The following is a 56,608-nucleotide window of genomic DNA, read 5'->3' on the forward strand; positions in this document are numbered from 1 at the left end:
AATCGTTTTTCTCCTCGTCCTGCCCACAGCAGTCCTGCTGCAAGGCTGCGGCAGCCCTGTTTCGACGACCGGGCCGTCCGACTGCCGAGGTCTTAGTGGGGGTCGTCTCAGAAAACGGAAAAAATCGTACGCTAAGGCTAGGCCAGCGGTCGTAGTGGCCTGAACTTCCCCGCACCGACTTTGGCGCTGCTGCGCCAGAGGTAATCGCCGGTCAGGTTGATGTGCTCCCAGCCCAGCGGCGACAGGTACTGCAACAGCGCGTCATCGACACCCTGGCCGTGATGACGCAATGCGTTCGCGGCCCTTTCCAGATAGACGGTGTTCCACAGCACGATGGCTGCCGTCACAAGGTTGAGGCCACTGGCCCGATAGCGTTGCTGTTCAAAGCTGCGGTCGCGGATTTCGCCCAGTCGGTTGAAGAACACAGCCCTGGCCAGCGCGTTGCGTGCCTCCCCCTTGTTGAGTCCGGCCTGAACGCGGCGGCGCAACTCCACACTTTGCAGCCAGTCCAGGATGAATAGTGTGCGCTCGATGCGCCCCAGCTCGCGCAGGGCGACGGCCAAGCCGTTTTGGCGCGGATAGCTGCCGAGCTTGCGCAACATCAGCGAGGCCGTCACCGTGCCCTGCTTGATCGAAGTGGCCAGTCGTAGGATTTCATCCCAATGGGCGCGAATAGCCTTGATGTTCAGCCTGTCGCTGCTAATCATCGGCTTGAGCGCATCGTAGGCAGTATCGCCCTTGGGAATGAACAGCTTCGTGTCGCCCAAGTCACGAATGCGCGGCGCAAACCGGAACCCCAGCAAGTGCATAAGGCCAAACACATGATCGGTGAAGCCTGCCGTATCGGTGTAGTGTTCCTCGATACGCAAGTCAGACTCGTGGTACAGCAGGCCGTCGAGCACATAGGTCGAGTCACGCAAGCCAACGTTGACCACCTTGGCGCTGAAAGGAGCGTATTGGTCGGAGATATGGGTATAAAACGTCCGCCCAGGGCTGCTTCCATATTTCGGGTTGATATGCCCGGTGCTCTCTGCCTTGCTGCCGGTTCTGAAGTTCTGCCCGTCCGACGATGATGTGGTGCCGTCGCCCCAGTTTCCGGCGAAGGGTTGCCGGAACTGTGCGTTGACCAGTTCGGCCAACGCCGTTGAATAGGTTTCGTCGCGGACGTGCCAGGCTTGCAGCCAGGACAGTTTGGCGTAGGTCGTGCCGGGGCAGGACTCGGCCATTTTGGTCAAGCCCAGATTGATCGCATCGGCCAGAATCGTTGTCATCAGCAAGGTTTTGTCCTTGGCGGTGTCGCCGGTCTTCAGGTGCGTGAAGTGCCGCGTGAAGCCCGTCCATTCATCGACCTCCATCAGCAACTCGGTAATTTTGAGGTGTGGCAGGATCATGGCCGTCTGATCGATCAGGGCCTGCGCAGCATCGGGCACCGCCGCGTCCAACGGCGTAATCTTCAGGCCCGACGCGGTGGTGATGATGGCGTCCGGCAGGTCATTGGCGGCCGCCATGCGATTGACGGTGGCAAGCTGTTCCTCCAACAATTCCAGCCTTTCACGCAGGTATTGATCGCAGTCGGTGGCCACGGCCAGCGGCAATTCGCTGGCCAGCTTCAGAGTGACGAACTTCTCGACCGGCACCAAGTATTCGTCGAAGTCTTTGAACTGGCGCGAGCCTTGCACCCACACGTCGCCCGAGCGCAGCGCGTTCTTCAGCTCCGACAGGGCGCAAAGCTCGTAGTAACGCCGGTCGATGCCCTCGTCGGTCAGAACCAGTTTGGCCCAGCGTGGCTTGATGAATGCGGTTGGCGCGTCGGCTGGCACCTTGCGGGCACTATCGCTGTTCATGCCGCGCAGAACGTTGATGGCATCGAGCACCCCCTTGGCGGCGGGCGCAGCTCGCAGCTTGAGTACGTCGAGGAACTGCGGCGCGTAGCGGCGCAAGGTGGCGTAGCTTTCTCCAATGTGATGCAAGAAATCAAAGTCAGCAGGCCGCGCCAGAGTTTGCGCCTCGGTGACACTGGCGGCGAAGGTGTCCCACGGCATGACTGCCTCGATGGCGGCAAACGGATCGCCGCCTTTTTGCTTGGCATCGATCAAGGCTTGTCCGATGCACCCATACAGCCGCACCTTGTCATTGATCGCCTTGCCGCTGGCCTGAAACTGCTGCTGATGCTTGTTCTTGGCCGCGTTGAACAGCTTGCCGATGATGCGGTCGTGCAGGTCGATAATTTCATCGGTGACGGTGGCCATGCCTTCGATGGCCAGCGCGACCAAAGTGGCGTAGCGCCGCTGCGGCTCGAACTTGGCCAGGTCGGCGGGCGTCATCTGACCACCCTCGCGGGCGATCTTGAGCAAGCGATTTTGATGAACCTTCCGCTCGATGCCAGCGGGTAGGTCAAGCGCCTGCCAGGATTTTAGACGCTCAATGTGTTCGAGCATGTGGCGCGAGTTCGGTTTGGCAGGCGACTGGCGTAGCCAAGCCAGCCACGTCATTTTGCTGCCTTCCTTGCGCTTGAGTAGTTCATCCAGGCGCGGACGGTGGAGGGTTTCGAGGGAGTCGGTCAGCACAGCGTGAATGCGCCGGTTGGCGCGGGTTATCGCCTCGGCACAGACTCGTTCGATAACATCGAGCGCCGGAATAATGATGTGCCGGTGACGCAGTGTATCGAGTACGCTGCCAGCCAACACGATGCCCTTGTCTGTCTGCAAAGCCAGTTCGGTCGCGGCATGCACCGCTTGGCGGTAGTGCGCCAGAACGAAAGGTTCCATGCCCAGATAAGTGCGCAACTCCAGCAAATGCTCGCGGCGCGTGGTTTCCCGCTCGGCATACTGCGGCCAGCAGGCCGGATCGATGCGCAGTTGCCGCCCGATCCATCCCAGCAGCGATGCCGAGACGATGGTATCTGTCAGCAAGCCTTGACCCGGAAAACGCAACAAGCACAACTGCACAGCCACCCCCAAGCGGTTGGCATCGCCGCGCCGTTGCCGAATTAATGACAGATCGGTTTCGTTGAAGGTATAGTGACGGATCAGCTCATCTTTGTCGTCAGGCAGAACCAGCAGGCTGTCGCGTTCAGTGACGGAGAGGACCGACCGACGTGGCATTTAGCGTCACCTCAATCCCGTTACACGCTCAGCCTTTGAGCCAAGAGGCGTCGCTGCCACGGACGCAGGTAAGCGCGCCACCCGTCTACGCCCAAGCCAAATGTGTGCTGGGATAGCCAAACAGGCGACGGTGCCGACACCTATATGCCCCCATCGCACCCAATCGCGCCATTCCTCGCCACCGTAATAGAGCAGCATGCCTGTTGCACCGAGCAGGGCCATCAATGACAGCGCGACGAGGCCGGATGCCAAATTACGTTTGACACGCCACGCAAGCCGGATGTGCAACGGCAGTAAACCACCGACGATCACAAGTGCGATGGCAGCGGCCACACCATGAACTGTGAGTAGGCGGCGCTCAGCGAGCATCCAACCCCATTGCAGAACATCGTGGAGCAGGCTCCATATAAGCCCGCTGGCGGCGACTACGATCAGTGCCAGGTAAGTCGCCCAGCGTTGTGCCTTGGGCAAGCGGATGCTAAACATATGGTGCGTCGTCATAGTGTCACGACCCTGGCTTGTGCATATCTGGCGAGGCGCATAGGCAGTCGCCCGTGAAGAATGGCGATCTTGGTCAAGCCATCGGCCAACAGGCAGTTGCGAGCGATCACCGATACACTATTGGTTATCGTGACGATTCGTTCTCGCCTAGCGTTCACAATCGCACTTGACGCAGCGCCACCTGGACGGTTTGTGTCGGTAAAGTACGATGCAGAGGTCGCTATCGCGCCATTGGTCAGCGTCCCGATTAGTTGAGCCTGATAAGGATCGTCTGGACAGCGTAGCCACACGGGCTGCGAGGCGGCACCAAAAGTGCGCAAATCACCACCAGCATTGACCAAGCCGCTTTTCATGCCATGCGCTTGCAGAACCTCGACCGCTTGATCGACAGCAAAACCCTTGGCAATTCCACCAAGGTCAAGTGCTACGCGAGCATTCAGTTTGACCGAACGGTCGTTTCTCAAGCAAATGGCTTCCCCATAGGGAAAGCGGCGGACTGATTTGCCAGGAGTATTCTTGGGTAGTTGGCCAAAGCGCATCAGAGATGCGCCGACATTGCAATCGAACACGCCACCGCTCCACTGCCAAAGCCGCAGCGCCTCACGCAACACCTGGTAAGTCCAGCCATGTACACGCAGGATCGATCCAGGCCGCGCACAATTCAAACGTCCAATATCGCTACTGCGCCGATGAAAACTCATCAAGCCATCGACACGAGCAATGGCGCGAAAAGCAGATTCGACTGCCGACTCCACCTGGGCACTAGCCGCAGCACCTTCTGCCCGGATCGTCACGAATGTGCCCAGCAAAGGGCGCATGCGCTCAACGACCGACACCTGGCAACCCTTTCAACATCGTATCGTATACCGCCAACACGCGGCGTACGCCATCGGTGAGATGCTTGGAAGATAGCGTAGCGCCGGTGATATTAGTGATGTCTTTGTTCAGTTTGACAGGCGATGCGGCGGTCTTGCCGACAAACTGCTTACGCCAAGCCGGATCACGAATCTCATAGCCGTAGGTTTCCCGGTATTCGAGAATTTCAACTTGCTTCACGCTTCCATCGGCATTAAGACCCACCGCGTAGGTAATCATTTCATGCTTACCCACAACTTGGTCGATGACGAAAAATCCTCGCCCCTCCACGGCCCATACGCGATTTTCCTGAAATGGCTCATAAACACCGGAACGGGCACGCAACGCGTCGCGCTGATCCTGGGTTAGCGCCAAATTCATCTGAGTGAACTTAGCTCCTGGAAACATGGCCTGTTGAGCCTGCTCTGTTGAAAAATAGACATTGCCCCAACTGGCTGTTGAAATTACAACAAGCGGGACAGCAAAGAAAGGTTCCCAGCGCATGATTAGAACGGCACTCCGACTTTGAGCATGAACTGGTTACGCGTATGCTCGTCGCCATAAATACGACTATTGCTGATGACCGCTTTTTGATCATCTTGAAAACCACTGGCTAGGGGTAGTTGCTGACGCCAAGCTACGGTCACCCACCAGTTCTTGGTCGCGTAATGCAAATTCGGCCCTAAGAACCATGCCGAGTGATTGGCAACGCCATAACCATAACCTGTGAACTCGCGGTGGTTGCGCGCCTCAAAGCCAGCGGACCAGTTATTGGTAAAGCGGTAGGACAACCCAGTCAGAAAATCGACTTCAGTAGCTTTTTCCACACGGCTCCCTCGTTTGTTGTTTTCAAGAGCTGTAACTAGATTTGTTGCCCAGATCAAACGGTCGTCGAAGAAATTCTTTTGCAAGATGAGTTTGAACTCCAACTCCTTGTTTCGTGGCCCCCAAGTCGGTTCGACATAAAGCGCCAGACCAATCGGATCGACGAGAGGGTTCGATATCTGATAGACGTTCTCCCAGGACACGGACTCGAATCGGCTCAACTTGTAGCGAGAGGTTGGATCAAAATTGTCTGGGATGTCAGTGTTTGGGCCAGCAGTTGTGCCATCCATTTGATTTTGGTATGCGTTGATGTACCGCGAATTTAAGTAAATTCCGGTTTGGTACTTTGATGTGATGCCGAATTCCATTTCCGAACGTAGTCTTACGTTCGTGTAATCGCCCAGGGTCTGTTTCGTCTGCACATCAACCCATTGCTGGAATTGGCGGGTCCCGGGTGGCTGAACATCAGCCGTGTAGATCCATCCAAAGGGCGACTCCCCGGCAGCGGCAGGTTGTGAAAATGCGCCTGCCAGTGCGGCGACGGCGACGAGGGACTTGGCAAGCTTCAAGGTGATTCTCCATACAATTGTTAATGCGAATCGTTATTATTCTCGTTTTAATGGCCTGTGTCAAATTCCAGGGTTATTGCGACAAGTAGAGGTCGCCGACTCATTGGCACAAAACAACGCTTGCAAGTGACGCAAAAATCGTCGCATAATCAATGCTTCATAAACCTATGGAATGGATGATTTGAAACATGCGCATCGGCTATGCACGGGTATCAACCGACGACCAGACACTCGACTTGCAGCGCGATGCGTTGAAGCTGATGAATTGCACCGAGATCTACGAGGAATACGCCAGCGGTCGAAGCGCGGCTCGCCCCCAACTAGAGGTGTGCTTGAGAGCGCTGCGTGCTGGCGATACGCTGGTGGTCTGGCGACTCGACCGCCTAGGACGCAGCTTGAAGGATTTGATCGAACTCACCGCCGCGCTACGGACGCGTCAAATCGAGTTCGAGTCGCTGACAGAACACATTGACACGAACTCACCTACCGGCAGACTGGTTTTTCATCTATTCGGTGCCCTGGCCGAGTTCGAGCGCAATCTGATTCGTGAACGGACAATGGCCGGACTGAAGGCTGCGCGGGCGCGAGGGCGCAGCGGTGGGCGTCCGAAGAAGCTGTCGGTGAAAGACTTGAGAACAATCCAGGCACTGCTGAAATCCGGCGACGTACCCATCGTGACCATTGCTGAGCAGTTCGGCATTTCACGCTCGACGATCTACCGCAACGCGGGTAAGCCGTCCTGAGCGCTTGCAGTCGGCCTTAGCGTACGATTTTTTCCGTTTTCTGAGACGACCCCAAGAAATCAAGGCGCTCCGCGAGAAGCACGGCAAGGTGGCGATGGTAGGAGATGGCGTCAATGATGCCCCTGCCATGGCCAACGCTACCGTCGGCATTGCAATGGGTGCTGCAGGGTCCGATGTTGCGCTTGAAACCGCCGATGTGGCCCTCATGGCTGACGACCTGGCTCAACTTCCGTTTGCGGTTGGATTGTCCCGCAGCACGAGTCGCATCATTCGCCAGAACCTGTTTGTCAGCTTGGGCGTGGTTGCGGTGTTGATTCCGGCCACGATATTTGGTCTCAACATTGGAACTGCTGTGCTTTTCCATGAAGGATCCACTGTGATGGTTGTCGCGAATGCATTGCGTTTGCTTGCCTACAACTTCACGTCAAGCGCCAACAAAGAAGCATGAATGTCGGTCGAGTTCAAGGGCCGAAAGGCGACTGCGGTACCTCTCAGGGGCAAGAGATCATCATCTTGTACCTGTGCAAGATGCATACACATCTAGTTGAGGCTGGTAGACAACGGTCTTAATACTGAGCAGCCCTAGTACCGAGTGAAAGTAATTGTCGTGCGTAATCTTCTCCTCTTGTTTCTTGTGCAAACACTCAGGAGTGAGAGTTTTCTGGCTTGCAAAGCGGGGGGATAGCCAGGTAAACCAAGGCACCCTCGTCTGCACATCAGGCGCGATAGCATACGGCAGGCCGTGGAGGTAAAGATTGTTCTCGCCGAGGGACTCTCCATGATCACCGACATACACCATGGCGGGAGCATAGGTGGCTTGCTGCGTTCTGAGCCAATGAATAGTTGAGTCGAGGAAATGGTCGGTGTAGATGATCGAGTTGTCGTACGCATTTAGCAGTTCAGCTTGGCTGCAGTTTTGCAAATCGTTGCTCGAACATTCAGGCCCAAATTGTTTAAACGCTTGGGGAGAGCGAAGGTAGTAGGCCGGGCCATGGCTACCCATCGCGTGCAGTACCAAAACCACCCCGCGCGCACGCGCCTTTGCAGGCAGCGCTGCAATCCGTGCATCCAAATCCTCAAGCATGATGGCGTCGTAACACGCACCCTCCGGACACAATTGAGGGTTCCTTAGTTTGGATGTATTGGCATAGCCAACGCGATCACATGCCCCTTTGCAACCTGACTGATTGTCCAACCAAAGCACTGCCATCCCCGCGCGTTGGATCACGTCCAGAAGACCCTCAAAATTCTTGCTTCTCGCGTCGAATTGGGTTCGCCCAAGGTTTGAAAACATGCAGGGCAGGGCCGCCGCCGTACTGGTTCCACATGCTGAGACGTTCCGGAAGCTGGCGACTTCTTCGTGTCCCAGCTTGGGAGTCGTCGGACGAGGATAGCCATTTATGCTGAAATTGCCACTCCGCGCCGTCTCTCCAACCACCAAAATTATCAGCGGCGGAAGATCATTGGAAGCAACCTCAGGGGAGCGCGCATCCAGACCTATGGGCTCCAGGACTGATCGATCACGTTGTAGCGGCCCTGCAGCTAAATAGCCCAAGGCATACATCGAATTCAGCGGGTTCATCAAATACCGCACCTGCTTGTGGTTACGCATCGTGGACGCAAGCGGTTGATAGCTGAGTACAACCGACACTGCAAGCAGGATCACGGCAGCTATCGCCATCAGAAAATTCTGAAGCAGCCGTCGTGACCAAGGGCCGTAGCCAATAGGTAGGCGCCAGATTGCCCAGGATGGCAATACAGCCAATACAAGCACCGTAACGACTAATCGCGGACTGAACAGGTCTGCGGCCTCCCTCACGTCGGTTTGAAGCACATTGATCATCATGGTCGCATCAATCACAACGCGATAACTCCACATGAAGTAGGCCCCAAAAGCCGAGGCGAATAGCATCAGCGTAAGAACGGGTTTCAATGTCCAGCGCCATGCAAACAGGCTGAGCATGGCCATCAGTGTTGCAGCAATGATTAACATCATTGCCAACGAAAAAGCAAGCCCTGCTGGGTCGCTAGTCAACGCAAGATGGGACAATTCGCGCCACAGAGGAAAATTGGCCGCGGTCGCCAGCCAAAGACTGCCGCCGGTTACCAGCCAAATGGGATTGTGATTCCTCGGAGCCTCACCTGCATGGTCGACGGAAGACGGAAACTTGCGTGAAAATGGCGCCGAATCGAGGCGCCAAGCATGGAAAAATTTCATTGCATCGCCTCGATTCGCATTGGGGCATGAAACCGCGTTTTCATCTGGTTTCCCACTAAGCGTCAGTTCCTCTAAATTTTTCCCACAAGCCACCTTCGTCACCTTCTTTTTCTTCTGGTTTTAGAAGGTAGCTTTTTTCGATATATCTCTGGTATTTTGAGCTTTTTGTCTCTCCACAAAAAGTACAGAATGATCAATAAAAGGACAACCGAAATTCCACCGGCCGAAAGTAGTAGTGCACCGAGTGACTCACGAGATGCATTGACGGGGCTATGAAAGTTTGAGGGCATTTACGACTCCAAAACTCTCTCCGATGTGACCCTGTAACCCTGGTAACGGTGAGGTACAGCCTCTGCAATAAGGAAGGTTGAGTCAGGCCATACGCGTTCCGCAACGTGGTTTTTTAGACCTGCGACTTCCCGCAGTTCGCACAAAACTTCGCACCTGCCACCAATGGGGATTTACAGGCGTCACAGCTTGCCGGTGTCATTGATTTTCCGCACTGGGCGCAAAAGCGTGCGTTCGGCAAATTGGTGGCTGAACAAGCGGGACACGAAATTCCCGTGTTAGCCGGCGGCGTCGGCTGCGCAGGATAACCATAGGGCTCACCCTGGTAGCCATGTTTGTTCCCGCCATGACCGCCACGGTTGCCATGGTGTCCGCCACCCATGCTCGAAAGAAGCTTGTCAAAAAAACTCATGCTTTTCTCCATAAAAGTTAAAAAAGCTCGCCCGAAATCATTGTCGAACTCATCGGCACCAGGCCTATAGGGGAGGCCTCCGCTACAACCTTGCTTCCGCCGAGTTGTTTCCGTCCGTGCGGACAGTGAAGCGAGATCGCCATCAGCAGCAGCGCGCCCGACAGAACTACCGTCAAGAGCATTCCCAAAGCGCTGGCCATAAGGATTGCACCGTTGCCCAAGTGACGCTGCCGCCAGTCGACATCCATACAGGTCCATTTCTATGTTGAACACCGGCTTAACGTAGAGGACGGATTGGTCATCACAGAACAGGGACGGCAGTGACCACATCCATGACATAGACCCAACCCGAGTTGGCTTGCCCCGTGCGTGCTAATGCAACGATGATCTTTACCAGTTCATCGACATGCTCTTCAGAACAATGGAGCTCCAGCTTGTATTCATTGATGACTTCATCGCCAAGCTCGACCGAGAAACGCCGCTCGCTCTCATCCAATGGGACCAGGGAACCCTTGACCATATAGGCCGTCAGATTGTGCTCATTGTTGCCGACTGCCGTCCATGCAGCTGAGCTCTTGAGGGCGCTGATAACTTCCGCAACCCGGTTGCGATGTATGTAAGCCTTAATTTCCTTCATGACGATGCTCCTTCGTTGGTGAGAAGTTTTTGCGCTTTGCGCTCAGCCCGAAGCTCAGACCATTCATAAAACAACGGCAATAACAGCAAGGTCAAGGCGGTTGAAGTGAACAAGCCGCCCACCACCACAGTGGCCAGCGGACGCTGAGTTTCAGCACCAACTCCGGTGGACAAAAGCATGGGGACGAGTCCCAGGATAGCCACGGAAGCGGTCATCAAAACCGGTCTCAAGCGCAGTTCAGCACCCTTGCGCACGGCATCTCGTATCGATAGGCCCTGTCCCCGCTGATCGTTCAGGAATGTGACCATCACAATGCCATTCAGCATGGCGACTCCGAACACAGCAATAAACCCGATGGCCGAGGGCACTGAGAGATATTGACCCGTGATAAACAGACCCACAATCCCGCCAATGATGGCAAACGGCACGTTGGCGATGATGAGGGTCGCGTGGCGTACCGAATTAAATGCCGTGTACAGCAGCATGAAGATCAGGCCAATGGTCAGGGGCACAATCACCGCCAGTCGGGCCATGGCACGCTGCTGGTTCTCAAACGCACCTCCCCACTGGAAGTAGTAGCCCGTCGGCAATTTGACCTGCTCAGCGATCTTGGCACTGGCTTCCTTCACAAAGCTGTCCACGTCACGGCCTTTCACGTCCATCTGCAGCACAGAGTAACGCTGCAAGGCCTCGCGGCGCACAAACGAATAGCCTTCATCCAGCTCAATGGTGGCAACCTGGGAAAACGGCACAAGCGCGCCCTCACCGGTGCGTATGGGAATGGCGCCGATGCTTGCCGGGCTGGCCCTGAAAGCATCAGGCAACCGTACCGTAATGTCGAACCGTTTGGTGCCGTCGATCAAGGTAGAAACAGCTTCCCCACCTATACCTGCCTTGACGACTTCGAGGACATCGTTCACGTTGATGCCGTAACGAGCTGCGGCCTCACGATTGACCTTGATTACCAGTTGCGGCTTGCCCTTGTTCGCCTCGGCAGACAGGTCTGCCACGCCAGGGACTTTGCCCAACACGCCCTGTAGCTCCCCCGTTAACCGGTCAAGAGTACCGAGGTCTTCACCGTAAAGTTTAAGCGCGAGAGTGGCCCGTACACCGGAAATCAACTCTTCCACACGGGACTGAATAGGCTGGCTGGCTCCAATAACAGCAGTGGGAACGACCTTTTCCATGGCCTCCTGCATTTCTGATGCAAGCGCGGGATACGGCACCTTTTCTGGCCAATCCGACTGAGGTTTGGTCGCTATCAGTATTTCCATGTAGTTGACGTCGGTGGTTTCACCACCCTCAGCCCGGCCTATGGTTGCCAGGACAGATTCGACCTGCTTGGGGAATTGCTTCTTGAGCTCTGTACTGATGACGTTGGACACGCGAATGGACTCGTCCAGGGACGTGGAAGGAATACCGGTTACCCGGAACAGTATGGTTCCCTCTTGAAGTTGCGGCATGAACTCCTTCCCAAGGAAAGGAAACAAAGCCAGCGACACTAGAAGCAGCCCTAGCGCCGTACTAACAACCAGCTTTTTGCGCTCCAGCGCCCAATCAAGTAGCGGCAGATAGGCCTGCTTGGCCCAGCGCACGATAAAGGTGTCCTTTTCTTCTTTGGGCTTCAGAATGAGTGCAGCCAATACCGGTACCAGCGTCATAGACAGCAGGAGTGAGCCTGCCATCGCAAACGAAATCGTGAATGCCATTGGCTTGAAAAGCTTGCCTTCCAACCCTGTGAGGGAGAACAGCGGCATGAATACCACGATGATGATCAGGATAGCGAAGGCGATAGGGTTCATCACCTCGCGCGCGGCTTCAAGGATCAGGTGAGTTTTCTTGATCGGTTTACCGGATTCCTTGGCATGAGCTAGCAGCCGGAATGCGTTTTCGACCATCACGATGGCACCGTCCACCATCATTCCCGTCCCAATCGCTAGTCCAGCCAGTGACATCAGGTTGGCCGTTACCCCGAACTGCTGCATGAGGATGAACGCAATCAGCATGGCCATCGGCAACGTCACGATCACGACGATGGCGGAGCGGAAATCCCCCAAGAATAGAAACAGGATGATCGCGACCAGAACCGCGCCCTCTATCAGCGAGTTCTGGGCGGTGCGCAGTGCCTTGTCTACGAGATCAGTACGGTCGTACACTGGGATCAGCGATACGCCCTTTGGAAGGGCTGCCTGCGCGAGCGCCAGCTTGGCCTTCACAGCCTCGACAACATTCTTCGCATTTTCATTCACGCGCGATAGCGCCATTCCAAGAACGGCCTCCTGACCATTCCGCGTGACCGCGCCAAACCTGGGCGCTGCGGCTTCCTTCACGGCCGCGACATCACGGACAAAGATCGGCGCACCATTGCGCTCGGCCACCACAATGCTTGCAATGTCGGTGGTACCTGTCACCAGGCCCAGTCCGCGAACCAGGTATTGCTCGGAGCCGAGATTGATGGATTGCCCGCCCACTTGCTTGTTGTTTGCAGCCAGGCGTTCCATCACTTGCTTAAACGTCAAGCCATACTTGATCAGTTTATTGGGGTCAATCTGTACCTGGTACTGCTTCTGGTCGCCGCCCCATGAAATTACGTCATCCACCCCTGGAGCCGTCCGGAGGATCAGCCGCACGGTCCAGTCATGCAGCGTACGCAGATCCATGGCGCTGAGCTTCTTGTCAGCCGATTCAATGGTGTACCAGAACACCTGACCAAGACCGGAGCTGTTGGGGCCAAGAACAGGTTCACCATACCCCTCTGGCAATCGGCCTTTGACATCCTGCAGCTTTTCACCGACGAGGCGACGCGCGAAGTAAATGTCTACGTTGTCCTTGAAATAGATGCCAACATAGGAAAGGCCAAACAGGGAAACCGAGCGAACTTCTTCCACATTGGGCAGGCCTGCCATCGCACCTTCGATGGGAGTCGTGAGTAGTCTTTCAACGTCCTCGGCGGCCAAACCAGGGGACTCCGTATAAATATTGACCTGGACAGGCGTAACGTCCGGGAAGGCATCCACAGGTACATTGCGATAAGCTTGGACGCCCAGGCCGACCAGAACCGCGAAGGCGACGAGAACAAGTACTTTGTAACGCAGTGAGGCGTCAACGATTGCATTAAGCATGGTGTTCTATCCTTGGCTCAATGGGCATCGCCGATTTGCGACTTCAGCATTCGTGCCTTCAATGCATATGCACCTGCTGCAACGACCTGTTCTTTCGGTTTTAGTCCCGACTTGATGACCGTGCGTCCGGATATTTTTTCACCTGTCTCAATGGCGCGTGGCTGAAAACTACCTCCTTCACTCACAAAAACGGTTGGTTGCCCCTGAAGCAACAAGATTGCGCCGTCTGGCACTGAAATCGCTTCCAGTTGCCCACCAGTTGCAATGTTGGCGGTGGCGAACATCTCCGGTTTGAGACGCCCGTCTTTGTTGGGCACTTCGATACGCGCTGCAATAGTGCGGCTGTCCTTGTCCAGGACATTGGCTATGTATGCCACCCGGCCGCTAAAGCGTTCGCCGGGATAAGCACCTACGGTCACAGTCGCTGCTGCACCGGTTTTCACTTTCGAGAGAAGTTCATCCGTAAGGTTGGCCTCAATCCATACCTTTGACAGGTCCGCAATGGTGAAAACTGCTTCGGCTGGCGAACCCAGCTCACCTATCGTGGCTTTTTTCTGAATAACCGTGCCTGCAAATGGCGCCGTCAGTGCAAACGTGGACTGTGCCCTCCCGCTGGCACTTGCAGAGCCTCCGAGCAGCCGCAAACGGTCACTTGCCGCGCGCGATTCCGCACTGGCGCGCTCAAGCTCGCCGCGCGATCTGAGCAACTCCTTTTGCGGGATAATTTCTTCGGCACTGAGCGACTCTGCACGCTTGAAGTCGGCCTGAGCAACACGCTCCGACGATTGCGCACGCAAAAGAGCAGATTGCGCCTCGCCAATCGCCAGACTGTCCATGATGGCCAATGATTGGCCGGCGCGGACGTTGTCCCCCAGATTTGCCGACACGCTCACAATCCGGCCTTCAACGCGCGGCGCAATTTTGGCAATTCGATCTTGATTGGGTCGAATGGTTGCGGTCACGCTTACGGAGTCCTCGAAAGTGCGAGAGGAGACTTCTTCAAATTTGATCCCTGCGAGAGCCTGTTCTTCTGCGGTGAGCTTCAGGCCTTTTTCTTCCTTGCCGGCTGCCTCCTGTTTAACAGGCTCTTCTCCTTTGGCCACTTTGTCACCACAGCCGCCCAACGCTAGGAATACAGCAAGAACGGAGGAGATGCCGAGGAGACGGCGTGACGCAGAAGTTTTGAATATGGTGGTGTTCATGATGACTCTCATTCTTTGGACCAGCCCGCTTCCAACTCAAGTGTGGCGCGGGTACTGTGGTATTCGGTAAGTGCTTCGATCAGGTCACGGCGAGCATCGAGTGCCTGACGGTTGACCACGATCAGTTCAAGTAAGCCGATCTGCCCCGCTTGGCGAGACTTAACCGAAAGGCTCAGGTTGTCGGTCAGCGCTGGCAAGACGACGTCCTGGAGCCGACGCACGCGCTGCTCCTGGCTTGTCAGCCTTGTCCAAAGCGACAGGACATTGGCTCTGGTGTCGCGCTGCGCGGCCTCCCTGTCAATTTGCGCCTGGGTTGCAGCGGTGGACGCTTGACCAATGCCGGTCGCATTGCGCTTGAAAATGGGGAGTGGAATCGAAACAGAAATGGTGGTGAGCCTTTCTCGCGCAACGCTTGGGCCTTCACGCCCTACATTGAGTCCCACCGTCACGTCTGGACTGACGCTTGCGCGTTCCAGGCGATATCTTGCGTTTGCGCTCTTTTCACGGGCAGAAAGAGCCAGAAGACGCGGCTGAGAATCGAGACTGCCAAGCAGGTCGTTCAAAGCAAACCCCATAGGTGCAGGTGTCAGTTCACCCTGAGCCAGAGGAAGGGCTGGGCCCACAAGCTGCAGGCGCGCCGCCAGATCGTTACGCTCTTCGTTAAGCTGTTCCCGCGCCAGTGCTAGTTGATTCCGTGCGCGCTCGGCCTCCACCAGCGCGACGTTGGCATCAAGCTTCGTATCCTCGCCCGCTACTCGCCGCTTTTGTACGGCTGCAGCAGCATCATCGAACAATTTCAGCGCCTGGCTCTCCAGTTCAACACGTTGCTGCAAAGCCAGCACACGATAAAAGCGCGTGGCTATCTCGCTTCGAATTTGCCGCTGCGCATCAACAATCTCGTAGCGCAATGCCTCCAGGGCAGACGAGGCTGTCTCTCGCCTGTATCCTCCCTGCCCGCCGGTTTCAAAGGTCTGGGAGACTCCCCCAGTCCACTCGTTGCGGCGTTCAGTAGCCATGCCCGTCTGTGGCACGAGCCGCCGCGTCTTGTCAAAAGCCAGTTGGGGGTTGTTGAAAAGCAGCGACCTCGCGTCGCTATTGAACCCTTCTGCTGCGGCGAGCTCCGCCTGTTTGGAGCGCAACGCAGGATTGGCCTGAGCGGCCCGTGCCAGGGCTTCCTGCAGCGTGAGGGGAGCAAGTTCCGGCGTACTGGTTGCTACAGGACTGGTTGACTGCGCAAAGGCAGGTACCGATATAAAAAACAGTGTGCAGGCCAGCGCCAGCGTTTTCGGTCGCATCGAATTCTCCTAGTTGCGAAAAACCAAGGGGGGAGAATCCGGCGGGAAGCCAGCTACCGAAGGGCAGCTAAAAAGAAAAGGAGCGTTCTCGCCGGATTAAGCGGCGAGAGTCCAATTGGGTCGTTCGATCGTGTCCGGAAGCCAATACTGGGTGGGCAAGGGATCCGGTGGTTCGAAAATTGCGGGAAAGACCGCGGAAAAATCCAAGACATTGCTCGGCAGCGGCTGAGCGCAACTTAGGTGGCAATAGTTGCAATCTGGATCATCTGTTCCGCCCAAATCACCGGTCAAAGCACTTTCGGGCACTGAAACCGTATGCACATGTGCGTGGTGCCCAAAATGACTGACCTTGTCCACCTTCTCGTGCACGCAATACCTCGCTGCAGCGCCCCAGGCGAACTGGAGCGGCAGAAATACAATAAAGAAAATGATCAGATAACGGCGCACGGCGAAAGTGTACAACGTATGTGTTTCAGGAGCTCACGGGCGTGGCCGTCACGACATAGTTTTCCGGGAAAAACCGCCGCTCGATCAACTCCAGCAAGATATGAATAACCTTGATATGCAGTTCCTGAACGCGGTCGGCAAAGTCTCCAGCGGGCGTAGCGATGCAAATATCTGCCAGAACGCCCAGTTGAGACATCTCCTGACCGGTCAATGCAATCACGCTCATACCGAGCTCTTTGGCTGCGACGGCAGCATTAACGACGTTGGTACTTTTGCCACTTGTGCTGATGGCCAGCAAACAGTCTCCAGCCCGGCCATGTGCATCCAGGTATCTTGAGAACACCTGTTCATACCCGAAGTCATTGGCGACACAGGTCAAATGACCGACGTCGCTAATGGCCTGGGCTGGCAGTCCTTTACGGTTGTGACGAAAGCGTCCAGTCAGCTCCTCTGCAAAGTGCATGGCATCACTCATGGAACCGCCATTCCCACAAGCATAAACCCTTTCCCCGCCCTCGAATGTCTTCACCAGTAACGCCGCAGCGTTTTCGGTCGAAGCCAGTGCAGATTCGTCGCTGATAAGAGCGGTAAGCGCACTCTGCGCATCCTTGAGGGCGCTCAGAATAGTTTCACGCATGGCTGTAGGGTTGGGTGGTTCATTGGGCAGCTCTAAACTTTGGCGCTGGGAGTGGTGTTTTTCGCTCGGGGAAGCAAGCGAAGGCCATTACCCACAACCAGCAGGCTGGCACCCATATCTGCAAAAACAGCCATCCACATGGTTGCGGTTCCAAACACGGCCAAGACCAGAAAGACAGACTTGATACCCAACGCCAAGGTAATGTTCTGCCAAAGAATCGCATGTGTCCGCTTGGACAACTGCACGGTTTCGGCAACGCGTTCGAGGTTGTCGTTCATGATCACAATATCGGCAGCTTCCATGGCTGTGTCTGTGCCCGCCCCACCCATGGCAAAGCCCACATCTGCTTGAGCCAGCGCCGGCGCGTCATTGATGCCGTCCCCCGTCATGCCTGTCGGGCCATAGCGCTTTTGCATATCCTTGATGGCATCGAGTTTGGCCTCTGGCAACAAGTCTCCGCGTGCGTCGTCAATGCCTGCCTCGCTGGCGATGGCTTTGGCTGTGGCACTGTTATCGCCCGTCAGCATGACGGTCGTGACACCCAAGACCTTCAGATCTGCAATGGCCTTGCGCGATGTTTCCTTGATCGTGTCGGCAACCGCGAACAGTGCAAGAACCACCTTGCTGTTGGCCAGCAAGGTCACGGTTCGGCCCTGATTTTCGTGAATAGCCAGCTCAGCCTTGAGTTCTGGAGATGACAGATTGTATTCTTCCATCAGGCGATGATTGCCCATCAGCAAGCTTTGACCATCCACAACGCCCTGAACGCCGCGGCCTGGAATTGCCTTGAAGTCCTCGACTTCGGCAACTTCCTGCTCCAAGCTGGCCGCGATAGCTTTTGAAACCGGGTGATCCGACCGGACTGCCAGACTGCCAGCGGCACGCTTTGAGGACGCCTCCGCGGCATCGCCCCATACGCGCCAATCCACAAGCTTTGGCTTGCCCTCAGTGATTGTTCCGGTTTTGTCCAGTGCAATAGCCTTCAACAGTCGAGCCTCTTCGAGGTATGTACCGCCCTTGATTAGGATGCCCCTGCGCGCAGCCGCAGATAAACCGCTTACAACAGTCACAGGCGTGGAAATGACCAGCGCGCAGGGGCATGCGATCACCAAGAGAACCAACGCCTTGTACAGTGCTTCCATCCAGGTGAAGCTGGTGAGTACTGGCAGAAAAACTGCCACAGCAATGGCAATGGCGAAGACTGCAGGCGTATAAATGGCTGCAAATCGGTCCACAAATCGCTGGGTAGGAGCGCGAGTTCCCTGGGCTTCTTCGACCGCATGGATGATGCGCGCGAGCGTCGTGTCATTGGCACCTGCGGTGACGCGCATATCCAGTTCACCGGTTTCGTTGATGGTTCCTGCGAACAGCTGGTCTCCGGTGCTTTTGTCGACCGGAATACTTTCGCCCGTGATTGGCGCCTGGTTCACTGCGCTGCTGCCTTTGATCACCACGCCATCAAGAGGGATGCGTTCTCCAGGTTTGATGCGAACAGTGGCCTCCAGCGCGACGGATGCCACCGGCGTCTCCACCCACGACCCGTCGGGTGTGAGCATCAGCGCCTGTGCTGGAGCCATGTCCAGCAAGCCTTTGATGGCATTGCGGGCCCGATCGACGGCTTTCGCTTCAATTAGCTCGGCAATGGCGTAGAGCGCCATCACCATGGCCGCTTCGGGCCACTGTCCGATGAAGAATGCCCCCGTAACGGCGACCGCCATCAAGGCGTTGATGTTCAGCTTGCCGCGCAGCAGCGCTGCCATGCCCTTTTTATAGGTCTCCAGACCGGCAAGACCAATCGCCACGCCCGCCACGGCCATGCCACCTATCTTCCATGCCATCGTGTCAGGCGCGAGATACGAAAGAATCTCTGCACCGATCGCAAAAGCCAGGGCCAGCACCATCCGCCACACGCCCCCCGAAATGCCATGCTCATGGTCGTGCGCCGCTTCAGCGCCTTCCAAAGCTGGCTCAGAGCCAGCCGCTGGCAGCGGCTCGGGGTCGAAACCTGCCTTGCGAATAGCCGCTAGCGCCAGCGGGTACGCCTCCGAAGTCGCATCAATGCGCAAGGTGCGCGCTCCGAGCTGGAATCCCAAGGAGCGTATCCCCGAAATAGGCTCAAGCGCTTGACGAATTTCGGACTCTTCGACGGCGCAGTCCATGGTGGGAATACGAAAGAACTGTCCGGAACCCCTTGCTTTGGGCGCGGGAGCTGTCGAAGCTGGTGTGGAGATTTCTCTTGGAGTACAACAGTCGTCGGACTGAGTCGCTGGTAGCGGTTTCGCCGCGGCGATGGGAGCCGTCTCGGCGGGCGCGCAAGATTGACCCGCATTGCAGCAGGTATCGGATTGGGTGTTTGGCAAGTTTTCTGATTTCATGCCTAATTGGAAACCCTGTAGCGGCCTTAAGGTCAAGTGCTGATAAACCGAACTTTGTCAGCCGTATTGCCTTTGGTTTGAAGGAGGATTTCCCCATGAAGATCGGAGAATTGGCCAAGCTGGCCCAAACACAATCGGAAACCATTCGTTTCTACGAGCGAGAGGGCTTGCTACCTGAGGCCAACAGGAATCAGGCGAACTATCGCGTCTATGACGAGAGTCACATCCAACGGCTTGCCTTTATTCGCCACTGTCGATCTTTGGACATGACTTTGGGTGAGATTCGAACCCTGCTTCATTTCAAGGATGCCCCGGAGGAGAACTGCGACGAGGTCAATGCACTACTTGATGCGCACATTGACCATGTTGCTACACGCATTCGCGAGCTTCGTATTCTTGAGAAAGAGTTGAAGTCGCTGCGCCTGCAATGCCAGGCAGGCAATGCGTCAGCCGATTGCGGCATTCTCTCCGGTCTGGAAAAAGCCTCCCGGAATACAAAGCATCACAACACCCGGAATCTGGGGCATGCAGCGCATATTCAGAGAACCCACCAGCAAATTGCGCCGTCCCCACACAGTAGCGCCCCGAAGCTTCGCAAATAGTCTAAGTGGTCACCCTACGGAGCCGTTGCATGGATTTCCTTGTACGGATCGGCACTGCTTCGGATATTGCTTTTAATTGTTGATGCTTTAGAGATTACTGCATTTAAAGCCTTTTGATTACACGATTTTCGGGTTCGCAAACTAATCTCTGAATGTAGGAGCCAATGTCGGCCCAAACAAATTCACGTTAGGAGTTAGATATGCCACACCAAATTCATGCCGCCTGCATAGAGGCCTGTAACGCTTGCGTCATCGCCTGTAATCACTGCGCCGCTTCATGCCTGCAGGAGCCCGATGTAAAGATGATGATCCGGTGCATTGCGCTGGACATGGATTGCGCTCAGATTTGTGCGGTCGCGGCTGCGGCTATGGCACGAGGCAGCGAAAACGCCAAAGCGATCTGCAAAGCGTGCGCAGACGTCTGCCAAGCCTGCGGTGACGAGTGCGCCAAGCATGACATGGACCATTGCCAAGTCTGCGCCAAGGCCTGCCATGCCTGCGCCCAAGAGTGCCGCAACATGGCGACGATGGCTTAAAACAATTCAATAAAGGAACAATCATGATTTCAAAGTTCACTCTTTTAAACACTTGCCGCCTCGGTGCAATGACCTTGGCAGTATCTTTAGTTTGGCCTGTCGCGCATGCACAATCGTCTGGATCCACTGGCGGCGCCATGCCAGGGATGCCAGCAGCCGCCGCTCAAATGCAAGGCGGCATGGATATGAAGGCAATGATGAAGGACAACAACGACAAGATGGCCGGGATGAATATGACCGGCAATGCCGACGCAGATTTCGCCATGATGATGCGGATGCACCACCAGGGTGCCATCGACATGGCGGAGGCTCAACTGCGCAGCGGCAAAGATCCTGAAATGCTCAAAATGGCCAAAAAAATCATTGCCGACCAGAAAAAAGAAATTGCCCAGTTTGATAAATACCTGGCAAAGCATCCTCACGAAGGCGCCAAAAAGTAAGGTCCTGCCAAATAAACCTGATGGATCAGTCGCTGCGTCGAGCCTTAACGCTGGCCGGCACGTTGTGAACTTGACCCAACTGGTCAAGGATTGGACAGTCAGGCCGGTGATCGCCATGGCAGCAATGAATTAAGGTCTCCAAGGCCCGCTTCATTGCCTCCATCTCTGACATCCTCTCGTTGAGATCAGCCACTTGCTTGAGCGCGATCTTTCGAACATCGCTGCTTGAGCGTCGTTGGTTTTGCCAAAGTTTGAGCAGCTCCGCAATTTCGGCCATGCTGAAGCCCAAGGCCCGGGAACGCTTGATAAAGCGAAGGGTGTGAACCTCTTTATCAGAGTACTGGCGGTACCCTGAGTCAGTTCGATCAACGCTGGGCAGCAGACCCAGCGACTCGTAATGCCGCACCATTTTTGCGGAGACATCGGATTGGCGAGCGGCTTCGCCGATGTTGAATGGCCCCCCCATATTCGATTGGTTCATGTGTTGCTTCCTTTCCAGCGGCGCAGCATCAAGGCATTCGTCACCACGCTGACGCTGCTAAAAGCCATGGCCGCGCCAGCAACCATGGGACTCAGCAGACCGAAGGCTGCCAGCGGCACACCCACCACGTTGTAGATAAATGCCCAAAACAGGTTCTGGCGGATTTTCGCGTAAGTACGGCGCGAGATGTCGATTGCATCAGCTACCAGGGCCGGATTGCCGCGCATGAGCGTCACGCCCGCAGCATGCATCGCGACATCTGTTCCCGTGGACATGGCGATTCCGACGTCCGCAGCTGCCAGCGCCGGCGCGTCGTTGATGCCATCCCCAACCATGGCGACGATGACGCCCCCGGCTTTCAGTTCACCCACGATCCTGGCTTTGTCTTCCGGCAGCACTTCGGCACGGATTTCATCAATGCCGAGTTGCTTGCCCACCGCCTGGGCACTGCCGCGGTTGTCGCCAGTCACCAGTACGGACCTGACACCTTGTTCGTGGAGCTTAGCGATGGCTAGTGCCGCCGTCGGTTTGACAGCATCGCCAAACGCCAGCAAGCCCAAAAGCACCGGTTGGTCTGTGATGTCAGCCACCCACGACACCGTCCGGCCTTGGGCCTGGAGCTCGGCGGCACGTCCCGATAAGGGCCCAAGGCCCACTCCCAGTTCGTCCATGAAACGTGAACTGCCAAGGCGCAGGTCACGCTGCGCCACTACGGCAGCCATGCCGCGGCCGGCAATAGCGCGAACTTTGGACGCCGATGTCAGTTGAGCGCCCTCTTGAACAGCGGCATCCATGACGGCGCGTGCCAGAGGGTGTTCGCTGCCCGCCTGGATAGAGGCACTTGCCGCAAGAAAAGCCAGACGATTGCCATCGACGGCATCGGCTGCTACCAGCTCTGGTTTGCCTTCGGTAAGCGTACCGGTTTTGTCGAACGCAACCACTTTGACGCTATGTGCAATTTCGAGTGCTTCGGCGTCCTTGATCAAGATGCCATGCCGGGCAGCAACCCCGGTACCAGCCATGATCGCTGTGGGAGTGGCCAGGCCCAGAGCACAGGGGCAGGCAATAACCAGCACCGCTACAGCGTTGAGAATGGCGTTTTCCCAATTGCCAGTGGTGAGGCCCCAGCCCAGCAAGGTGACCAGTGCAATCCCAATCACCACCGGTACAAAGACCTCGCTGACCTTGTCGACCAAGCGCTGGATGGGCGCTTTCTTCGCCTGGGCGGACTCGACCAGCCGCACGATGCGCGCCAAGGTCGATTCGGCGCCAATAGCGGTGGTTTTTACCAGCAGCAAGCCCTCCGCATTCACGGAACCTCCGGTGACCTGGTCACCCTCGTGTTTGGCCACTGGCAGGCTTTCGCCAGTGATCAGGGATTCATCGATCTGGCTGGCCCCTTCGACCACCACGCCGTCTACCGGTACACGCTCACCCGGCCGAATGACCACGAGATCTCCCGTAAGCACCTGGCTGATCGGCATTTCCTGATCCTGTCCGTCCCGGCGCACCCGGGCTGTTTCCGGCCGCAACGCATTGAGCGCGCGAATGGCTTCGGTCGTCTGGCGTTTGGCGCGGGTTTCCAGCCATTTGCCGAGCAGCACCAAGGTGATCACTACTGCTGAGGCCTCAAAGTAGAGGTGTGCCATTCCATGGTCACCGTGGACCAGCAATTGGTACACGCTCAGACCGTAACCAGCTGAGGTCCCAAGGGCTACCAGCAGATCCATGTTGCCGGCGCGCGCTTTGAGTGCTTTCCAGCCAGAGCGGTAAAACCGGGCGCCCAGCCAGAACTGCACTGGCGTTGCCAAGGCAAATTGCACCCAGCCAGGAAGCATCCATTCGATGCCGAACAGCATGGCGGCCATGGGGATGACCAGCGGAATCGACAGCACGGCCGCGACAGCCACCGGCCACCATTCGTTGCCACCCTTGACCGCCTCCCCCTGTCTCTTCCCCTCGGCGATCGCGCGCGCGGCATAGCCGGCCTTGGCCACCGCCGCAGTCAGAGCGCTGACGTCCAGATCACGGCTCGCAAGCTTAACCTCGGCGGTTTCGGTGGCCAGGTTGACTTGGGCGGATGTCACGCCGGGCACTTTGAGCAAGGCTTTTTCGACGCGAGCAACGCAGGATGCGCAGGTCATGCCCTCGATACTCAATTGCACCGTTTGTTCGCCCACCGTGTATCCGGCCTTCTCGACGGCTGCGCGCAACGCATTCAGGGCCACGCCCTGATCGGCCCGGACGGTGGCCGCCTCGGTTGCCAGGTTCACGCTCGCCTCGCTGACACCGGGAATAGCCGAAAGGGCCTTCTCGACGCGGCTGACGCAGGACGCGCAAGTCATTCCCTCGACTGGTAAGGTCCAGTCGATTTGGCCTGGCGCGCTGGGTTGGAGTGCTGTTGCTGTGTTCACGGTGTTCCTCATCTGCTTTTAGGCCGGCATGGCGGCGATGAGGGAAATTCTGAACCTTCCCACCATGGAAGGGTCAAGCCGGTAGAAGTTAATTCCCTGCCCTGCATGTGGGTATGTGACGAAACCTTTTGACCTTGCCACGGTGGCAAGGTCTAAATTCAGGCATTCCAATTTTTAGGAGCCTCCCATGCTTGAATTCAACCTGCCAGACATGAGCTGCGGCCATTGCGCCAGTACCGTCGCCAAGACCGCCAAGCTCGTCGATCCCAACTCCAAGGTGGATGTCGACATAAACACCAAAACGGTCAAGATCGAATCGACCGAAGACCGGTCGGATTTCGTCGAGGCATTGACCGAAGCTGGTTACCCGCCGGCACTTTGAGGTCCGGTTGATCGCACACCACCCCGCGTTTGGGAGGCGATATCTCTGGATGACATATCAGCTGTGTCGCTGCCCCGGTGGATGAGCACTACGAAACACAGGCGCCAGAGCTGAAAGCTGTGCCGATGCCACCCGCCACGGTTCCGCTATACACCGGCGCAAAGCCTTCGCCCAAGGTGCGAAAGTTGGTGGTTTGTCCCTGATACAACCTGGTGGCGAACCACATAGCGGAACCTTCGTAGGTATAAGCACGCATATCGAATTTCATGACTGCCCGGGATCACCCTTGCTGACCTTGCGCTCACCTGGAGTTACGAACTCCTGCGCGACATACCCGGACGTGAGCCTCAAACTCCAGATGAACCGGTGGTTTGGATGGGTGGACGAGCTGGAAATGCTTGCCGAAATGCGGCATGCGGCGCCGCAGATCTAGCGACCTCAGGACGGTGCGGTAATCTCTGCGCGATGAGGAACCTGCCCGGCCACGAACCTGCGAATCGCAGCCGCCACGGCAGCGGGTTGGTCTTCCGTCACGAATGGCCCCGAATCCTCGATGATCTCGACTCTGGCATCCGGAAATATCGCCGCCAGCCGATGCGCGTGATCAAGCGGAAAAAAACGTCGCCGCTCCCGAGCCCACACCAGGAGCACAGGCCGGCGGTAGCTCGCCAAGCGCGGTGCCACGTCGATTGTGTAGCGTGGGTGGATCTGCCGGACCAGCGCCGCGAAGTCGCGCCGTGTGCTCGCATAGTCCCGCAGCGGACCTGTGTACGAACGCATGATGGCAGCGGGAATAGGTCGCTCGGTCAGCAGACCAAACGCGATCGGCAGCCGTTGCACAAAGCGCCAGCGCAGTGTCTGGGCCAGTAGCCACAGGCCCCAAGTAGTGCGTCCGAAGAGGCGCAGGTGTCGGATCGGCGGCGGCGGAAAATTGTCGAATGCGTCACAGGGGGTTAGCACGAGCCCGGCGATCCGTTGCGGGTGAGCGGCGGCGACGTATTGGGCCACGGCGCCGCCCGTGTCATTGGCCACCAGAACGACTTGGTCGAGTCCCGCCGCGACAAGGAATCGCTCGACCATGCGTGCGATCCCGGGTAACGAGAAGTCCGTGCCGGGGCGCATCCCGAGCCGGTGCCCACCGAGTGGCCAGTCCGGTGCCACGCAGCGGTGGTCGGATGCGAGATCCGACACGACTCCGCGCCAGACATCTGCGTTGGCGATGATGCCGTGGAGGAAGACCACGGCGGGGCCCGGGCCACCCCCGCGGATGCGGTATTCGATGCAGCCGTCCTCGATCTCGAGGGTGCGCAGGTCGCCGAGCGAATCGGAGATGGCCATGTCGTCTCCTATGGATTTGTCGTTCCGCTGCGGCGTTTCGGCGCCGCACCCGGCCGATCTCGGCGCCAAGCCTGCAGGCCCAACCACGCCAGTTGCAAGCGGCCGCGCACATGATCGGCGAACCACCAGACAAACTGGCGGGTACGTGGCGGGTGTCGCTCGTCGACGACGATCTCCACGCGGTGGTATCCGCCGGCCCCGCCGGGGTATGGCGCAGCGATGGTTTCGCTCTGCACACCATCACGGCCCCAGGCCCGTGCTTCGACGATGTGGCGACCCGAAGTGGCCTGCCAGCGGACGGACCAATGACGCCATGCGCGTGGTCCCAAGGCGTCCGCCAGTGTGCAGACCTGCCAGGCGCCGCCATCAACTCGCAATTCGACCCGCATAACCCCGTGGGGTGGACTCCAGGCCACACCAGCGGCCACCTGCTCACCTGGCAACAGGCTCGCCGAGGTGACTGGTACATCGATTCGGCATTGCGGCCCCATGCGCGACGGCACGCGCGGCCAGCCCTTGCGCTCCGCATAGTCAATAGCGTGCTCGAAACGTGTCACCTCGATCGTTTGCAACCACTTGATGTTGGAGTCGTAGCCGTGAATACCCGGCACCAGCAACCGCAATGGTGCACCGTGCGCTCGCCTCAGAGGCACACCATTCATCGCGTAGGCGAGCAGTGGTTCGTAGCCTTGTTCGATCAGCGCCAGGCTGAAGCCGGCGGTAAAGCCGTCAACCGAATGCAGACGAGTGTGATCGGCGCTCTCTGATACGCCGGCGCTGGCAAGCAGGTCGGTAAGCCGGACGCCCTGCCAGCGGGCGTTGCCGATGAACGGACCGCCCACCGGGTTGTGCACGCACATCAGCACGGCATCGATCTCCACCGAGGGCAAAGCAAGTAACTGGTCGTAAGTCAGCGAAAGAGGACGGTCGACGAGGCCGACGACTGTAAGCGTCCAACGGTGCCGATCAACCATGGGGGTCGGAAACGTCACATCGGTCACATAGAACCGTTCGGGCGCCGTAAACAATGGGGAGATGCCCGGAATGTCCAGCGTGGCGCCAGAAGAGGCGGTCGGCAAAGGCTGCTGCGGCAACGGCAACACCGGCTGATGGCGCTGGGAACGGAATCGCGCCGCGGCGCGCAGCCCGGCCACCCCCAGCGCCAGCGCAAAAGTGATCGCCAAGACCCCCGTGGGCGACAACCACATGCCGCCAACCCCACCGGCAAGCGCTGCGAGGCCGATGCCGCACGCAGCGACACGACTCAGTTCGTCACGCCGCCACAGCGCCGCCAGCCCGATGATCCCGAGTAGCACGAGCGTCACGACGAGCGCCGCTCGGCTGGCGAGCGCGGCCAGCGCCGGCACACTCAATGACAGCAGCAGCAACGTCGCGGCAATGACAGGTTTATCCGCCCGGCGCAACAGCGCCACCCCGAGATCGATGAGCGGTGTCGGAATGACGTCGATCAACCAGCGGCCGGTTGCGCGCAAGGGCGAGGTCTGCGTGCCGTGTACCGCGGCGGCGAACTCGCCTGCCGCTACCTGCACCAGGGCCGCGCCCAATCCTCCGAGCCAGAGTTCCGAATAAATCATAGAGTTTCGCTTCGCGTCAAAGATTTGACCGGTTGGCGGTAGGGGAACCCCACGGCCTCCATATGTCAGCAGTCTCGCCCCCTTGGCCCCGCCGGGCTAGAATAAACTGGCAAACAAGTGACCAACGAACTACCGACGATCCGCCTCTATCTCTGGCCGCACCGCTTGCTCTATCTCGGGCCTGGCATGGACGCGGGCATGCATCATCATCATGCGGCTCAACTTTGCGTGGGGCTCGACGGGCCGCTGCGCTTACGCTCCGGAGAGGATCTGAAGTGGGGTGAGCACCAAGGGTTCTACGTTCCGCCAGACGAACCGCATGAGTTCATCGCCACCGCCACGTCGACAGCCATCGTCTATGTGGAAGCCGAGAGCGCCGAGTTCGCGGCGCTGCAAGCACCATCGCAAGGCGCGGCCGCCCCCCGGTCCTCTACCATCGAGGCGTTGCGGCAGCTCGCTGCCACCGGGGGCTCCGCCGAACAAGCTGATGCAATCTGTCTCGCATGGTTGGGATTGACCGAAGCTGCGCAACAACGCCGCATACTCGACCCGCGCATCGTGGACGGCCTGGCGTTGATCCGCACCCAACTCGATCAACCGTTGCGCCTGTCTTCTCTCGCCGCCGCGCTGAACATGTCGCCGAGTTGGCTGAGCCATCAGTTCACCGAACAGATCGGCATGCCCCTGCGCCGCTATGTGTTGTGGCAGCGGCTGTGGCGGGCGGTGGAGTCGGCGCTGATGGGGAGTACATTGACCGAGGCCGCGCACGCGGCCGGTTTCAGCGATTCGTCCCATCTCTCGCGCACCTTCCGGGGGACCTTCGGTGTTGCCCCGTCCTTCTTGTTCGGACGCCGGGATCAGGTATTCGTCTGCTTCGCGAACGATTGATATGTTTGATGCCTGTCGGCAGCTTATCGACCCTACCGGCGTCTGAACAGTTTTGCATTTCGCAGTAGATCAACACCACGCTTGCCATCGCCGCGCATGCCAGGCACTACCCCGGCGCAAGCGGTGCCGTGCCACGCGGTACACAAAAGCGGCCGCCGTCACCAAACCGACTAGGGTCCACATGTACGGGCTTTGACGATGGGTAGCGACAGCACCAGTTCAACCCAGCTCTGTGTGCTCATTCCAAACCAGCCAAATATGTGCCCGAACATGGCGAGCACTGGGGCTGTTGCCGTTAAAGGCAACGACCACCAGAACCGTCGCTGAAAATCTTTCGCTGCCTTTCTGGGCCTGCAGTGCACAAGCCAATTTAATGCAATCTCGATTTCCTTGACCCTACCTCGGCCTCTTCCTTCGAACCCGGCGCGGGTGCCCGCGCGCTGCCTTTCCTGCCTTGAATTTCTTTCTGTCGCGCCACAGCAGATAGCTTATTAGCGCAAAAATCATCAGCGCCGCCACGGCACTGGCCACCAGTGCGGTGGTCAGTGTTTCGTGCGAAACATTCGGCAAGTTACGAAATTCGTGTGGCATCAGAACATTCCACTGGATCCGCCGGCGCATCAGCCCGGCAGATCGATAGCCACTATTTCGCCGGTTGGATGTCGGTCACGACAATGGCGCCGCCGGCCTTCTCGGCGGTGAAACGCACCTTGTCGCCTGCTTTCACCTTGTCCAGCATGGCTGGATCCTTGACCTGGAACACCATGGTCATACTTGGCATGTCCAGATTTTTGATCTCGCCATGCTTCATGGTGATCTTCTTGGCTTCTTTGTCCACTTTGCGCACTTCACCATCGGCCATGCTGGCCTCGGGTGCAGCGGCCTCTTTCTTTGCTTCACCCATCGGCATAGCACCGCTACCGTGGTTCATGGTCGATTGCGCGTGAGCTGCACCGGCAAACAGGGCACCGAGGATCAGAACGGTTTTAAGGGATTTCATGGTTAACTTCCTTTCAGGAAATAGTGGAAAAAAAGTTTGAAAAGTAGGATTTAAATATGCTGGTGCTGCCATCGGCTTTGACCAGCAGCACGTCGTAAGCGTCTTTGCGCTTTCCATAGATGGGGCCGTCCATGCCCGGGGAGCCCACAGGCATGCCGGGCACGCCCAATCCGATCGCTTTCGGACGTTTCGCCAACAGGCTCTGAATGTCACGCGCCGGTACATGGCCTTCAACGGCATAGCCGCCGACCTCTGCGGTGTGGCATGAGCCCAACTTGGCAGGAATACCGAGCCGGGCCCTTGCCGCCGTGTTGCCGCTGTCGTGGACCCGCACATCAAAGCCGCTGTCCTCCAAGTGTTTCACCCAGTCTTTGCAGCAGCCGCACTCCGGGTCTTTCCAGACGTCGACGAGGGGACGGGCTTTGGCGAACGCGCCGCTACCAAGACTGAGCTGCGCGCCGGCTACAAATACCGGGAGAATTTTGAGGAACGAGCGTTTTTTCATGAGGCCTCCGCAGGGCTCAGGTGATTACTTGGAGGCCATCACAGTGACTTTGCCCACCATCCCGGCCTGATAGTGGCCAGCGATCAGGCAGGCATAGTCAAAAGTGCCTGGCTTGTTAAAGGTCCAGATGATCTCGCCTGTCTTGCCGGGGCCGACATGGGCCATGTAGGGCTCCTCGTGCTCCATGCCGGGAAACTTCATCATCAGTGCAGCATGCTCGTCCAGGTCTGTCTTGGTGCCGATCACCATTTCGTGCATGACTTTCCCGCCGTTTTTTATGATGAATTTGATCGTTTCGCCTTGTTTGACTTCCAGCTTGTCAGGGTTGAAGCGCATGTTATCGGTCATGGTGAAAGTCACCGTGCGGATAACGCTTTTGGCATCGCCCGCGATGCCCCACGCTTTTTGTTCCTTTTTGACGGGACCGGCTTTTTTGACGTGAGTTTCGTCGCCATGCGCCAGCGCCAGAGCGCCTGTGGTGGCAATCAGGGTACCCAAAACAATGGAGGTCAGTTTTTTCATGAAAATTCCTACTAATGGAAGGTTGAGGGAAAGTCGATGGAGGAAAAAAAGGATCAGTGCTTCATGTTGCCCATGGGTTTGCGCACCTGGACTTCAACTTCTTTGGCAGGCATGTTTTGGACCGGCATCGATTTGCCACCTTCTGCGGCGAAGCGCGCAGGGTTGGGCAGTGAGCCCGTCCACTCATAGGCGATCTCGCCGGCGGGATGCTTGTACCAGCCCGGATCTTTGTAATCACCTGCCTTCTGGTCCTTCCGTACCTTCACCATTGAAAACATGCCGCCCATTTCGACCGAGCCGAACGGGCCGGTGCCCGTCATCATGGGCGCGGTGTTGTCCGGCAATGGCATTTCCATCTCGGCCATGTCGGCCATGCCGCGCTCGCCCATCACCATGTAGTCGGGAACCAGGTTGGTGATTTGCTTGGCAATGCCGCGGTGCTCGACGCCGATCATGGTTGGGACGTCATGGCCCATGGCGTTCATGGTGTGGTGGCTTTTATGGCAATGGAACGCCCAGTCGCCCTCTTCGTCGGCCAGGAACTCGATCTGCCGCATCTGGCCTACAGCGACGTCGGTCGTGACCTCGTACCAGCGGGTGGATTTTGGGGTCGGCCCGCCGTCGGTACCAGTCACAAGGAACTCGTGCCCATGCAAGTGCATGGGGTGATTGGTCATCGTCAAATTACCGATGCGGATCCGGACCTTGTCGTTCTTGCGAACCACCAGCGGATCGATGCCAGGGAAGATACGGCTGTTCCAACTCCACAGGTTGAAGTCCAGCATGGTCATGATTTTCGGCGTGTAGGCACCAGGGTCGATATCGTAGGCATTGAGCAAAAATACGAAGTCCCGGTCCACGTCATCAATCAGTGGGTGCTTGGCCTTGGGATGAGTGATCCAGAATCCCATCATTCCCATGGCCATTTGCGTCATCTCGTCGGCATGCGGGTGGTACATGAACGTGCCCGGCCGTCTTGCCACAAACTCGTACACAAACGTCTTGCCCACCGGAATGGCCGGCTGGTTCAATCCGGCAACGCCGTCCATACCGTTTGGAAGGCGTTGACCATGCCAATGGATGCTGGTGTGTTCGGGCAGCTTGTTGGTGACAAAAATGCGGACACGGTCGCCTTCGACCACCTCGATGGTTGGCCCGGGGGACTGGCCGTTGTATCCCCAGAGATGGGCCTTGAAGCCCGGTGCCATTTCACGCACCACAGGTTCGGCCACCAGATGGAACTCCTTGACGCCGGCATTCATACGCCAGGGCAGCGTCCAACCATTCAAGGTCACAACGGGGTTGTACGGGCGGCCAGTGCTGGGCATCAACGGCGCCATGGTGTCGGGCTTGGTTTGCAGGACCGGCTCAGGCAGCGCAGCCATGGCGACCCTGCTGACGGCCGCGGCAGCGACTGCCGTAGTTATTGCCCCAGCGCCTGTCAGAAAATTTCTTCGATTTGTCATGTCAATTCCGTAAATAGTTGATCAGGTCTAGTGGCCGGCATCGGCGCCGCCGCTGGTGGCACCCCCTGCGGCCATGGCCATGGAGGTCGGCTTGCCCGTCATCGACGCGGCAAGCGCGGCATCGGCGAGCCAGAACTGCTGGTAGGCGTTGATCGCCGCAGTCACGCTGGAGATCTGGTCTCGCGTGTCGGCCAGCAATTCGAAGACGCCGATCAGCATGCCGTTGTAGCGAAGGATGTTTTCTTCAGCCATTGTTTTGCGAAGCGGAACGATTTCGTCGCGGTAGTGCTTGGCAACGTCATAAGCAGTCCTGTAGGCGGAGTAGCTTTCGCGAAGCTGTGATGACGCGCCGCGCACCGTGCTTTCGTAGCGGCTGGCGGCGGCCAGGGACTGGGCGTTCATGACACCACGTTGTGCGCTACCCCAGTCAAAGATCGGCAGCCGGATCCCCAGCTCGAACCCCCGCCTGGGCGTGCTGGTGCCGGCCGAATTGTCAAAAACGGTGTCCCTGCGAATGCCCAACTCCACATCCACCAGGCTGTTGAGCAGGTTCAGGCCTTGTGACTTGCCAGCGATATCGAGCTGGCTACGCGCCATCTGCACATCCAGGCGCTGCTGCATGGCATTGGCATTGACCACCTCGGGTTGACGCGGCGCTTTGGGCAGATCGGGCAGGCGCTCGGGGAGCTTCAGCTCTTTGGCCTGGGCGTCAGTCAAACCCAATTGACGGATCAACTCCTCCCGCGCAGCAGTCGCGGCGTGCTGGCTGGATGCCAGCTGCGCCGTGGCATCCGCGTAAAAGGCCTGCTGGCGCGTCCGCTGCAGCTTGGTGAAATTGCCCACCTGCTGCATGCGTTTGGCCAGCTCGGCGCTCGCTTGCGCGGTGCGATTGACCTGTTCAGCGTATTGCAGCGTCTGCTGAGCGGTGACTGCCCTGACCCAGCCCTGACGCACCTGTGTGACCTGCTCGACCACATTGGCACTGAGCTGGACTTTGGCCTGGTCGGTTTGCCCGCGCGCAATGATCCGGCGCTGCGGCAGCGTCAACAGGTCCAGCAAGCCGAACGATAGCAAGCGGCCCAGTTCCAGCTCATCCGCAAAGCGGATCCGTTCAAACGTAAAAACAGGGTTGCTGATCCGCCCTGCCTGGTTGGCCTGAGCCAGTTCGGACCAGCTTTGCGCCAGCAAGGTCTGCACAGCCGGACTGTTCGCCAGCGCCAGCTGGACGGCGTCGTCCATCGACAAAGGTTTGCCCAGCAGCTCGTTGGTCAGCTTGGTCCTGGCTTGCTGCTGTTGTGCGGTACGGCTGAACTCAAGCTTGCCGCCAGTAAATGTGGTAGTCGAGTCGTTGGCGTCCTGAACAGCCTGATCAATGTTGACGGAAGCGCAGCCTGCCAGCACAAGGACGGCGGCGGTCAGTGCGCCCAGTCGAAAAATTCTTTTCATGGGTCGTCCTGTCACTGTTTGGAATGCCCGGCATGCGGGTCGGGTTTAGCTGAGGCGCCTGGGGCCGAGGGCTCTTGTGCTTCTTTGGCGTATACGCGCCATCCGCCGATGCTGCCAACGCGATCATTTGCCTCCTTCCAGGAGAGCGTTTTTTCGTCGGTGTACGGCTGATAGCCTTCGAATGCTGAGCGGTACTCTGGCGGCGTGGGTGATGATGCCGCCGCCGGATTGGCTGGCGCGGCTGATGGAGCACTTGCGGGAGCGGCTTGTGCTAACGCAAGCGCCGGCAAGGCGGATAGCAGGACCAGCGAACTGGTCAACAAAGATTTAAACATGAATTCCTCGCGTTTTCAAAGGGCGGCGAACACGAAGTCATCCCGCAAGGGATTCTTCGAGGGCGAGCAGATGAAAAGTGCCTGCTACTGCGGCGCGAACGGCCGCAGCTCTACAGGCGCGTCAGGCGCGAGGTGGTTTCTCGGGCTGGCGCGAGGGAACGGTATCGATCAGCACGAAAGGCTCGGCCAGATCAGCATGGGGGGAAGGCGAGATTGCGACCGTACGGGGCAAATCAGCGATGGCCACGACGCTGCAGCAAGAAGCGCATACGCCGCACTTGTGAGTGGCGTCCGGTAATTGTGATTGGACGTCGGATGCTTTGTCGACCTGTTGCACCAGCAGTGCAGCCTGTGTGGGCTCATGCTGCAAGACAATGCCATCCGCAAGATGAGGTGCGACGGCGATCATCTGACTTTGCGCGGTCTCGTGGCCTGGACTCGAGCTGCAATAAAGCATGGATGCCGCAGCAAAACCCTGCAGGGGCAAGGCCAGCATCATCAAGCAAAGCAACAAGTGGCGAAAGCGCAACATAGTGGTCGGATTCTACCCGGTGTTTTTAGTCCTGCTGTGTCACAAGGGTAAAGATCAGTTTTGCGCTGACCACTGCCGCCAAGGCTTGGAATTCACGAACCTTCCGGAGTTTGAAAATGTTCTATTGCTCTACGCCAGGCACGGTATCTCCCACCGCCACGGAATAACGATGAACGCAAACCCGGAGGCCCATATGAATGTGAATCGCCTCAACGGCTTAGTCACGCTGCTTCCGGTCAAGCCACCATGTCGAAAACTTGAATATGACGGGTGGCAATACCAGCATTTGCAGCACTGGCGAAAGGCCGACACCCAAGCCTGGTAAGCGTGGCATGCGCGCCGTGTAACTCCAGCGGTCTAAGACATACACAGCGCCCCATTCAATAGCCAGGGCAATAGCGAATCCGGTAAAGATCATCAGAGCGTAACCGCCGAGTCCCGGCTGGCTAAACCAGTCCGTCCGGCCCAGCACAATGACGCCGACGCCAAAGATAATCAGTACGATTAGGCCGTCCCCTAGGCTGGGGACGACGCAATGTACTGCAAACTCCAACAAGTCACCGTCCTCCACATATAGCGGCATCTGCGCCACCTCCCACAGAAAATTGAGCGGTACGCTAACCACGAATAAGGTTGCAGCTATTAATAATAGTTTTGCCATGGTGTGCCCCATGATTACTCAGTCACGCGGTTCTGGCAAAGCCGGATGAATGGTCGGCGACGCGTAGACGGCCGACAACCATCGCGGGCACATCAGCAAGAGCACGAGCATCACCGCCAAAGGAAGAGCTAGCCATGCGAAGCTGTCACGGGCGAAAGCACCGAAGATCCATCCGCCGGCGGACGATCCGAGCGTCTGCCCGAAACTAGCCGCCGCGGCAAGCCCACCCATCGTAACGCTGAGCATCTGTCGCGAAACACTCGCGCCCAAGTAGGCGATGACTGGGAGAACCAAACCGGTTCCAGCGGCTGTAAGACTGATGCCCACATACATCCAAATGTCTGATCGATGGCGAGCGAGCACCAGCAGCCCTGCCATCGCAAAAAGCAACCCTACGCCGATCAACCATCTGCTTTGAACTCTTTCAAGCATATTCGTGAAAAACAGCAGGGCGTTGACACCAAGCATCACAAGGCTGCACTCGGCGAACATCAATCCGATCTCGCGCGAAGAGACGCCAGGGTGTTGCTGTCCTTGCAGGAGTATCCCCAACTCAAAACCCGCGAGCACGAGCATGACAACTCCATTCATCCACCACAACGCGAGATGGCGTCCTTCAGTGGAAGCACCCGGACTTATCTGCGCCGCTGCGTTGGCAGGCTGCGTCGTAGGCAGTGTCACCGTGAGTCCCGCCATCATGGTCGCACCGAGCACAGCGGAAAGAACAATAACAAGACGTGCCGAGAGCGAGGGGGAAACCACCCCTGAAATCAACAATGCGCCGATCCCGTCTGCTATGACTCCCATCCCAGGTCCGAAGAGAAATCCGAGTAGCGACATAGCACTGAGCCAAGCGAAGCGCCGCGCGCGCTGCTGCCTGGGAGTGTGTTCAGCAACCAGTGCGGCAACAACCGGAACCACCGCCGCCACGAAGAAGCCAGTTGCACCGCGTAGCCCATACATTCCCCACAGGCTGCTCAATGTAGGAACCAGCAAAAGAAGCAGGCTAGCAACGTAGCCAACGAGTCCAACAACCAGTATCCGGCTCCGCCCGGCGCGGTCCGACATCACACCCCACAGAGGGGCGCCGACCAGTACGCCGCCAGCGTACGTGCCGCTTAGAAAGCCGACGTGGCGTGCAATTTCAGCCTCAGTCGCACCTGGCGTCAACTCAGACAGCCATCCCGGCAAGAGAGGCATGAGCGCCCCATAACCGGCCGACACAACAAACACCGCCGCAGCCAGCCACCCCAACTGCACAGGCTGCAATCCGGGGAGATCAGCCGCTGCAGTTAACGGAGAGACAGAAGTCATTGCAGTAATAAAATTTCAATGCTGAAAACCTTAGCTCGCCATTGCTGCCCTGTTGCCGCATAGCCCTACCATGGTCAAGGGGTCACGCTGACACCATTGGGCAGACGGCCGACAGGGATGGTGGCGATCACCTTGCGCTGCAAGATATCGATAACGGAGACTGTGTCCTCGTAAAGGTTAGTCACAAAGGCATGGAGTCCCTTGCGATCAATTGCCACGCCGTGAGCACCCTTTCCGGCCTTGATCGTCGATACGACCTTGAAGCTACGAAGATCAATGATGCTGACAGTGCTACCTGGGTTTTGCCGTGTTCCCTGATTCGCCACCAACAATAGCTGGCTGTCAGGTGTCGCGTACAACTGAATCGGAACTGTACCCACAGCTATCCTGCTGATAACCTTTCGACTCACAGGGTCAATCACGGCGACCCGGTTTTCCCCAGACAGCGACACGAACCCCAGCCGACCATCGGGCGTAAAACCCACCTGCGCGGGACCCCTGCCGACAGCGATTTGCAAAGTTTCCTTTCGTACCGCCGTGTCAATGACCGAGATGGTTCCGCCCTTGAGGTTGGCGACCCAGGCTTGTTTGCCGTCCGAACTGATCCGCATGCCGTGTGGGGATGCGCCGACCGGAATTGTGTCAACAACCCGTTTCGCAGAAATATCCACCACGCTAACGGTGTTCTCGCCGCCGTTTGCGACGTAAGCAAAACGGCCATCGGGCGTCACGACCACGTGTGCGGGATGCATGCCGACTGGCACCTTAGCCGCCACCGCATCGGTGGTGGTGTCAATGGCCCAAATTTCTCCGCTGCCAGCCATTGCGCCATGCTCGGACTTGGGCATGTTGTGGACCGCCTTTGCCGGTTGACCGTTGTTGGTCACCCAGACCTGCCTGCCATCAGGCGCGACCTGGACGTTGTGCGGGCCTTGACCGACCGGGATGCTGCCGATCCTCTTGAAGGATGTCGCGTCGATGACGCTGACAGTGTTCCCCTCTTCATCCGCGACATAGACCTTCTCCGCCGCGGCGTAGGACGCCCCGGCAGCCAACAGCGCACTGATCTGCACAACTGAGACCAACCATTTCATTGAGCTTTTTCGCATAGTAATGACACTCCTAAGTTTGAAATCGACCAGCCTTAAAGGATTACCGGCTTGTCCGGCAGTTCATCAACACTGCGACCATTGGCGGGAAAATTCTCCACCAGATGCAGCGTCACAGCCTGCACGCCTTTGAGCGCACCGCTCTCATAGTTCGATTGTTTGAAGGCCGTTTCCATCTGGCGGCAAACCTTGCTCCATTCCTGTGATCCCACTTTTGCGTGAATCCCGCGGTCGGCAACAATTTCTACCGCCCGATCAGCGAGCAGCAAGTAGATCAGCAAACCACTGTTGTCTTCGGTATCCCAAACGCGGAGTTGCGAGAAAACTTCAACGGCTCGTTCTTTGGCCGTCTGCCCCTTAAACAGCGGCATGCCGTCTAGCCCGCCCTCCACGACAAATCGGATTTCTCCGACATGTGCGGTCTCGCTTGCTTTGATAGCTTTTTCGATAGCGCTCAAAGTACTGCGCGGAAAGGCTCGCCTGACCCGCCCTTCGGTGAGCAGTAAATGCGTCAAGATGCGTTTGATATTCATGATTACCATCTCCCCGACGCGCCGCCGCCACCGAAGCCACCACCTCCTCCTCTGAAGCCACCGCCACCAAAGCCGCCTCGCCCGAATCCTCCGTAGTGCCCGCCGTGTCCATGCCCGCCCATGCCTCCACCTAACAACGTGATGAACAGCGCGATCACTCCAGCGAGCAACGCCACGGATAAGGCGCCAGCGATAAGCCAGGCAACTACTGCAACTGCCCCACCTGTGACCAGCGAGCCGGGTACTTTGCCCAACGTTGCCCGCAACACGCCGCCCACTGCGAGAGCGACAATGAAAAGGATAGGGGCGTACTGCCGGACGTCTCCGGTACTGGTGGCAGGTTGCCGGATGGGTGCCGGCAAAGGCTCACCGTCAACGACGCGGATGATCTGCTCGACCCCGGCCGTGATGCCACCGTAGAAGTCTTGCTGCCTGAAGCGAGGCAGAATGGTTTCGCTGATGATGCGTTTGCTGGTGGCGTCATTGAGCGGCCCTTCCAGGCCATATCCCACCTCAATACGTAGCGTGCGATCGTTTTTGGCAACAACCAGGATAGCACCGTCATCAACTTTCTTGCGTCCGAGCTTCCATTGCTCTGCAACCCGCAAGGAAAATTGCTCGATTTCTTCCGGCGCTGATGACGGGACTATCAGGACAGCAAGCTGACTGCCCTTCCTTGTCTCAAACGCTGTCAACGTTTTCTCCAGTGAGGCCTTCTGCTCTGCGGCAAGCGTGCCGGTTAGATCAATGACATGCCCAGTCAAAGGCGGGACCGGTGCTTGCGCTATAGAGAATGCAGCCCAGCCAAGTGCGAATGCAAGGAATAAGGCCCTGCCTGCGCTTCTCGCAATCATTTGGCCACACCTGAAGCACCGACTTTGGGATTGGCAGGTGCGGAGTCAAAACCGACACTGGGCGGCTTGGAAATTTCCTTTTCGTTCTCGACGGTGAAGTTGGACTTTTGCTTGTAGCCGAGCACCATCGCCGTCAGATTGGTGGGAAAGGTCCGCACCGTCACGTTGTAGTCCTGCACCGATTTTATATAGCGGTTGCGTGCAACCGTAATGCGATTCTCGGTCCCTTCCAGCTGCGCTTGCAGGTCCCGGAAACCCTGGTTGGCCCGTAAGTTCGGGTAGTTCTCTGAAACAGCCAACAGCCTCGACAATGCACCAGTCAATTCACCTTGAGCCTGCTGAAATTTTCGAAATGCCACGGGGTCATTGACAAGCTCCGGGGTAGCCTGGATTGATGTAGCCTTTGAACGCGCATCAATCACCCTCGCCAGGGTGTCCTGCTCGAACTTTGCTTCGCCCTTCACGGTATTGACGAGATTGGGAACCAGATCCGCACGGCGCTGGTATTGGTTGACGACCTCCGACCAACTCGCCTTGACTTGCTCGTCATTTGTCTGAAATGTGTTGTACCCACAGCCCGTTAGGCTCAGCGCCAATGCTGCGGTCAGGACAGCCAATAGTTTTCCCATACTCTTTTCTCCAAAATGTTTAATTCGACTGTTGTCTCAAAAAGCAAAGGCCAGTCAGATTGACTACAACCCTCACAACCACGCAGCAGCAGTTCAAGCAGATTTCCCCAACCGCTTGACAGTGCAACGGTGCCCGACGACGATGCGGGTCTTCACCATGTCTAGTGTTTGTACTCCTATGAAAAGTGATCAGGCGGGCTGCGTTCGGATAGTCGATCCAACGCCGGATGCCCGCACATGCGCTTCGGCTTGTGATGTCCGTCTCTAAGCAAAAGAAAGTGAAGAGAAACGACAACGCTCAACAGCGCGGCAAAGAAGCACCATACCGAAATAAACCAGGTTGTATAGAACCAATAGGCCAAGCCAAAGGACAACAGCGCAAGGACTCCGTAGGCTTTCACCGTTCTATGCGTTGACAGCAAAAGACTGACGGTGGTTGACATCAGGTAAAGCGTCATGGCCACCGCAGCATAGAAATGCGGTGAAACGTACTCGATGTGCTGGCCGATGGGTCGCGAGACGATGGGGAATGCGACCAGGAAGTAAAGCAGGTACGCTCCCACCGCGATGCCAGCGGCGGAAAAAACGACAAGCGCTTGCCGTCGGCGTCCGGGTGGTTCTATCAGCAACACGGCGACCGGCACGTAGACTGGCCACAATACATGTGAAAAGAAGGAATACACATGTGTCATCACCGTATTGAGCAAGGGCGCCTCGTGGCTAAACGTCAGCCAAATCACACCCTCGCTCAGCTGCTGGATTGCGAACAACAGCGGTATTGCGGCGAACGGCAATTCGCGTCGACACCGCGCCGACCGCAGCGTCAGCGTACCCAGGCCAAGCAAAAAGGCACCCGCGGTGAAACTGGCCGTGGCGGAAAAGCACATTCAATTCACTCCTGAATTTAGGCCACTGCAGTCTGCGTAGAGGTCGCGCCGCGATAGTGGAACCGGCCATTCGCCAAGGTTGCGCCTGGAGGCGAGAATTTGGTAAATCCCTGTTCCACCAGACTCGAACTCTAGCGCGCAGGCTGCCATGTACAAGCGCCACACACGATAGGTCGCCTCGCCAACTTCGCGCAGCGCAGCGTCGCGGTTGGCCTCCAGTCGTTGCACCCAATGGCGCAACGTCAGCGCGTAGTGCGGCCGCAGACCCTCAACATCGTGGATTTCGAATCCCGCGCGCTCCATCCCGAGTTGAATGTTGCTGACACAATCGAGTTCGCCATCCGGGAAGACATAGCGGTTGATGAACTCAGTGGCCACCGTCTTGTTCCAGCCCTCTTCGTCGTGCGTGATGCCGTGATTGAGGAACAGTCCGCCAGGACGCAGCAGGCGCATGACGGTCGACAGATAGGTCGGCAGGTTGCTCAAGCCGACATGCTCGAACATGCCGACGCTCGACACCTTGTCGTAGACGCGTTCGCCGGCCATGTCCCGATAGTCGCGCAGCTCCACAGTTACCAGTTCCTGCAACCCGTCTGCCTTGATACGCTGCTGGGCGTACTCGAACTGCTGCTGGCTAAGCGTGATGCCGTGGGCCCGCACGCCATGATGCCTGGCAGCCCAGCACACCAGGGCCCCCCAGCCGCAGCCGATGTCAAGCAGCCGCTCGCCGGGCTGAAGTCGAAGCTTGCGGCAGATATGCTCCAGCTTGTTGCGCTGCGCCTGATCCAGCGATTCGTCAAGGCTAGTGAAATAGGCGCATGAGTACACGCGCTCCGTGTCTAGCCACAAGCGATAAAACTCGTTGGAGACGTCGTAGTGAAACTGGATCGCGGCACGGTCACTGTCTTTCGAGTGGCGATGGGAGAAACGCCGGGCGATCCGGGAAGCCAAGGTATCACCCGGCTTGAGATTGGGATCCGTCATGGCGGGCAGGCGCCAGGCATCGCGCAGCAGAGCAAGCTTGTCGTGCCAAGTAAGGGATAGGCGCTCGAAATGCGTCTTTAGTGAGAGTGCGCTGTACAGGTCACCCTCGAAATCAATCACACCCCGGAAGTAGGCATCGGCCAATAACAGCGGACTACGCTCAAGAATCAGACGACGCAGGATGGCGGGATCGCGCAGCACCAGCGTGAAGGATGGCAACTGATCACCGGGCGCATGCAGGATGTTGTTCCACAGCCGCAGGGAAGCTGATCCAGCGTAGCCTCGCATCAAACGATCGAAGATTCTGACAGCCGTTAAGTCTGCAGTGGCTGCATCTGACGCGCTGGCTGGAGTGTTACTTGTCACTGTGGGCCTTTGAAGGTTGACCAACGGGTTCTTGGGCGGGATAGCTTATCGGACTTCGCGATGAGGCGACCAGGCCGACACAGCGAACTCGATCTCGGTGGCTCGGCTGGCCAGCTTGACCATGACGCGGAAGCGGTACGGCCCGCTCCTGGCGGTCGAGAACAACTGGCCGTAGGTCATTTGGCCGTTGACACTCATCGGCGTCAGGTACTTTGGCGGTGCATCGACAATCCCGGTTTCGCTGAGCTGGGCGCGCACCACGGCGTCCCCGATACGCGCGCCGCTACTTGTGAACAGGGCAACGACGAGGTGGTGGACTTGGCTACCGTCCTGCGGCACGACACCATGCATGTCTTCCAAAGCGTGTTTCTCTGACACGACTGCGGCGGGCACGAGACCCCAGTAGAGAACCACACCGTCGCGTTCGAGGCGCGCCTGTGCCAGAACGGCGGACGACCCAAGTGCGAGGATGAGCAGCACAAAAAGTGCAGCCAGTTTTGACAACACGAACGACATGGCGGCCTCCCGGATAGTCTGGTTCGGATTCATGGAAGAAACTCGCGCACGCTGGCTGCAATGGCGAAGGCCAGTGCGATGCGATTGGACGGGTGAGAAATCGTGTCGCAGCTCACTATGTCAGCCGCACCGGCCGCATGCAGATCCTCAAAAGCCGTTTGTGCGAACACAGCATGCACGGCCACGCACACGGGTGCGGCCAGACCGATACGGCGTAGATGGCCAACGGTTTCGATCATGGTCCGTGCGGTCGAAACGATGTCGTCCACCAGCACTGGCGTGTGCGAGCGCCAGCGATCAACCTCAGGGACGGACACTTCGACATCACGATCGCCTCGCCGGTTCTTTGCCAATATGATGAAAGGCACTTCCGCGCGCTGCGCCACATCCCTTACCCACTGGCCGCTTTCCTCGTCAGGCCCAATCAAAAGCGGTTGGCTTACATTCAGCCGTACCCAGCTTGCGACGCCGTCTGCCGCATGGGCCACCCGCGAAGGAATACTGTAAACCTGCGATAGATCCGCAATGCGGTGCAAATGAGGATCTACAGTGACCAACCAGTCCACATGGCGTGAGATCCACGCCGCTACATGCTGGGCGCTGATCGTCTCACCCGCGTGAAACTGCCGATCCTGACGCATGTAGGCCAGGTATGGAGCCACCAAGCCGACCGATGCCGCACCAGCTTCGCGGATGGCGCTTGCCAGAAGCAGGAGCGGCACCAGTTTGTCATCCGGCCGGTCAAGCGTGCACACGATGAACACATGTCGCCCTTCGACCGAGGTTTCAGCCCTCACATGAGATTCTCCGTCGGGGAAACGGCGAACCGTTGCAAGTCCGCGCTCGAAATCAAAATGAGCAGCCAGATCGTCGGTAAGGCGCTCATTGCCTGGCATGGCGATCCCCACAGGCTTCATGATTTTGCCACCTCGCCCAGTGTCAAAATCGGGTGCGTCGCGAGATAGCGCTTAGCGTAGGCCAGTTCTCCCGGTGCCTCCGCGTGCAATGTGAACAAGGGCTGACCAAGCTGCACAGGATCGCCCAACTTCACATGTAAAGAGAGCCCGGCAGTGGGAGCGCCAGGCGCACCGGCGAGTTTCGCAACCCGCGCGAGCCGTCGACTGTCGATGCCGGAGACATAGCCGGTACGTTCGGCTGTCACCGCTTCAAGCAAAGGGGCGACACCGGGCTCGCGCAACCCACCTTGCGCCTCGCAGATAGCCTGAAACTTGTCCCAGGCCGCGCCGCTGTCAAGTAGTCGCCAAGCCTCCGATTTGCCAGCGCCTGGAATGCTATGCCCGCAGAACTCCAGAAGATCTCCCGCGAGCACCAGCGACCGCATGCGAAGATCCACAGGGGCCGCAGCCGCACCGCGCAACACCGCCAGGACATCATGCGCTTCCAGTGCGGGGCCAACGCCACGCCCAACGGGCTGTGCACCGTTCGTGCGGACAACCCGCAAGTGGATTCCATGTGCAGCAGCTACCTGTTCAAGCAGGACCTGAAGGCGATGCGCATCTTCATTGGTCCGAACCTTGGCGGTGGGACCAACGGGAATGTCGATCACCGCGTGCGTCGCCCCGGCGGCAATCTTCTTGGACAACACGGACGCGACCAGCTGGGCGTCGCTATCGAGGTCCAGTGGACGCTCAACACGGATCAGCAAGTCATCCGCCGGACTCAGGGTCAGCGCCCCTCCCCATACAAAACAGCCGCCCTCGCGCTCGACGACGCGGCGCATTGCAGGTAGATCCAGATCAACACGGGTCACCGTTTCCATCACATCGGCGGTACCAGCAGGTGAAGTGATCGCGCGGGATGAAGTCTTTGGCATTGTCAGCCCAGCTGCAGCGGCAATGGCAACCACGATGGGAGTTGTCCGGTTGCCAGGCAAACCTCCTATGCAGTGCTTGTCCGCAATGGGGGTTCGCCCCCAATCAATACGCTCCCCCACGTCAACCATTGCTCGCGTCAGATCGATTGTTTCCTGGAGGTCCATACGCCCACCCGCGCAGGCACTCAGGAAGGCGGCGATGTGCAAATCCGAATATCGGCCCGCAGCGACGTCCGTCACGATGGCCTTGAGCGCAGGGGCATCAAGCCGATGACCGTAGATCTTGGCACGCATGGCACTCAGAGAGTCGAGTGTCGGCGCATGCGCCACGCCGACGATGTCTCCCAAAATGGCATTCAACGCTTTCCAGGCGCTGGTTGAAAGACTGACCTCCCCCTCCGCCAGCAGATCTGAATCGACGACGTTGATTGTCGCTATGATGCGACGGTCGTGCAGGTCTACCTCGACGCGTGTTTGCGCTTCGAACCCTTCAGCGCGGCAGACGTGGCAATCACGCCGCATGTAGATCACGAATTCCTGGTGTGTGTCTATCCCCAGGGGACGCAGCCGCAATCCAACTCCGTTCATCGTGCAATCTCCAAGGTCTGGCCCAGCCGCGGGACGGTCACAGACCAGCCGAGTTCACGCTCTATGCGTTGCCGGAGCGCATCTGCCGGAGCCGGTTCGCCATGATTGAGGAAAACACCCCGAGGTGCCTTCGGAGAAGTTTTGAGCCAATCGACGATCTGGCGCGCGTCGGCGTGGGCGGACATGCCTGGCAAAGACACCACTTCGGCATTGACGGCGACATCCTCCCCGTGAATGCGAATGCTTTTCTCGCCGGCAACTATCCTGCCGCCGCGTGTGCCCCCAGCCTGGAATCCGGCGAACAAGATGGTGTTGCGTCTATCCGGCGCCAGCGCCTTCAGGTGATGCAGCACCCGCCCACCAGTGGCCATGCCACTAGCCGATACGATAACGGCCGGGTAATGTTGGGCGACCAGCGCACGCGACTCCTCTACTGTACGAACCATTTTCGCGACCTGACACATCCCGATGCACTCCTCCGGCGACAGCCGGTGCTCTGCGCGATAGCGGTGATAGATATCGGTCATGTCGATTGCCATCGGGCTGTTCAGGTAAACGGGCATGTCAGGGATTTCCGAACGCTCTTTTAAGCGGTAAATCGAATACAAAAGCGATTGGGCTCGCCCGACTGCAAACGCGGGAATTACTACGACACCTCCCCGTGCGGCCGTGCGCCTGATCACCTCGCCCAGCAGAGTTTCGGCATCTGCCCCGTCATGAAGGCGGTCACCGTACGTCGATTCGGCGACGATATAGTCAGCCCGCTCGATAGGCGCAGGCGCCCGCATGACGAGATCGTCCGGGCGGCCCAGGTCGCCTGAGAACAAGATGGTGGTCTCGCCCGCCGTCACCTCGACCGAACCGGCGCCCAGAATATGCCCCGCTGGCCGTAGGCGGAGATGCATACCGGCGACGCCTCTGGCGGGGGCATCAAAAGGCAACGGCTCCAGACGACGCAAGGCCCGGAAAGCATCCTCTTCGGTGTACAGCGGCAGGGCTGGTGTGTGTTTAGACCGCTGGCGGCGGTTGGCATACTCCGCGTCTTCTTCCTGCAACCTTCCGCTGTCGGGCAGCAGAACTCCGCAGACTTCAATCGTGGATGGCGTGGCAAATACCGGACCACGAAAACCCTGCTTGACGAGCAATGGCAAGGCCCCGGAATGATCGAGGTGCGCATGCGTCAGGATGACGGCATCGAGTTGCTTCGGATCGAATGGGAATTCCTCCCAGTTCATCGAGCGTAAATTTTTGTAGCCTTGAAACAGACCACAATCGACGAGCAGCTGTTTCCCTTCATGGGTGACGAGTGTCTTGGAACCGGTGACAGTGCCCGCGGCACCGAGAAATGCGAGTTTCATGTGGGAACTTTCAGGAAAGTGATTGAAAATACGGTTTCGGATGACACAAACACTGGTTTAGCCATTGCAGTACGGCAACCACCGGTCGTATACGAAGAACCTCTCTCTCATGACGAAGGCCATTTTTTTGATGCGAACGGTGCGCCCACGCCTAAAGAGGCGTCTGTCATGGCAATGGATTCGCTTGCCGGCACACCCCTTATCCCCAGCGCACGGATGGCGTCTATCGTCTCTGGAATAACGATGGCCTGGTTGTCTACCATGTAGGCATAGAACAACTCCGCGCCTTCCACGTGCAGCATGTCGGACCAAAGTCCTACTTCGTACAGGCTGTCGTGCGGCCGGCCGCTGTCGGCCATCAACTCCTTGACCACGTTTGGGGCAGTGAGGCCGGTACTGCCTTTGATTAGGGCGATCCGGCTGGAGCGGGAAAAGGTCTCCAGAACTTCCTCTTTGCTCGCTGAACGGGTCATATCAACCGCCCAATAATGGACGTGCGCAATCGTCGTCGGAACAGCGACCGCCATCGTCACCACGTCGAGATCGGGGTCAACGCTGCGCGCATCGGGCCCCTGGTGGCTCGGAATCGAAGGTTCGGGAAGCACCGTGTTCATGATGCCGCCCAGATGACTTTCCCATGGGTCGGTGGCGCGCCGCAGCAGTGTGCCGCGCGCGCGTTTGAGCAAGCCGGCGCGTTTGAGGGCACCCAGGGTGCGAACGATCGATGTGGTATTGCAAGACACCACACGGGTCGCTCGGCGACCGACCGCCGAGGCGTAGTTCGCCTCAGCCACGAAGGAATGCCCAGTTACTTCATGTTTTTCGCCGCCGTGAAGAATAAATGCCTTTCCGGCGGCGCGATAGCGCTCCGCATTGCTGGCACCAACGCGCTTGGGCGTACAGTCCACGACGATGTCGCTGATGCCCAAGAGATCATCAAGCGACCCGCTGAGATGAAAACCCGCCTCTCGCATGCGCTGGCTTGCCGACGCGTCCGCGGCATAGAGGGGTATTTGTTGCGTCACGGCGCCCAGAATGCGCCAGTCTGCGGCAACATCGGCTACGCCCGCTAATGCCATATCCGGCTGATTTTTGATGGCTTCGGCAACACGCTTGCCGATCACCCCGTAGCCGACGATGCCTACCTGGATCATGTTGTTCATTCGTTCTCCTTTATCAATCGATACTGGGCTACCGCGAGATCTGGGGTGTCACGCCTCTGGACGCCTGTGAGGTCGGGCTCAGCGAGCCATATCGCTGCCGACGCGCCCTTCGCTTTCGTCCTTCCGGCACGGCCGCACGAGTCTCTTTTCACGTAACACCTCTTCCGGCACTTACGACTCGGCGAATCCGCGCCATGTCCCGCTGCCGCCAGGTGAGATGCTCATAAACACTGCTCCAGTACATGCCGAAAGCGAAGCCAAACAAGAGCTCCTCTATAGGCAAACCACCCGGACGCCAGGCAAGCAAAGCGCCCAGGTTCCAGACGGCCTCAACGTAACCGGGCCAAAACCACTTCAACCCGAGCAGAAAGACCGCATACAGCGCCAGAAAAACGCCTCCGCCGAAGAGTGTGTTTCGCCAGAGGTCCGGCCGGCAAAAGAGTGTTGCCATTGCCCCTGAAAACATCGCCAGAATTCCGGGATAAATTGGATTCCAACGCATCACCATCAGGCCACCGAAGACGAAAATTGGACTGGCTAGCGCCAACAGGTGCCAGCGATGCTGTGGCATCGATCTCGCTCGGTGATCCATGCTTCTGAGTGGTAATGAAGTTAGAGCGCGATAGCCGGCCACGCCTAGGCCACCGATCGCGAAACAGAAGATCAGGCTTTCAATATCAAAGCCTGTTCGTTGGGCCAGATCAAACAGACTGGGTGGATTCCAGTAGGCGGGCACGAAAAGCGGCTCTGTCAGACCGAAGGGTGTGGTCAGCGTGCTGGCCCAAAGCATGGGACGGCGCTGTTCGGGGCGGAAGTAGAACAGCAGTGCCCACGGCACCATAAATGCCGAGGCCCAGATTAACCATGCATAGCGGAAAGATGGATCGTCGGTCATGTCGTAGCGCCCCAAGTGAGATGATTTCCAATGCCCAGCGACGTGTTAAGTGGGGTGTTGCGTCGAAGGTGATCCGCCAAAGTTCGGAATAAATCGAGGTGTTCGGCTCGCGTAGCGATCCCATTCATCCCCAAAACGCTGTGCCGATTCGCGCTCCTCCGTATAGGAAAGCCGCACGTACATCACACACAAGACTGGGAACATCACCAGCGTCAGTACCGTTGGCCACTGCAGCAGGAAGCCGAACATGATCATCACAAACGCCACGTACTGGGGATGCCGAACCCTTGCATATGCGCCACTTTGAGCAAGTGTTCCTGCACGCTGGTTCGCGTACAACACCGACCAAGCTGCGGACAGCAGCCAAAAGCCGCCGCCGATGAATAAGGCGCTAAGCAGATGAAACGGACCGAAGTGGGGATTAGCACGCCAGCCGAACATCACTTCCAACAAATGACCGGCATCGTGCGAGAGGAAGTCCACACCCGGGAACTTGGTGCTCAACCATCCCGACATCAGGTAGATGGTTAGCGGGAAGCCATACATCTCGGCAAAAAGCGCCACCAGAAACCCGGAGAAGGCACTGAACGAGCGCCAGTCCCTTGGGCTCTGCGGCTTGGCGAAACTAAAAGCGAAAATAATGAACACCAGTGAATTGATGACTACCAGCGTCCACAGCCCATAGGCTGGTGCAGAAGATTGGTCCATGTCCTTGACTCCGAAATAGGTTCAGTGGTGGTGGGTGCCAGATGACGCTGATGCGCCCGGCTTCGGGGTAACCTCTCCGGGTGCTGCGTCTTGGTCGCGGCGGCCGGGCGTATCGTCAGATCGATGTTGACCGTGGCCCCCATGACCACCGTGGAACATATGCATCAACACGCAGCCCCCCAAGAGCAGGAAGGGCAGCCAGCCGAAAAGATGAGCGCGATGTTCTGTCAAAAGGAAGAACAGCGCGACCGCCGCAAAACCAGCGAATATCCAGGTCGAGACCTTGCCGCGTTGGCGGCGGCGTAAGGAAAGTAAGCGTTTCATGTGAAAGTCCTTTCGAGGATCGTGGTTGGAGAAAATACAGGGCTCAAGGGCCGTGTACGGAATGTCAAAATGCGCGGTTCTTCATTCATGGCTAAGTTCCTCAGAGACCGGTGCTATGGACACGGATGCGGTATGAGCTGTCATCATCGAATGGCGTCGATCGCGATAGGAGTACTTCATGATCTTCCGTATAAGGTTGTGAACAGATGCTCCTCTGCAGCATCGCGCTGTACACGCCACTGTTCCAGCGTGGCGGAAATAAATTTCCCCGCCTCCTCTTCCCGTAACCGCCACGGGTTATCTTTGGATGCAGCCTGTCGGTTCCGCCGGACCCACTCCGCGGCGAAGGTCACCCAAGCCATCGCTGGCGTCACCTGCGGCGAGAACAGGTAGCGCCGCAGACGCATCGGGTGGCCCCACTTTTGCGTGAATGCAGACACCGGGTTGGCACTCCACTTGATCCAGGGGCTGGCCCAGGTGCGATATGCCAACTCGTTCCACTGCGACACTACTGCCACTTTCTCGAAGGCCTTTCGTGGATAGTTGAACTGCAAGTCCTCGATACGCCGCTCCTCGAACCAGACTTTATGCCTTGGCAATGACGTATCACCGCCAGCTGGTTTTTCAGCTCCGCGCACTGCCCGGCTTTTGACCGGCTCTCCGAGCTTCATCTCATACAGCCCGGGTGCCAGATTCTTGAAGGTTTCGATGTTTTCCAGAATGGCCCGGTGTTCATGTTGTGCAACGCTGGCTGACACGAAAATTCCCAGGTGCCCGACATGCGGATTGAGAAGGTACACGATGCGCTGTCCCGCGGCTTTGAGCGCGGCTGTGTCAGGGTAGATCGCGGGAAGCCAGGCCAGCGCCTGATGCGGTGGTGTGATGTTGTCGCCGCTGGAGGCGAAGATCACCATCGGATTGCGGATGCGCTTCAGGTCTACGACACAGGGATCGGCCATATCGCACGAGTCGAGTTGGACCTGGCCTTGCTCTAACCGGTTTCCGATGAACAGGTTCTCAACGGTGGCGAGGATTTCTTCGCGGCTGAGGAAAAAGTAGCTTGACCACCAGCGTTCGAATTCAAGGAAACGTTCGCGTTCGGTATCCACATGGGCGTAAAGGTTGTAGTTCTTCTCCCACCAGGTATTGGCCGGATTTAGACCCTCGAAGTTTTGCACCAGCCAGGCGCCATCGAGCCGCCCACCGCCAAGATCGGCCATCAGGTGCGTGAGCCACTCGCCGCCCAGCAGGCCGCCAGCAAGGCGCATCGGGTTCACTTTTTCGGCACCGGCCCAGTACGACAGCGGCGAACCATTGAGCACTGCCGGACCGTCGAGACCCTCACATTCGGCGGCCAGCAGCGCCACAGCCCAACCGCCCTGACAGTTGCCGTAAAGAGCCGGTGCCACGCCGTGGCGACGTACGATCTCTTCTACGAACGCGCGCAGTGCATGGATCACGTTACTGAGCGTCTGGCCCGGGCAAGGCTCGGAGAAGAAGCTGGCGAAATAGGTCGGGTGCCCCTCGTGCAGTGCCACGCCAACCTCGGAGTCGTGCTTGAAACCGCCGATACCTGGACCGTGACCGGCACGCGGATCAATCACCAGAACCGGCCTCAGGTCTTGCCGCTCGAAATCGCTGGCATGTGTGGGGCCACAGCGTGTGATGCGCAGCAGCGCGTAGTTGGCGGATTTTGCGAAAGTGCGGGCATCCAGCACCAGTTCATGCTCAAAGTCGAGCAAAGGCGGCTGGCCAGCGCGCTCGTGGGCAAGCATGTTGTCGCCGCGTTCGCGTAGCACGTCGAAGAACAGCACGCCGCGCTGCACGGAATCGATGTAATAGCGCCACGCGGCATCCAACGCCCCCAAACTGTCTGTCGCGGCTTGCACCTTTGGCGCGGCAGACTCGCCGGGTGAGGCGTCTGAAACCGGCTTGGCTGAAGACCTGGCCTGTGTTGCGGTAACTCGCCCAGGTCTTCCCTTAGGACGATGTGTGCTCGTGCTCATGGTCTACCTTCTATGTTTCGAACAATCTGAGTCCATGTCGCTTGGAACCGAGTACCGCTTTATCATGATGAAACCCCTGCGGCCGTTGTCGTTGAAGCTTGCGGCTTCTGGTGTCTAATACCAGCGAGCTTGGTGCGTTTGAGTAGCAATGCATTGATTGCTACCAGGGCCGAGCTGCCGGACATCGACAGTGCTGCGACCTCGGGCGACAGGGTGAATGGGTAAAAGACGCCGGCCGCCAGAGGAAAGGCAATTACGTTGTAGCCGACAGCCCACCACAGGTTCTGGTGCATCTTGCGCAGCGTGGCGCGTGACAGCTCGATGGCACCGACCACGTCATAGGGATCGCTCTTCATCAAAATGACTTGGGCGCTCTCCATCGCCACGTCAGTGCCCGCGCCAATTGCGAAGCCCACATCAGCCTGTGTCAGGGCCGGAGCGTCGTTAATGCCGTCGCCGACCATGCCGACCTTATGGCCCTGGGCCTGCAGTTCTTTGATCTTGGAGGCCTTCTGGCCAGGCAACACATCGGCTAGAACGATGTCGATGCCGAGTTCTTTCCCAATCCGATCCGCTGTGGACTGATTGTCCCCGGTGATCATCGCGACCTTCACGCCACGCTCCTGCAGCTTGGCGATCGTCGCCATGGAGGTTGGCCGGACGGCGTCGGCGATGGCAATCAGGCCTATCAGCTTGCCAGCCCGAGCGACATACACCACGGTGCGGCCGCCGCCCTGAAGACGGGAGGCTTGCGACGAGAGCTCCTCCAAGGCGACGTTTTCAGATTCCATCAGCTGACGATTGCCGAGCAAGACGTTTTCACCGTTGATAGCTGCGCGAGCGCCCTGCCCATCAATATTGGTAAAACCCGTCGCGACCTCAGTCGGCGTGGTGCCGGCTCGCTTGAGTATTGCAAGCGCCAAAGGATGCTCGGAGAACTTCTCCACAGCCGCTGCCGTGGCCAGCAGCTGCGCGTCGTTGACACCTGGCGCGGTGACCATTTCCACGACGTCTGGCTGCCCGAGCGTGAGCGTGCCCGTCTTGTCGAAGACGATGACTGTCAACTTGGTGGCGTTTTCCAGCGCGGCAGCGTTCTTGAAGAGGATGCCGTTCATGGCCCCAAGTCCGGTCCCGACCATGATGGCCATCGGGGTGGCCAGCCCCAGGGCGTCGGGGCAGGCAATCACGAATACCGTGATCGTTAAAGTCAGGGCGAACAGCAAAGGCTGGCCCAAGACCCAGAACCAGACGCTGAAGGTGAGCAGCCCGATAACAATGGCAGCCAGCACCAGCCACTGCGAGGCCCTATCCGCCAGCAACTGGCCCGGGGCCTTTGAGTTCTGCGCTTCCTGGACTAACTTGACAATCTGCGCGAGCGCGGTGTCTGCGCCGACTTTGGTAGCCTTGTAGCGGAAGCTGCCGCTTTTGTTGATCGTAGCGCCGATGACCGCATCGCCAACGACCTTTTTTACTGGCATGGACTCGCCGGTCAGCATGGATTCATCGACCTGCGAACCGCCCTCAAAAATTTCGCCATCCACCGGAATCTTGTCTCCCGGTTTGATGACAACTGTCTCCCCGACCAATACCTCGGCAGTAGGGACCTTGACCTCGACGCCACCACGCAGCACTGTGGCCATGGGTGGGGCCAGATCCATCAAGGAGCGGATCGCGTCCGAAGCTCCGGCGCGCGCGCGCATCTCCAACCAATGCCCCAACAAGATGAAGACCAGCAACACGGCTGCCGCTTCGTAAAACACCTCACCTTCATAAAGGAAAGTGGCGCCGACACTGAAGACGTACCCCGTGCCTACCGACAGGACGACCAGGGTCGCCATGTTCGCAACCTTGTTGCGCGCAGCACGCCAAGCAGCGATGAAGAAGGGCCAGCCCGGATAGGCAATGGCACCTGTCGCGACGACGAACAGAAACAGCTTGCGGTCGATGCCAAACGGAGTAGCAAAGTCGCCAAACATCTGCCCCATCGGTGAATACAGAAACACTGGAATTGCGAACAACAGTGCTACAAGGAAGCGGTTGCGCATGTCCTTGGCCATGTCCTCCATCGACATACCCGGTGCGTGCCCCATGTCATGCATCATGTCGGCCTTCCCGTTAGCGGAAGGGTCGCCGTGACCACCGTGAGAACCATGGTCGCCACGCGCCGCTGGCGCAGCTTTCACCGCGGCTCGCAGCTCAGTCCCCGAATCGCCGCCAGGCATGGTGTGCCCGGCATGTCCGGCATGTGCATCTCCTGCCGTCTTATGCTGCTCCGGAGCGCAAACATAGGCTGGGAGGAGTTGGCCGCGGCAGTGATAGCCGCAGTCGATCACGCGTTGCCGGATAGTTTCAAGCTCGATCCGCGATTCATCATAGTGCACGGTCGCGCTGCCGGCGACGTAGTTCACGTCTACGTGATGGACACCCGGAAGCGTAGAGAGCTGCTTCTCAACGCCTGTGGCGCTCAGTGTGGAGACCAGATCGCCAACCTCGATGGTTTTTGTTTTCATGCATTTACCAATACAAATAATTCAGCGGGCCCGCAGCCTGGCGTCGCTTGGAGTAGAGACATCCGAGTCGCGACCATGGTCACGGGGAGTGCCGTGTGGCCATCTCTGCTGGGCTTGTTTGCGGCTCTTCCTGCTCATGGCCGGGCCTATTGACCTTGATCTGCCGGGCGCGCCTTAGCCGGGTAGCCAAGGCTGGTGATCGCCAATTCAATTTGCGCGGGCGACACCCGGGCGGGATCAGTCACAACGGTAGCGACGCCCGGATTCAAAGTCACTTCGGCGTGACTGACTCCGTCAATTTTTTTCAGAGTTCGCTGCACGCTACCCGTGCAACCGCCGCAAGTCATTCCGCTGATATCAAATTTAAGTGTGTTCATGGTAAGTTTTCCCGTGAGTTGAATTGCCTAAGCCCGTGTATAGATTCGCCTTCACGCCTTGACGCGAAAATTGATCATCATCCCGCCGTCTTCGTGTTCCAGGTTGTGGCAATGGAATACATAGGTCTGGTCGCCGGGGTAATCGTGGGCGAAGTCGATTGCCACCCGCACCGTTTCACCGGGCCAAACCAGCACGGTGTCTTTCCAGCCGAGGTCGCTTACGGTGCGGCCCTGACCGAACCGCGCCATGGCCGCTATCTGAGGCGGGCTGCCAATGCGTTCGAGCACCTGGAACGAAAAGCCGTGGATGTGCATCGGATGCGGCATGCCCAGCGCCGGGTTGCTGATGCTCCAGATCTCCACTGCACCGCGTTTAACGTCGAATGCGATTTCGTCCATCCGAAAGGTGTATCCGTTGATCAGGAAGCGCATTTGCCCCATCGACAGTTCGATCTTGCGCTGCGTGGCGCCCTCGGTGGGAATCGGCTTGACCTGAGACAGCGTGGCCGGCAGTTTGGCGACGACGCGCTCGCCGGCCGTGACAGACAGTTTCAAGATATTGAACTCCAGGCCCAGCGGCAATCGTGACGAGGACATGCTGGCCATCATCTGGCCCATGCCCATGCCGCTCATGCCCGGCATGCCGCCCGGGCCGGCAGCAGGTCCTTCGTTTTCCATCGCGTCGAAGGTCAGACTTCTGAGGAAGATGTCCTCACCGGGCCGCGCCTGGCCTGCGTCGAACAGCACGTCAAGGCGTTCGCCCGGCGCGAGAAAGGCTTCGCTCACCGTTTCCGGCCGTTCGATCAGGCCGCCGTCGGTGCCGATGACGGTGAAGTCAAGCGCCTTGTTTCCCTTGACGAAGGCGAGCCGGTAAATGCGCGCGTTCGACCCGTTGAGCAGCCGCAGGCGGTAGGTGCGCGGTGTGACGGCCTGCACCGCATTGGGTGTCAGGTTGGCGAGCATGATGTCGCCCAGCCAGCCCATCATGGCTTCATGGGCACCAGGCTTGTACAACAGCTTGCCCTGCGCGTCGAACTGCTTGTCCTGAATGACCAGGGGCAAATCGGTGACGCCGAGCTGCAGATCAAGTGCCTTGCTGACTCTGCGCTGGTCATCGTCGTCCACCAGGAAGAAACTCGCCAGGCCGTGATAGGCCTGTTCGGCGGTCAATTCATGCGCGTGCGTGTGGTACCAATAGGTGCCGCCGCGGTTGTTCACCTTGAAGTCATACGCATAGCGCCCGCCCGGACCGATGGTGCTGGCCGGGTGGCCGTCCATGGCGGCGGGTGTGTGCAGCCCGTGCCAGTGGATGATCGTCGGCTCCTGGAGCGCGTTGTCCAGGCTGGCCGTGAAACGCGCGCCGCTCTCAATGCGCAAAATAGGGTTCTGGTAGGCCTTGCCCGCCTGCTCGGTCTGGTACAGCAAGAAGGGGGATTCGCGGCCGGGCAGCAACGGGAAGCTCGCCGCCGTAGCGCGGATTTTGAGCGGCCCGGCGACATCGAGTACCCCAAACGGCCCGCTGCCGACAGGAATGAACAGCTTCTGCTGGAAATTGTCTGCAGCCACCGGATCGAAGGGATAGTGGCGAAACGGCCCGCCCGCCAACGCCTCGGAACGAGGCGATCCGTAATACATCCAGGCGGCGCCCCCGGCGGCGGCCACGGCCGCCACACCGGCAAACTGAAACAGCTGTCTTCTCTTCAACATATAACTTACCTTTACAAGCTTTAACTACCCCGCCAGCGCGCTAGAGCCGGCAATCAACGCGTCATTCGATTGAGCAGCCAGGCGAAAAAAGCCCCTGCCAATAGCGCCCAGGTGCTCAGTACGAGCAGCGCCGTCAAGAAACCTTGCCACCCGAATGGCCGAGGCTGAACCATGCTGTTGAAGTTCATGCCATGGAAGAGGTTATTCATGAAACCCAAAAAAGGCCCTGGGGCAAGAGCCCAGACCAGCGCGCACAGGGCATAAAACACCCCGACGGTGACAGCCAGAGCAATACCTGTACGAAACGGTGTCATGACCACACCCCTTACTTCGCCGGCGTGGCAGGCATCCGGTCCATCATCATTTTCATCATGGTCTGCATCATTTCCATGCGCTTTTCCATCATCTGATGGCGCGCGCCCATATCGCCCGTCATGCCTTGCATGCCTTTCATATCACCCATACCGGCGCCGGACATGCCGCCCATCATGGCCATGCCGTCCTGCATGGTTTTCATGTGCTCGGCCATCAGCTTGCTGCGCTCTTCCGGGGTTTTGGCGCTCATCATCTTTTCGTGCATGCCCTGCATGGTCTTCATCTGCGCGTCCATCTTGGCCATATGGTCGGGTGGGGCCATGCTGCCCGCAGTTGCCGAGCCCATGGGCATCGTTGGAGCGGTAGTGCAAGCAGCTAACGTGAGAGTGGCAGCAAGAGCAATGACAAGGGAAATTGAACGGAGATGGGTCATGACAGACTCCTGGTTAGTTGACGGAAGGGAAATACAGTGTGTATGCGCGCACGCGCAGGTACCGGCGTGATGTCCGACTTTGCCCGCTATACCAAGAGGACCAAGAGCCAAAATCGGCGGAAAAATGTGGAAGCGGCGAAGATCACAGAGCGCGAGGCTCTGGAACACGCGGCAGCAGACGGCTAGAGTGCTAGTCGCGAGTAGCGAACCCGAAGGGGTCGCTCAGATGTCGTGGGCCGCATTTCGTCGATTCGACTAAACGGGAAAGGGCGCCGCAGCAAGATCGATCTGGACAGACCGCAATTTCTGCGGGGACACAGAGGACTCGCCATCGGCGCAAGCCTTAAGGCACGGTGCCTTGGAAGCACGGGAGTCATCGCCGTGGTCGGCAATGACCCCAGCATGACCAGTTGATATGGCGGGTGCATGCGTTGCATCGGCCAATCCGGCTGCTACGTGGAGATGGGTTCCGCGAGCCTCCAGAAGACAAGCATTAGCGACGCCTGAAGCCAAGGCAAACACCCAAAACAGCAGCGCTACGAATGCGATGCTGCGTTTTGAGCGGATGTTGGAAAAGAGCTTCATGCTGGTACAGATTTATGCTTTTAATGTTATCTCGCCAACGCGATAGCTGATTGACATACATCAAGTGGAAGTTAAGCCAGATCACAAAACCGGTCAGTCTGCCGCCTGCATTGACAAAGAAGACGAGGCATTTGCTCGATCTCCTTGAAGATAATATGGGCTCTGATTTGAAAATTGGAGATCTTTTCCTGAACCTCTTATCCGCCTCCATCACGTCCACGGTGTCTGCTCTTGCCGCAG

Annotated in this window: 57 protein-coding genes and 2 pseudogenes (1 of these 59 cut by a window edge); 8 read left to right on the forward strand and 51 right to left on the reverse strand. The window is 58.1% G+C overall.

Annotated elements, in window-relative coordinates:
• Positions 1-137: 137 nt before the first annotated feature.
• From B7X65_RS18420 to B7X65_RS18440, 5 genes are read right to left on the reverse strand one after another with little or no spacing between them, the layout of a single operon-like run.
• Positions 138-3,104: a Tn3 family transposase gene (locus B7X65_RS18420; RefSeq protein WP_293595756.1), complete on the reverse strand. Its 2,967-nt coding sequence runs from the start codon at positions 3,102-3,104 to the stop codon at positions 138-140.
• Positions 3,105-3,110: 6 nt separating this feature from the next.
• Positions 3,111-3,590 carry a hypothetical protein gene (locus tag B7X65_RS18425; RefSeq protein WP_293595757.1) on the reverse strand — a complete coding sequence of 160 codons (480 nt, stop codon included), beginning with the start codon at positions 3,588-3,590 and terminating at the stop codon, positions 3,111-3,113.
• Positions 3,591-3,601: 11 nt separating this feature from the next.
• Positions 3,602-4,423 (reverse strand): FAD:protein FMN transferase, encoded by an 822-nt coding sequence (locus tag B7X65_RS18430; protein WP_293595758.1) that lies wholly within the window; start codon positions 4,421-4,423, stop codon positions 3,602-3,604.
• A 4-nt stretch (positions 4,424-4,427) separates the two neighbouring features.
• Positions 4,428-4,964 (reverse strand): FMN-binding protein, encoded by a 537-nt coding sequence (locus B7X65_RS18435; RefSeq protein ID WP_293595759.1) that lies wholly within the window; start codon positions 4,962-4,964, stop codon positions 4,428-4,430.
• Positions 4,965-4,966: 2 nt separating this feature from the next.
• Complete coding sequence (locus B7X65_RS18440; RefSeq protein ID WP_293595760.1) at positions 4,967-5,854, reverse strand: DUF6662 family protein; 888 nt, start codon at positions 5,852-5,854, stop codon at positions 4,967-4,969.
• Positions 5,855-6,042: 188 nt separating this feature from the next.
• On the opposite strand from B7X65_RS18440, the gene B7X65_RS18445 reads away from it, so the two are divergent.
• Positions 6,043-6,597 (forward strand): recombinase family protein, encoded by a 555-nt coding sequence (locus B7X65_RS18445; protein WP_293595761.1) that lies wholly within the window; start codon positions 6,043-6,045, stop codon positions 6,595-6,597.
• A gap of 58 nt (positions 6,598-6,655) precedes the next feature.
• Positions 6,656-7,045: pseudogene (locus tag B7X65_RS18450) on the forward strand (HAD-IC family P-type ATPase); the annotation flags it as partial.
• 60 nt (positions 7,046-7,105) lie between these two features.
• Here B7X65_RS18450 and B7X65_RS18455 read toward each other — a convergent pair.
• The 10 genes from B7X65_RS18455 to B7X65_RS18500 all read right to left on the reverse strand — a co-directional run bounded on the left by B7X65_RS18455 (position 7,106) and on the right by B7X65_RS18500 (position 19,086).
• Positions 7,106-8,917, reverse strand: a complete 1,812-nt coding sequence (locus tag B7X65_RS18455) for a phosphoethanolamine transferase (protein WP_293595762.1) — start codon at positions 8,915-8,917, stop codon at positions 7,106-7,108.
• A gap of 301 nt (positions 8,918-9,218) precedes the next feature.
• Positions 9,219-9,515, reverse strand: coding sequence for a zinc ribbon domain-containing protein (locus B7X65_RS18460; RefSeq protein WP_082437592.1), 297 nt, complete (start codon positions 9,513-9,515; stop codon positions 9,219-9,221).
• Positions 9,516-9,532: 17 nt separating this feature from the next.
• Positions 9,533-9,763 carry a hypothetical protein gene (locus tag B7X65_RS18465; protein WP_293595763.1) on the reverse strand — a complete coding sequence of 77 codons (231 nt, stop codon included), beginning with the start codon at positions 9,761-9,763 and terminating at the stop codon, positions 9,533-9,535.
• A 53-nt stretch (positions 9,764-9,816) separates the two neighbouring features.
• Complete coding sequence (locus tag B7X65_RS18470) at positions 9,817-10,152, reverse strand: P-II family nitrogen regulator (protein WP_293595764.1); 336 nt, start codon at positions 10,150-10,152, stop codon at positions 9,817-9,819.
• On the reverse strand, positions 10,149-13,274 hold the full coding sequence (locus B7X65_RS18475) for a CusA/CzcA family heavy metal efflux RND transporter (RefSeq protein ID WP_293595765.1): 3,126 nt from the start codon (positions 13,272-13,274) through the stop codon (positions 10,149-10,151). The genes B7X65_RS18470 and B7X65_RS18475 overlap by 4 nt, the downstream gene beginning before the upstream one ends.
• 17 nt (positions 13,275-13,291) lie before the next feature.
• Positions 13,292-14,476, reverse strand: a complete 1,185-nt coding sequence (locus B7X65_RS18480) for an efflux RND transporter periplasmic adaptor subunit (protein ID WP_293595766.1) — start codon at positions 14,474-14,476, stop codon at positions 13,292-13,294.
• An 8-nt stretch (positions 14,477-14,484) separates the two neighbouring features.
• Entirely contained in the window at positions 14,485-15,771 is a 1,287-nt protein-coding gene (locus tag B7X65_RS18485) for a TolC family protein (protein WP_293595767.1), read from the reverse strand.
• Between the two features lie 96 nt (positions 15,772-15,867).
• Positions 15,868-16,233, reverse strand: coding sequence for a hypothetical protein (locus tag B7X65_RS18490; RefSeq protein ID WP_293595768.1), 366 nt, complete (start codon positions 16,231-16,233; stop codon positions 15,868-15,870).
• A 10-nt stretch (positions 16,234-16,243) separates the two neighbouring features.
• Positions 16,244-16,855 carry an SIS domain-containing protein gene (locus tag B7X65_RS18495; RefSeq protein ID WP_293595769.1) on the reverse strand — a complete coding sequence of 204 codons (612 nt, stop codon included), beginning with the start codon at positions 16,853-16,855 and terminating at the stop codon, positions 16,244-16,246.
• 32 nt (positions 16,856-16,887) lie between these two features.
• Complete coding sequence (locus tag B7X65_RS18500; RefSeq protein WP_293595814.1) at positions 16,888-19,086, reverse strand: heavy metal translocating P-type ATPase; 2,199 nt, start codon at positions 19,084-19,086, stop codon at positions 16,888-16,890.
• A gap of 239 nt (positions 19,087-19,325) precedes the next feature.
• Between B7X65_RS18500 and cadR the strand changes: the two genes are divergently transcribed.
• From cadR to B7X65_RS18515, 3 genes are all read left to right on the forward strand, one after another.
• Positions 19,326-19,832 carry a Cd(II)/Pb(II)-responsive transcriptional regulator gene (gene cadR / locus B7X65_RS18505; protein WP_293595770.1) on the forward strand — a complete coding sequence of 169 codons (507 nt, stop codon included), beginning with the start codon at positions 19,326-19,328 and terminating at the stop codon, positions 19,830-19,832.
• Positions 19,833-20,032: 200 nt separating this feature from the next.
• Positions 20,033-20,368, forward strand: a complete 336-nt coding sequence (locus B7X65_RS18510) for a four-helix bundle copper-binding protein (protein WP_293595771.1) — start codon at positions 20,033-20,035, stop codon at positions 20,366-20,368.
• 23 nt (positions 20,369-20,391) lie between these two features.
• The gene (locus tag B7X65_RS18515) at positions 20,392-20,808 is read left to right on the forward strand and encodes a DUF305 domain-containing protein (protein WP_293595772.1); all 417 of its coding nucleotides are present in this window, start codon (positions 20,392-20,394) and stop codon (positions 20,806-20,808) included.
• Positions 20,809-20,833: 25 nt separating this feature from the next.
• Here the strand turns inward: B7X65_RS18515 and cueR are convergent, their stop codons facing one another.
• Positions 20,834-21,289 (reverse strand): Cu(I)-responsive transcriptional regulator, encoded by a 456-nt coding sequence (gene cueR / locus B7X65_RS18520; protein WP_096698830.1) that lies wholly within the window; start codon positions 21,287-21,289, stop codon positions 20,834-20,836.
• A complete protein-coding gene (locus B7X65_RS18525) occupies positions 21,286-23,715 on the reverse strand; it encodes a heavy metal translocating P-type ATPase (RefSeq protein WP_293595773.1) in 2,430 nt (809 codons plus the stop codon). Before B7X65_RS18525 ends, cueR begins: the two co-directional genes overlap by 4 nt.
• 175 nt (positions 23,716-23,890) lie before the next feature.
• On the opposite strand from B7X65_RS18525, the gene B7X65_RS18530 reads away from it, so the two are divergent.
• Positions 23,891-24,085, forward strand: coding sequence for a heavy-metal-associated domain-containing protein (locus B7X65_RS18530; RefSeq protein WP_293595774.1), 195 nt, complete (start codon positions 23,891-23,893; stop codon positions 24,083-24,085).
• 88 nt (positions 24,086-24,173) lie between these two features.
• On the opposite strand, the gene B7X65_RS18535 is transcribed toward B7X65_RS18530, so the two are convergent.
• The 3 genes from B7X65_RS18535 to B7X65_RS18545 form a co-directional block, all read right to left on the reverse strand.
• Positions 24,174-24,353: a hypothetical protein gene (locus B7X65_RS18535; RefSeq protein ID WP_293595775.1), complete on the reverse strand. Its 180-nt coding sequence runs from the start codon at positions 24,351-24,353 to the stop codon at positions 24,174-24,176.
• A gap of 170 nt (positions 24,354-24,523) precedes the next feature.
• The gene (locus B7X65_RS18540) at positions 24,524-25,423 is read right to left on the reverse strand and encodes an alpha/beta hydrolase (RefSeq protein ID WP_293595776.1); all 900 of its coding nucleotides are present in this window, start codon (positions 25,421-25,423) and stop codon (positions 24,524-24,526) included.
• An 8-nt stretch (positions 25,424-25,431) separates the two neighbouring features.
• Positions 25,432-27,018, reverse strand: coding sequence for a molybdopterin-dependent oxidoreductase (locus tag B7X65_RS18545; protein ID WP_293595777.1), 1,587 nt, complete (start codon positions 27,016-27,018; stop codon positions 25,432-25,434).
• A gap of 117 nt (positions 27,019-27,135) precedes the next feature.
• Between B7X65_RS18545 and B7X65_RS18550 the strand changes: the two genes are divergently transcribed.
• On the forward strand, positions 27,136-27,906 hold the full coding sequence (locus B7X65_RS18550) for an AraC family transcriptional regulator (protein ID WP_293595778.1): 771 nt from the start codon (positions 27,136-27,138) through the stop codon (positions 27,904-27,906).
• Between the two features lie 112 nt (positions 27,907-28,018).
• Here the strand turns inward: B7X65_RS18550 and B7X65_RS18555 are convergent.
• From B7X65_RS18555 to B7X65_RS18705, 31 genes and pseudogenes are all read right to left on the reverse strand, one after another.
• Positions 28,019-28,292: pseudogene (locus B7X65_RS18555) on the reverse strand (hypothetical protein); the annotation flags it as partial.
• Positions 28,293-28,302: 10 nt separating this feature from the next.
• Positions 28,303-28,497: a hypothetical protein gene (locus tag B7X65_RS18560; protein WP_293595779.1), complete on the reverse strand. Its 195-nt coding sequence runs from the start codon at positions 28,495-28,497 to the stop codon at positions 28,303-28,305.
• A 52-nt stretch (positions 28,498-28,549) separates the two neighbouring features.
• Positions 28,550-28,906 carry a copper-binding protein gene (locus tag B7X65_RS18565; RefSeq protein WP_293595780.1) on the reverse strand — a complete coding sequence of 119 codons (357 nt, stop codon included), beginning with the start codon at positions 28,904-28,906 and terminating at the stop codon, positions 28,550-28,552.
• Between the two features lie 13 nt (positions 28,907-28,919).
• Positions 28,920-29,411 carry a DUF411 domain-containing protein gene (locus B7X65_RS18570; protein ID WP_293595781.1) on the reverse strand — a complete coding sequence of 164 codons (492 nt, stop codon included), beginning with the start codon at positions 29,409-29,411 and terminating at the stop codon, positions 28,920-28,922.
• Positions 29,412-29,435: 24 nt separating this feature from the next.
• On the reverse strand, positions 29,436-29,933 hold the full coding sequence (locus B7X65_RS18575) for a cupredoxin family protein (protein WP_293595782.1): 498 nt from the start codon (positions 29,931-29,933) through the stop codon (positions 29,436-29,438).
• Positions 29,934-29,986: 53 nt separating this feature from the next.
• Positions 29,987-31,399 carry a copper oxidase gene (locus B7X65_RS18580; RefSeq protein WP_293595783.1) on the reverse strand — a complete coding sequence of 471 codons (1,413 nt, stop codon included), beginning with the start codon at positions 31,397-31,399 and terminating at the stop codon, positions 29,987-29,989.
• 27 nt (positions 31,400-31,426) lie between these two features.
• Positions 31,427-32,845 (reverse strand): TolC family protein, encoded by a 1,419-nt coding sequence (locus B7X65_RS18585; RefSeq protein ID WP_293595784.1) that lies wholly within the window; start codon positions 32,843-32,845, stop codon positions 31,427-31,429.
• Positions 32,846-32,856: 11 nt separating this feature from the next.
• Positions 32,857-33,180, reverse strand: a complete 324-nt coding sequence (locus B7X65_RS18590; protein ID WP_293595785.1) for a hypothetical protein — start codon at positions 33,178-33,180, stop codon at positions 32,857-32,859.
• Between the two features lie 121 nt (positions 33,181-33,301).
• Positions 33,302-33,712 (reverse strand): hypothetical protein, encoded by a 411-nt coding sequence (locus B7X65_RS18595; protein WP_293595786.1) that lies wholly within the window; start codon positions 33,710-33,712, stop codon positions 33,302-33,304.
• Between the two features lie 217 nt (positions 33,713-33,929).
• A complete protein-coding gene (locus B7X65_RS18600) occupies positions 33,930-34,373 on the reverse strand; it encodes a hypothetical protein (RefSeq protein WP_293595787.1) in 444 nt (147 codons plus the stop codon).
• An 18-nt stretch (positions 34,374-34,391) separates the two neighbouring features.
• Positions 34,392-35,687, reverse strand: coding sequence for an MFS transporter (locus B7X65_RS18605; protein ID WP_293595788.1), 1,296 nt, complete (start codon positions 35,685-35,687; stop codon positions 34,392-34,394).
• Between the two features lie 74 nt (positions 35,688-35,761).
• The gene (locus tag B7X65_RS18610; protein ID WP_324487351.1) at positions 35,762-36,796 is read right to left on the reverse strand and encodes a cytochrome D1 domain-containing protein; all 1,035 of its coding nucleotides are present in this window, start codon (positions 36,794-36,796) and stop codon (positions 35,762-35,764) included.
• Between the two features lie 35 nt (positions 36,797-36,831).
• Positions 36,832-37,329 carry a TPM domain-containing protein gene (locus B7X65_RS18615; protein WP_293595789.1) on the reverse strand — a complete coding sequence of 166 codons (498 nt, stop codon included), beginning with the start codon at positions 37,327-37,329 and terminating at the stop codon, positions 36,832-36,834.
• Positions 37,330-37,331: 2 nt separating this feature from the next.
• Complete coding sequence (locus tag B7X65_RS18620; protein WP_293595790.1) at positions 37,332-38,183, reverse strand: YgcG family protein; 852 nt, start codon at positions 38,181-38,183, stop codon at positions 37,332-37,334.
• Positions 38,180-38,812, reverse strand: a complete 633-nt coding sequence (locus B7X65_RS18625) for a LemA family protein (RefSeq protein WP_293595791.1) — start codon at positions 38,810-38,812, stop codon at positions 38,180-38,182. Before B7X65_RS18625 ends, B7X65_RS18620 begins: the two co-directional genes overlap by 4 nt.
• A gap of 176 nt (positions 38,813-38,988) precedes the next feature.
• Complete coding sequence (locus B7X65_RS18630) at positions 38,989-39,699, reverse strand: DUF6629 family protein (protein WP_293595792.1); 711 nt, start codon at positions 39,697-39,699, stop codon at positions 38,989-38,991.
• Entirely contained in the window at positions 39,700-40,971 is a 1,272-nt protein-coding gene (locus B7X65_RS18635; RefSeq protein ID WP_293595816.1) for a cyclopropane-fatty-acyl-phospholipid synthase family protein, read from the reverse strand.
• Positions 40,972-41,094: 123 nt separating this feature from the next.
• Positions 41,095-41,598 (reverse strand): hypothetical protein, encoded by a 504-nt coding sequence (locus B7X65_RS18640; RefSeq protein WP_293595793.1) that lies wholly within the window; start codon positions 41,596-41,598, stop codon positions 41,095-41,097.
• On the reverse strand, positions 41,595-42,482 hold the full coding sequence (locus B7X65_RS18645) for a ribose-phosphate pyrophosphokinase (protein ID WP_293595794.1): 888 nt from the start codon (positions 42,480-42,482) through the stop codon (positions 41,595-41,597). Before B7X65_RS18645 ends, B7X65_RS18640 begins: the two co-directional genes overlap by 4 nt.
• The gene (locus B7X65_RS18650; protein WP_293595795.1) at positions 42,479-43,987 is read right to left on the reverse strand and encodes a thymidine phosphorylase family protein; all 1,509 of its coding nucleotides are present in this window, start codon (positions 43,985-43,987) and stop codon (positions 42,479-42,481) included. Before B7X65_RS18650 ends, B7X65_RS18645 begins: the two co-directional genes overlap by 4 nt.
• A complete protein-coding gene (locus B7X65_RS18655; protein WP_293595796.1) occupies positions 43,984-45,345 on the reverse strand; it encodes an MBL fold metallo-hydrolase in 1,362 nt (453 codons plus the stop codon). Before B7X65_RS18655 ends, B7X65_RS18650 begins: the two co-directional genes overlap by 4 nt.
• A gap of 107 nt (positions 45,346-45,452) precedes the next feature.
• Complete coding sequence (locus B7X65_RS18660; protein ID WP_293595797.1) at positions 45,453-46,508, reverse strand: type II glyceraldehyde-3-phosphate dehydrogenase; 1,056 nt, start codon at positions 46,506-46,508, stop codon at positions 45,453-45,455.
• A 148-nt stretch (positions 46,509-46,656) separates the two neighbouring features.
• Positions 46,657-47,403 carry a lycopene cyclase domain-containing protein gene (locus B7X65_RS18665; protein WP_293595798.1) on the reverse strand — a complete coding sequence of 249 codons (747 nt, stop codon included), beginning with the start codon at positions 47,401-47,403 and terminating at the stop codon, positions 46,657-46,659.
• A 45-nt stretch (positions 47,404-47,448) separates the two neighbouring features.
• A complete protein-coding gene (locus B7X65_RS18670; protein WP_293595799.1) occupies positions 47,449-48,111 on the reverse strand; it encodes an isoprenylcysteine carboxylmethyltransferase family protein in 663 nt (220 codons plus the stop codon).
• Between the two features lie 21 nt (positions 48,112-48,132).
• A complete protein-coding gene (locus B7X65_RS18675; RefSeq protein ID WP_293595800.1) occupies positions 48,133-48,435 on the reverse strand; it encodes a DUF2933 domain-containing protein in 303 nt (100 codons plus the stop codon).
• A 176-nt stretch (positions 48,436-48,611) separates the two neighbouring features.
• Positions 48,612-50,441 (reverse strand): DUF3141 domain-containing protein, encoded by a 1,830-nt coding sequence (locus B7X65_RS18680; protein WP_293595801.1) that lies wholly within the window; start codon positions 50,439-50,441, stop codon positions 48,612-48,614.
• 62 nt (positions 50,442-50,503) lie between these two features.
• A complete protein-coding gene (locus tag B7X65_RS18685; RefSeq protein WP_293595802.1) occupies positions 50,504-52,951 on the reverse strand; it encodes a cation-translocating P-type ATPase in 2,448 nt (815 codons plus the stop codon).
• Positions 52,952-53,097: 146 nt separating this feature from the next.
• A complete protein-coding gene (locus B7X65_RS18690) occupies positions 53,098-53,328 on the reverse strand; it encodes a heavy metal-associated domain-containing protein (protein WP_293595803.1) in 231 nt (76 codons plus the stop codon).
• A 51-nt stretch (positions 53,329-53,379) separates the two neighbouring features.
• On the reverse strand, positions 53,380-55,035 hold the full coding sequence (locus B7X65_RS18695) for a multicopper oxidase family protein (RefSeq protein ID WP_293595804.1): 1,656 nt from the start codon (positions 55,033-55,035) through the stop codon (positions 53,380-53,382).
• 53 nt (positions 55,036-55,088) lie between these two features.
• Positions 55,089-55,349, reverse strand: a complete 261-nt coding sequence (locus B7X65_RS18700) for a DUF5676 family membrane protein (RefSeq protein WP_293595805.1) — start codon at positions 55,347-55,349, stop codon at positions 55,089-55,091.
• Between the two features lie 11 nt (positions 55,350-55,360).
• Positions 55,361-55,783: a hypothetical protein gene (locus B7X65_RS18705; RefSeq protein ID WP_293595806.1), complete on the reverse strand. Its 423-nt coding sequence runs from the start codon at positions 55,781-55,783 to the stop codon at positions 55,361-55,363.
• A gap of 635 nt (positions 55,784-56,418) precedes the next feature.
• Between B7X65_RS18705 and B7X65_RS18710 the strand changes: the two genes are divergently transcribed.
• Positions 56,419-56,608 carry the 5' portion of an MgtC/SapB family protein gene (locus tag B7X65_RS18710; protein ID WP_324487341.1) on the forward strand. The gene runs 1,229 nt beyond the window's last position, so 190 of the gene's 1,419 nt are visible here — the first part of the coding sequence; the start codon lies at positions 56,419-56,421; the stop codon falls past the right edge of the window.

Source organism: Polaromonas sp. 39-63-25, from assembly GCF_002278925.1.
In the GTDB taxonomy this organism is placed as follows: domain Bacteria; phylum Pseudomonadota; class Gammaproteobacteria; order Burkholderiales; family Burkholderiaceae_C; genus Polaromonas.

Bases quoted from the DNA above. Each gene is read 5' to 3' on its own strand.
- B7X65_RS18695 (WP_293595804.1), bottom strand. From the start codon at position 55,035: ATGTTGAAGAGAAGACAGCTGTTTCAGTTTGCCGGTGTGGCGGCCGTG.
- B7X65_RS18465 (WP_293595763.1), bottom strand. From the start codon at position 9,763: ATGGATGTCGACTGGCGGCAGCGTCACTTGGGCAACGGTGCAATCCTT.
- B7X65_RS18700 (WP_293595805.1), bottom strand. From the start codon at position 55,349: ATGACACCGTTTCGTACAGGTATTGCTCTGGCTGTCACCGTCGGGGTG.
- B7X65_RS18445 (WP_293595761.1), top strand. From the start codon at position 6,043: ATGCGCATCGGCTATGCACGGGTATCAACCGACGACCAGACACTCGAC.
- B7X65_RS18615 (WP_293595789.1), bottom strand. From the start codon at position 37,329: ATGAATATCAAACGCATCTTGACGCATTTACTGCTCACCGAAGGGCGG.
- B7X65_RS18540 (WP_293595776.1), bottom strand. From the start codon at position 25,423: ATGGCCATCTCCGATTCGCTCGGCGACCTGCGCACCCTCGAGATCGAG.
- cadR (WP_293595770.1), top strand. From the start codon at position 19,326: ATGAAGATCGGAGAATTGGCCAAGCTGGCCCAAACACAATCGGAAACC.
- B7X65_RS18580 (WP_293595783.1), bottom strand. From the start codon at position 31,399: ATGACAAATCGAAGAAATTTTCTGACAGGCGCTGGGGCAATAACTACG.
- B7X65_RS18485 (WP_293595767.1), bottom strand. From the start codon at position 15,771: ATGCGACCGAAAACGCTGGCGCTGGCCTGCACACTGTTTTTTATATCG.
- B7X65_RS18610 (WP_324487351.1), bottom strand. From the start codon at position 36,796: ATGCGAAAAAGCTCAATGAAATGGTTGGTCTCAGTTGTGCAGATCAGT.
- B7X65_RS18600 (WP_293595787.1), bottom strand. From the start codon at position 34,373: ATGGCAAAACTATTATTAATAGCTGCAACCTTATTCGTGGTTAGCGTA.
- B7X65_RS18480 (WP_293595766.1), bottom strand. From the start codon at position 14,476: ATGAACACCACCATATTCAAAACTTCTGCGTCACGCCGTCTCCTCGGC.
- B7X65_RS18515 (WP_293595772.1), top strand. From the start codon at position 20,392: ATGATTTCAAAGTTCACTCTTTTAAACACTTGCCGCCTCGGTGCAATG.
- B7X65_RS18640 (WP_293595793.1), bottom strand. From the start codon at position 41,598: ATGAATCCGAACCAGACTATCCGGGAGGCCGCCATGTCGTTCGTGTTG.
- B7X65_RS18525 (WP_293595773.1), bottom strand. From the start codon at position 23,715: ATGAGGAACACCGTGAACACAGCAACAGCACTCCAACCCAGCGCGCCA.
- B7X65_RS18665 (WP_293595798.1), bottom strand. From the start codon at position 47,403: ATGACCGACGATCCATCTTTCCGCTATGCATGGTTAATCTGGGCCTCG.
- B7X65_RS18460 (WP_082437592.1), bottom strand. From the start codon at position 9,515: ATGAGTTTTTTTGACAAGCTTCTTTCGAGCATGGGTGGCGGACACCAT.
- B7X65_RS18420 (WP_293595756.1), bottom strand. From the start codon at position 3,104: ATGCCACGTCGGTCGGTCCTCTCCGTCACTGAACGCGACAGCCTGCTG.
- B7X65_RS18670 (WP_293595799.1), bottom strand. From the start codon at position 48,111: ATGGACCAATCTTCTGCACCAGCCTATGGGCTGTGGACGCTGGTAGTC.
- B7X65_RS18510 (WP_293595771.1), top strand. From the start codon at position 20,033: ATGCCACACCAAATTCATGCCGCCTGCATAGAGGCCTGTAACGCTTGC.
- B7X65_RS18685 (WP_293595802.1), bottom strand. From the start codon at position 52,951: ATGAAAACAAAAACCATCGAGGTTGGCGATCTGGTCTCCACACTGAGC.
- B7X65_RS18595 (WP_293595786.1), bottom strand. From the start codon at position 33,712: ATGTTGCGCTTTCGCCACTTGTTGCTTTGCTTGATGATGCTGGCCTTG.
- B7X65_RS18435 (WP_293595759.1), bottom strand. From the start codon at position 4,964: ATGCGCTGGGAACCTTTCTTTGCTGTCCCGCTTGTTGTAATTTCAACA.
- B7X65_RS18650 (WP_293595795.1), bottom strand. From the start codon at position 43,987: ATGAACGGAGTTGGATTGCGGCTGCGTCCCCTGGGGATAGACACACAC.
- B7X65_RS18530 (WP_293595774.1), top strand. From the start codon at position 23,891: ATGCTTGAATTCAACCTGCCAGACATGAGCTGCGGCCATTGCGCCAGT.
- cueR (WP_096698830.1), bottom strand. From the start codon at position 21,289: ATGAACCAATCGAATATGGGGGGGCCATTCAACATCGGCGAAGCCGCT.
- B7X65_RS18590 (WP_293595785.1), bottom strand. From the start codon at position 33,180: ATGTTTAAATCTTTGTTGACCAGTTCGCTGGTCCTGCTATCCGCCTTG.
- B7X65_RS18430 (WP_293595758.1), bottom strand. From the start codon at position 4,423: ATGCGCCCTTTGCTGGGCACATTCGTGACGATCCGGGCAGAAGGTGCT.
- B7X65_RS18470 (WP_293595764.1), bottom strand. From the start codon at position 10,152: ATGAAGGAAATTAAGGCTTACATACATCGCAACCGGGTTGCGGAAGTT.
- B7X65_RS18545 (WP_293595777.1), bottom strand. From the start codon at position 27,018: ATGATTTATTCGGAACTCTGGCTCGGAGGATTGGGCGCGGCCCTGGTG.
- B7X65_RS18605 (WP_293595788.1), bottom strand. From the start codon at position 35,687: ATGACTTCTGTCTCTCCGTTAACTGCAGCGGCTGATCTCCCCGGATTG.
- B7X65_RS18535 (WP_293595775.1), bottom strand. From the start codon at position 24,353: ATGAAATTCGATATGCGTGCTTATACCTACGAAGGTTCCGCTATGTGG.
- B7X65_RS18705 (WP_293595806.1), bottom strand. From the start codon at position 55,783: ATGACCCATCTCCGTTCAATTTCCCTTGTCATTGCTCTTGCTGCCACT.
- B7X65_RS18690 (WP_293595803.1), bottom strand. From the start codon at position 53,328: ATGAACACACTTAAATTTGATATCAGCGGAATGACTTGCGGCGGTTGC.
- B7X65_RS18475 (WP_293595765.1), bottom strand. From the start codon at position 13,274: ATGCTTAATGCAATCGTTGACGCCTCACTGCGTTACAAAGTACTTGTT.
- B7X65_RS18645 (WP_293595794.1), bottom strand. From the start codon at position 42,482: ATGAAGCCTGTGGGGATCGCCATGCCAGGCAATGAGCGCCTTACCGAC.
- B7X65_RS18495 (WP_293595769.1), bottom strand. From the start codon at position 16,855: ATGCGTGAAACTATTCTGAGCGCCCTCAAGGATGCGCAGAGTGCGCTT.
- B7X65_RS18565 (WP_293595780.1), bottom strand. From the start codon at position 28,906: ATGAAATCCCTTAAAACCGTTCTGATCCTCGGTGCCCTGTTTGCCGGT.
- B7X65_RS18570 (WP_293595781.1), bottom strand. From the start codon at position 29,411: ATGAAAAAACGCTCGTTCCTCAAAATTCTCCCGGTATTTGTAGCCGGC.
- B7X65_RS18630 (WP_293595792.1), bottom strand. From the start codon at position 39,699: ATGTGCTTTTCCGCCACGGCCAGTTTCACCGCGGGTGCCTTTTTGCTT.
- B7X65_RS18560 (WP_293595779.1), bottom strand. From the start codon at position 28,497: ATGCCACACGAATTTCGTAACTTGCCGAATGTTTCGCACGAAACACTG.
- B7X65_RS18425 (WP_293595757.1), bottom strand. From the start codon at position 3,590: ATGTTTAGCATCCGCTTGCCCAAGGCACAACGCTGGGCGACTTACCTG.
- B7X65_RS18660 (WP_293595797.1), bottom strand. From the start codon at position 46,508: ATGAACAACATGATCCAGGTAGGCATCGTCGGCTACGGGGTGATCGGC.
- B7X65_RS18575 (WP_293595782.1), bottom strand. From the start codon at position 29,933: ATGAAAAAACTGACCTCCATTGTTTTGGGTACCCTGATTGCCACCACA.
- B7X65_RS18620 (WP_293595790.1), bottom strand. From the start codon at position 38,183: ATGATTGCGAGAAGCGCAGGCAGGGCCTTATTCCTTGCATTCGCACTT.
- B7X65_RS18625 (WP_293595791.1), bottom strand. From the start codon at position 38,812: ATGGGAAAACTATTGGCTGTCCTGACCGCAGCATTGGCGCTGAGCCTA.
- B7X65_RS18635 (WP_293595816.1), bottom strand. From the start codon at position 40,971: ATGCGAGGCTACGCTGGATCAGCTTCCCTGCGGCTGTGGAACAACATC.
- B7X65_RS18680 (WP_293595801.1), bottom strand. From the start codon at position 50,441: ATGAGCACGAGCACACATCGTCCTAAGGGAAGACCTGGGCGAGTTACC.
- B7X65_RS18675 (WP_293595800.1), bottom strand. From the start codon at position 48,435: ATGAAACGCTTACTTTCCTTACGCCGCCGCCAACGCGGCAAGGTCTCG.
- B7X65_RS18585 (WP_293595784.1), bottom strand. From the start codon at position 32,845: ATGAAAAGAATTTTTCGACTGGGCGCACTGACCGCCGCCGTCCTTGTG.
- B7X65_RS18655 (WP_293595796.1), bottom strand. From the start codon at position 45,345: ATGAAACTCGCATTTCTCGGTGCCGCGGGCACTGTCACCGGTTCCAAG.